The 57,671-nt window shown below is 64.9% G+C and carries 45 protein-coding genes and 2 riboswitches (2 of these 47 running past the window's edge); of the genes, 25 read left to right on the forward strand and 20 right to left on the reverse strand.

What is annotated here, in order from left to right:
- The 3 genes in view from NDN01_RS13585 to NDN01_RS13595 are tightly spaced (each overlapping or abutting the next) and all read left to right on the forward strand, a layout consistent with a single transcriptional unit that may run on beyond the window.
- A protein-coding gene (locus tag NDN01_RS13585; protein WP_272622015.1) for a glycoside hydrolase family 16 protein crosses the window boundary here: on the forward strand, positions 1-211 show its end. 614 nt of this gene lie to the left of the window's left edge; 211 of the gene's 825 nt are visible here — the last part of the coding sequence; its start codon lies off the left edge, out of view; it ends in the stop codon at positions 209-211.
- On the forward strand, positions 211-903 hold the full coding sequence (locus tag NDN01_RS13590) for a DUF6445 family protein (protein WP_272622017.1): 693 nt from the start codon (positions 211-213) through the stop codon (positions 901-903). Before NDN01_RS13585 ends, NDN01_RS13590 begins: the two co-directional genes overlap by 1 nt.
- Positions 903-2,672 (forward strand): adenylyl cyclase, encoded by a 1,770-nt coding sequence (locus tag NDN01_RS13595; RefSeq protein ID WP_272622019.1) that lies wholly within the window; start codon positions 903-905, stop codon positions 2,670-2,672. The genes NDN01_RS13590 and NDN01_RS13595 overlap by 1 nt, the downstream gene beginning before the upstream one ends.
- On the opposite strand, the gene NDN01_RS13600 is transcribed toward NDN01_RS13595, so the two are convergent.
- Together NDN01_RS13600 and NDN01_RS13605 are read right to left on the reverse strand one after the other, a co-directional pair.
- Positions 2,669-3,892, reverse strand: a complete 1,224-nt coding sequence (locus NDN01_RS13600) for an MFS transporter (protein WP_272622021.1) — start codon at positions 3,890-3,892, stop codon at positions 2,669-2,671. The genes NDN01_RS13595 and NDN01_RS13600 overlap by 4 nt on opposite strands.
- 61 nt (positions 3,893-3,953) lie before the next feature.
- Entirely contained in the window at positions 3,954-6,203 is a 2,250-nt protein-coding gene (locus NDN01_RS13605; RefSeq protein WP_272628201.1) for a beta-glucosidase family protein, read from the reverse strand.
- A gap of 233 nt (positions 6,204-6,436) precedes the next feature.
- Here NDN01_RS13605 and NDN01_RS13610 point away from each other — a divergent pair, with 233 nt between their 5' ends.
- The 7 genes from NDN01_RS13610 (at position 6,437) to NDN01_RS13640 (ending at position 16,595) form a co-directional block, all read left to right on the forward strand.
- Positions 6,437-9,451, forward strand: a complete 3,015-nt coding sequence (locus NDN01_RS13610; protein WP_272622023.1) for a TonB-dependent receptor — start codon at positions 6,437-6,439, stop codon at positions 9,449-9,451.
- A 93-nt stretch (positions 9,452-9,544) separates the two neighbouring features.
- Positions 9,545-11,128 carry a tryptophan halogenase family protein gene (locus NDN01_RS13615; RefSeq protein ID WP_272622025.1) on the forward strand — a complete coding sequence of 528 codons (1,584 nt, stop codon included), beginning with the start codon at positions 9,545-9,547 and terminating at the stop codon, positions 11,126-11,128.
- Position 11,129: 1 nt separating this feature from the next.
- Complete coding sequence (locus NDN01_RS13620) at positions 11,130-11,843, forward strand: SapC family protein (protein WP_272622028.1); 714 nt, start codon at positions 11,130-11,132, stop codon at positions 11,841-11,843.
- A complete protein-coding gene (locus NDN01_RS13625) occupies positions 11,836-12,867 on the forward strand; it encodes a cupin-like domain-containing protein (protein WP_272622030.1) in 1,032 nt (343 codons plus the stop codon). The genes NDN01_RS13620 and NDN01_RS13625 overlap by 8 nt, the downstream gene beginning before the upstream one ends.
- The gene (locus tag NDN01_RS13630; RefSeq protein ID WP_272622032.1) at positions 12,864-14,372 is read left to right on the forward strand and encodes a tryptophan halogenase family protein; all 1,509 of its coding nucleotides are present in this window, start codon (positions 12,864-12,866) and stop codon (positions 14,370-14,372) included. Before NDN01_RS13625 ends, NDN01_RS13630 begins: the two co-directional genes overlap by 4 nt.
- 5 nt (positions 14,373-14,377) lie before the next feature.
- Positions 14,378-15,433, forward strand: a complete 1,056-nt coding sequence (locus tag NDN01_RS13635) for a LacI family DNA-binding transcriptional regulator (RefSeq protein ID WP_272622034.1) — start codon at positions 14,378-14,380, stop codon at positions 15,431-15,433.
- Positions 15,434-15,515: 82 nt separating this feature from the next.
- Positions 15,516-16,595 carry a LacI family DNA-binding transcriptional regulator gene (locus NDN01_RS13640; RefSeq protein ID WP_272622036.1) on the forward strand — a complete coding sequence of 360 codons (1,080 nt, stop codon included), beginning with the start codon at positions 15,516-15,518 and terminating at the stop codon, positions 16,593-16,595.
- Positions 16,596-16,654: 59 nt separating this feature from the next.
- Here NDN01_RS13640 and nagA read toward each other — a convergent pair whose 3' ends face one another.
- Genes nagA through NDN01_RS13655 form a run of 3 tightly spaced genes read right to left on the reverse strand, consistent with a single transcriptional unit; the run spans position 16,655 to position 19,568 of the window.
- The gene (nagA, locus tag NDN01_RS13645; protein WP_272622038.1) at positions 16,655-17,794 is read right to left on the reverse strand and encodes an N-acetylglucosamine-6-phosphate deacetylase; all 1,140 of its coding nucleotides are present in this window, start codon (positions 17,792-17,794) and stop codon (positions 16,655-16,657) included.
- Positions 17,794-18,828 (reverse strand): SIS domain-containing protein, encoded by a 1,035-nt coding sequence (locus NDN01_RS13650; RefSeq protein ID WP_272622040.1) that lies wholly within the window; start codon positions 18,826-18,828, stop codon positions 17,794-17,796. Before NDN01_RS13650 ends, nagA begins: the two co-directional genes overlap by 1 nt.
- Positions 18,825-19,568 carry a GntR family transcriptional regulator gene (locus NDN01_RS13655; protein ID WP_272628202.1) on the reverse strand — a complete coding sequence of 248 codons (744 nt, stop codon included), beginning with the start codon at positions 19,566-19,568 and terminating at the stop codon, positions 18,825-18,827. The genes NDN01_RS13650 and NDN01_RS13655 overlap by 4 nt, the downstream gene beginning before the upstream one ends.
- A 242-nt stretch (positions 19,569-19,810) precedes the next feature.
- Between NDN01_RS13655 and NDN01_RS13660 the strand changes: the two genes are divergently transcribed.
- From NDN01_RS13660 to nagE, 4 genes are read left to right on the forward strand one after another with little or no spacing between them, the layout of a single operon-like run.
- Positions 19,811-22,486 (forward strand): TonB-dependent receptor, encoded by a 2,676-nt coding sequence (locus NDN01_RS13660; RefSeq protein ID WP_272622042.1) that lies wholly within the window; start codon positions 19,811-19,813, stop codon positions 22,484-22,486.
- A gap of 20 nt (positions 22,487-22,506) precedes the next feature.
- Positions 22,507-24,801, forward strand: coding sequence for a family 20 glycosylhydrolase (locus NDN01_RS13665; protein ID WP_272622044.1), 2,295 nt, complete (start codon positions 22,507-22,509; stop codon positions 24,799-24,801).
- On the forward strand, positions 24,798-27,251 hold the full coding sequence (gene ptsP / locus NDN01_RS13670) for a phosphoenolpyruvate--protein phosphotransferase (RefSeq protein ID WP_272622045.1): 2,454 nt from the start codon (positions 24,798-24,800) through the stop codon (positions 27,249-27,251). The genes NDN01_RS13665 and ptsP overlap by 4 nt, the downstream gene beginning before the upstream one ends.
- A complete protein-coding gene (gene nagE / locus NDN01_RS13675; protein WP_272628204.1) occupies positions 27,251-28,897 on the forward strand; it encodes an N-acetylglucosamine-specific PTS transporter subunit IIBC in 1,647 nt (548 codons plus the stop codon). The genes ptsP and nagE overlap by 1 nt, the downstream gene beginning before the upstream one ends.
- Positions 28,898-28,926: 29 nt before the next feature.
- On the opposite strand, the gene NDN01_RS13680 is transcribed toward nagE, so the two are convergent.
- Both NDN01_RS13680 and NDN01_RS13685 read right to left on the reverse strand, forming a co-directional pair.
- Complete coding sequence (locus tag NDN01_RS13680) at positions 28,927-31,422, reverse strand: ABC transporter permease (protein WP_272622046.1); 2,496 nt, start codon at positions 31,420-31,422, stop codon at positions 28,927-28,929.
- Positions 31,419-32,093: an ABC transporter ATP-binding protein gene (locus NDN01_RS13685; protein ID WP_272622047.1), complete on the reverse strand. Its 675-nt coding sequence runs from the start codon at positions 32,091-32,093 to the stop codon at positions 31,419-31,421. Before NDN01_RS13685 ends, NDN01_RS13680 begins: the two co-directional genes overlap by 4 nt.
- A 59-nt stretch (positions 32,094-32,152) precedes the next feature.
- Between NDN01_RS13685 and NDN01_RS13690 the strand changes: the two genes are divergently transcribed.
- On the forward strand, positions 32,153-32,806 hold the full coding sequence (locus NDN01_RS13690; RefSeq protein ID WP_443025249.1) for an arylesterase: 654 nt from the start codon (positions 32,153-32,155) through the stop codon (positions 32,804-32,806).
- A gap of 367 nt (positions 32,807-33,173) precedes the next feature.
- Here the strand turns inward: NDN01_RS13690 and NDN01_RS13695 are convergent, their stop codons facing one another.
- Genes NDN01_RS13695 through NDN01_RS13705 form a run of 3 tightly spaced genes read right to left on the reverse strand, consistent with a single transcriptional unit; the run spans position 33,174 to position 36,063 of the window.
- Positions 33,174-33,872 carry a pirin family protein gene (locus NDN01_RS13695; RefSeq protein WP_272622049.1) on the reverse strand — a complete coding sequence of 233 codons (699 nt, stop codon included), beginning with the start codon at positions 33,870-33,872 and terminating at the stop codon, positions 33,174-33,176.
- Positions 33,869-34,558 carry a response regulator transcription factor gene (locus NDN01_RS13700; RefSeq protein ID WP_272622050.1) on the reverse strand — a complete coding sequence of 230 codons (690 nt, stop codon included), beginning with the start codon at positions 34,556-34,558 and terminating at the stop codon, positions 33,869-33,871. Before NDN01_RS13700 ends, NDN01_RS13695 begins: the two co-directional genes overlap by 4 nt.
- The gene (locus tag NDN01_RS13705; RefSeq protein ID WP_272622051.1) at positions 34,555-36,063 is read right to left on the reverse strand and encodes an ATP-binding protein; all 1,509 of its coding nucleotides are present in this window, start codon (positions 36,061-36,063) and stop codon (positions 34,555-34,557) included. The genes NDN01_RS13700 and NDN01_RS13705 overlap by 4 nt, the downstream gene beginning before the upstream one ends.
- Positions 36,064-36,338: 275 nt before the next feature.
- Here NDN01_RS13705 and pal point away from each other — a divergent pair, with 275 nt between their 5' ends.
- Both pal and NDN01_RS13715 read left to right on the forward strand, forming a co-directional pair.
- Positions 36,339-36,848, forward strand: coding sequence for a peptidoglycan-associated lipoprotein Pal (pal, locus tag NDN01_RS13710; protein ID WP_336298300.1), 510 nt, complete (start codon positions 36,339-36,341; stop codon positions 36,846-36,848).
- On the forward strand, positions 36,838-37,218 hold the full coding sequence (locus NDN01_RS13715; protein ID WP_272622052.1) for an MliC family protein: 381 nt from the start codon (positions 36,838-36,840) through the stop codon (positions 37,216-37,218). Before pal ends, NDN01_RS13715 begins: the two co-directional genes overlap by 11 nt.
- Before the next feature lie 111 nt (positions 37,219-37,329).
- Here NDN01_RS13715 and NDN01_RS13720 read toward each other — a convergent pair whose 3' ends face one another.
- The 7 genes from NDN01_RS13720 to NDN01_RS13750 all read right to left on the reverse strand — a co-directional run bounded on the left by NDN01_RS13720 (position 37,330) and on the right by NDN01_RS13750 (position 48,210).
- On the reverse strand, positions 37,330-38,865 hold the full coding sequence (locus NDN01_RS13720; RefSeq protein ID WP_272622053.1) for a DHA2 family efflux MFS transporter permease subunit: 1,536 nt from the start codon (positions 38,863-38,865) through the stop codon (positions 37,330-37,332).
- Complete coding sequence (locus NDN01_RS13725) at positions 38,865-40,067, reverse strand: HlyD family efflux transporter periplasmic adaptor subunit (protein ID WP_443025119.1); 1,203 nt, start codon at positions 40,065-40,067, stop codon at positions 38,865-38,867. The genes NDN01_RS13720 and NDN01_RS13725 overlap by 1 nt, the downstream gene beginning before the upstream one ends.
- Complete coding sequence (locus NDN01_RS13730) at positions 40,064-41,473, reverse strand: efflux transporter outer membrane subunit (protein ID WP_272622054.1); 1,410 nt, start codon at positions 41,471-41,473, stop codon at positions 40,064-40,066. The genes NDN01_RS13725 and NDN01_RS13730 overlap by 4 nt, the downstream gene beginning before the upstream one ends.
- Complete coding sequence (locus tag NDN01_RS13735) at positions 41,464-41,934, reverse strand: MarR family winged helix-turn-helix transcriptional regulator (RefSeq protein WP_272622055.1); 471 nt, start codon at positions 41,932-41,934, stop codon at positions 41,464-41,466. Before NDN01_RS13735 ends, NDN01_RS13730 begins: the two co-directional genes overlap by 10 nt.
- A gap of 119 nt (positions 41,935-42,053) precedes the next feature.
- Entirely contained in the window at positions 42,054-43,400 is a 1,347-nt protein-coding gene (locus NDN01_RS13740; protein ID WP_443025250.1) for an L-serine ammonia-lyase, read from the reverse strand.
- A gap of 108 nt (positions 43,401-43,508) precedes the next feature.
- Positions 43,509-43,574: riboswitch (glycine riboswitch) on the reverse strand.
- A 1-nt stretch (position 43,575) separates the two neighbouring features.
- Positions 43,576-43,663, reverse strand: a riboswitch (glycine riboswitch).
- A gap of 97 nt (positions 43,664-43,760) precedes the next feature.
- The gene (locus NDN01_RS13745) at positions 43,761-45,305 is read right to left on the reverse strand and encodes a tryptophan halogenase family protein (RefSeq protein ID WP_272622057.1); all 1,545 of its coding nucleotides are present in this window, start codon (positions 45,303-45,305) and stop codon (positions 43,761-43,763) included.
- Positions 45,306-45,360: 55 nt separating this feature from the next.
- Positions 45,361-48,210: a TonB-dependent receptor gene (locus NDN01_RS13750; protein ID WP_336298301.1), complete on the reverse strand. Its 2,850-nt coding sequence runs from the start codon at positions 48,208-48,210 to the stop codon at positions 45,361-45,363.
- A 400-nt stretch (positions 48,211-48,610) separates the two neighbouring features.
- Between NDN01_RS13750 and NDN01_RS13755 the strand changes: the two genes are divergently transcribed.
- Together NDN01_RS13755 and NDN01_RS13760 are read left to right on the forward strand one after the other, a co-directional pair.
- The gene (locus tag NDN01_RS13755; RefSeq protein WP_272622060.1) at positions 48,611-49,303 is read left to right on the forward strand and encodes a SapC family protein; all 693 of its coding nucleotides are present in this window, start codon (positions 48,611-48,613) and stop codon (positions 49,301-49,303) included.
- Positions 49,300-50,328, forward strand: a complete 1,029-nt coding sequence (locus NDN01_RS13760; protein WP_272622061.1) for a cupin-like domain-containing protein — start codon at positions 49,300-49,302, stop codon at positions 50,326-50,328. Before NDN01_RS13755 ends, NDN01_RS13760 begins: the two co-directional genes overlap by 4 nt.
- Here the strand turns inward: NDN01_RS13760 and NDN01_RS13765 are convergent.
- The 3 genes from NDN01_RS13765 to NDN01_RS13775 form a co-directional block, all read right to left on the reverse strand.
- The gene (locus NDN01_RS13765; RefSeq protein ID WP_272622063.1) at positions 50,325-51,092 is read right to left on the reverse strand and encodes an IS5 family transposase; all 768 of its coding nucleotides are present in this window, start codon (positions 51,090-51,092) and stop codon (positions 50,325-50,327) included. The two genes, NDN01_RS13760 and NDN01_RS13765, sit on opposite strands and share 4 nt — an antisense overlap.
- A gap of 12 nt (positions 51,093-51,104) precedes the next feature.
- Complete coding sequence (locus NDN01_RS13770; protein ID WP_272622065.1) at positions 51,105-51,497, reverse strand: immunity 8 family protein; 393 nt, start codon at positions 51,495-51,497, stop codon at positions 51,105-51,107.
- A 136-nt stretch (positions 51,498-51,633) separates the two neighbouring features.
- Positions 51,634-53,691, reverse strand: coding sequence for a M13 family metallopeptidase (locus NDN01_RS13775; RefSeq protein WP_272622067.1), 2,058 nt, complete (start codon positions 53,689-53,691; stop codon positions 51,634-51,636).
- Positions 53,692-53,858: 167 nt separating this feature from the next.
- Here NDN01_RS13775 and NDN01_RS13780 point away from each other — a divergent pair, with 167 nt between their 5' ends.
- The 6 genes from NDN01_RS13780 to NDN01_RS13805 all read left to right on the forward strand — a co-directional run.
- Complete coding sequence (locus tag NDN01_RS13780) at positions 53,859-53,999, forward strand: hypothetical protein (RefSeq protein ID WP_272622068.1); 141 nt, start codon at positions 53,859-53,861, stop codon at positions 53,997-53,999.
- A 60-nt stretch (positions 54,000-54,059) separates the two neighbouring features.
- Positions 54,060-54,533, forward strand: coding sequence for a nuclear transport factor 2 family protein (locus NDN01_RS13785; protein ID WP_272622070.1), 474 nt, complete (start codon positions 54,060-54,062; stop codon positions 54,531-54,533).
- A 25-nt stretch (positions 54,534-54,558) separates the two neighbouring features.
- Complete coding sequence (locus NDN01_RS13790; protein WP_272622072.1) at positions 54,559-55,017, forward strand: GNAT family N-acetyltransferase; 459 nt, start codon at positions 54,559-54,561, stop codon at positions 55,015-55,017.
- Between the two features lie 24 nt (positions 55,018-55,041).
- Complete coding sequence (locus NDN01_RS13795; protein WP_272622073.1) at positions 55,042-55,821, forward strand: SDR family oxidoreductase; 780 nt, start codon at positions 55,042-55,044, stop codon at positions 55,819-55,821.
- Positions 55,821-56,273: a MaoC family dehydratase gene (locus NDN01_RS13800; protein ID WP_272622075.1), complete on the forward strand. Its 453-nt coding sequence runs from the start codon at positions 55,821-55,823 to the stop codon at positions 56,271-56,273. Before NDN01_RS13795 ends, NDN01_RS13800 begins: the two co-directional genes overlap by 1 nt.
- A 642-nt stretch (positions 56,274-56,915) precedes the next feature.
- Positions 56,916-57,671, forward strand: the 5' portion of a protein-coding gene (locus NDN01_RS13805; RefSeq protein ID WP_272622077.1) for an alpha/beta hydrolase. The gene runs 309 nt beyond the window's last position; 756 of the gene's 1,065 nt are visible here — the first part of the coding sequence; it begins with the start codon at positions 56,916-56,918; the stop codon falls past the right edge of the window.

The following is a 57,671-nucleotide window of genomic DNA, read 5'->3' on the forward strand; positions in this document are numbered from 1 at the left end:
CACCATCGGGGTCGACGACCGCGCTTATATGCAGGTCAGGAACGACCAGGCGGGCGGCAAGGCGGCGTGGCCGTTCACCCGCCCCTATAACCTGATCCTCAACCTCGCGATCGGCGGCGACTGGGGTGGCGCGAAGGGCGTTGACGACGCCGCGCTGCCGCAACGGATGGCGATCGACTATGTGCGCTATTGGCAAAGGGCGCCGCAATAATGAGCCAGCCCGATATCACGGTCCATCACCTCGGCCGCGAGAAGCAGCCGCTCGTCGTCATCGACAATTTCGCGCCCGACCCCGACGCGCTCCGTGCCGCAGCGATCGCCGCCCATTTCGGCCCGGCCGAGCATCATTACCCGGGCATCCGCGCGCCGCTTCCGACGGGATATATACTGGAGCAGCAACCAATCATCGCGACCATCGTCGCCGATGCCTTCGGCCAAACCGGCCTTGCCCAGGTGATCGACGCCAGCTTTTCGATGGTCACCTCGGAACCTGCCGCCCTGTCGGTCACCCAGCGCCTGCCCCATTGCGATGCCTTCGCCGTCGAACGGATCGCTCTCCTGCATTATCTCTCACCTGCAGGAGGCGACGGCACCGCCTTTTTCCGCCACCGGTCCACCGGGTTCGAGACGATCGATCAGGCCCGCGCGCCAATCTATTTCGATCAGCTCGGCGCCGAAATCCGTTACGGCGGGGAACCGTCCCTCGCCTATGTCGCCGGAGACACCCCCCTGTTCGAGCGCACGATGCTGGTGGACGCGTGCTACAATCGCGCCCTGATCTATCGGAGCTATCTGCTGCACAGCGGCGCGATCTCGCCGGACGCCCTGTTGTCGTCCGATCCGGCCGGCGGCCGGCTGACGATCACGGCGTTCCTGTCAATCGAACAAGAGGAGACGCGCTGATGGACGCATTTCAGCCAACGCGCCGGTCGGTAGTGGCGGGCCTAAGTGGAGCGGCGGTCGCCGCGGTGACGGCGGGCGCTGCGGCCCGCCCTGCCCGCTCTCCGAATCCGGATCTCGGGCCGAATGTCCTGATCGCAGATCCGTCCATGCCGCGCGCCGTCCTCCAGCAGCGGGTCGATGCCATCTTCCGGTCGATGGAACGCGCCCATTTCACCGATGCGCGCCACGCAATTCTGTTCAAGCCCGGCCGATATGATGTCGACGTCAATGTCGGCTTCTTCACGCAGGTCGCCGGCCTCGGCGCGATGCCCGGCGACGTCGTCATCGAGGGGCACGTCCATGCCGAAGCCGACTGGGCAAAGGGAATGGCGCTGGTGAACTTCTGGCGCGGCGTCGAGAATCTGGAGGTCCGCCCGCCCGACGGCGCCGATCGCTGGGCGGTATCGCAGGCGGCACCGTATCGTCGGGTCCATCTGGGCGGAGACCTCGCGCTGGACGATGGCGGCTGGTCGAGCGGAGGCTTCATCGCCGACTGTCGGATCGACGGCACCATCCGCTCGGGCAGCCAACAGCAATGGTTCACCCGCAACAGCGAGATACGCGGCTGGAATGGCGCGAACTGGAACATGATGTTCATGGGCGTCGACGGCGCCCCGGCGGCGAGCTTTCCCGAACCGCCCTATACGACCATCTCGGCCGTTCCCGTCATTCGAGACAAGCCCTTCCTCCACATCGACGCGACTGGTGAATGGAAGGTGTTCGTACCGGCCCTGCGGCGGACGGCACGGGGCGTCAGTTGGGGAGACCGGAAACCGCAGGGCAGTTCCATTCCGCTCTCGCGCTTCTTCATCGGTCGTCCCGACATGCCGGCACGACAGATCAACGCTGCCCTGGCGCTCGGGCGGAATCTGTTGCTGACGCCCGGTATCTATCACCTCGACACGCCACTCAGGATCGATCGCGCGGACACCGTCGTCCTTGGGCTCGGCCTCGCCACCTTGCTGGCGGAAGGCAGCAGCAAGGCGATCGTCGTCGCCGACGTCCCGGGCGTCACGATCGCGGGACTAATGATCGATGCCGGACCGATGCTCTCCCCGGTACTGGTTGAAATAGGTCCAAGGGGTACCATGCGCGACCACCGCGCCAATCCCACGCTTCTGTCGGACCTTTTCTTCCGCGTCGGCGGAGCAAGCATCGGCAATGCCGAGACCTGCCTGGAGATCAACAGCCACCATGTGATCGGCGACCATCTGTGGATCTGGCGTGCCGATCATGGCGATCGGGCAAGGGGCCGCGTCCATGTCGGCTGGGATGAGAGCGTCGGCAATCAGGGGCTGGTGGTGAATGGCGACGATGTGACGATGTGTGCGCTCTTCGTTGAGCATTTCCGCCGCTACAACACGCTCTGGAACGGAGAGCGCGGACGGACCTGGTTCTACCAGAACGAGCTGCCCTATGATCCGCCAAGCCAGTCCGCTTACATGGCCGGCACGACACGCGGCTGGGCCGCCTACAAGGTTGCGGACGGGGTCGACGATCATGAGGCCGTTGCGCTGGGCATCTATGCGAACTTCACCGCCGACCCCGGCATCGTGGTGGAAAGCGCGATCGAGGCGCCGCGCAAGCCGGGCATCCGCTTCTCCAGCGTCACGACGATCTCGCTCGGCGGGGGCAAGGGCACGATCGCGCATCTGGTCAACGAGGCCGGAGCGGCGGCGCGGCCCGGAGCGATCAGGCAGACGCTCGTCACCTATCCGCCCCATCCCTAACGCCGGCCGCGCACCCCGAGAACGCAGAGGCCGCCGCACAAGGTCAATGCCACCAACGCGAGCATGACGGCGCTGAAATCATGCGGTGTCGCCAGCGACCAGGTAAGCAACGGGCCAAGCAGCGACGGAAGCGTGTTCGTCAAATTGATCAGCCCCAGATCGCGACCGCGATGCTGCGGGTCCGGCAGCAACTGCATCGAAAAGGCCGCGTGCAACGGCAGGAACACGCCGGAACCGATCGCATAGACACCGAATGCCAGCGCACCCGTCCCCCAGTCGCGCGCGAACGCCATGCCGAGCAGGCCGATGGCAGCGACGATGGCGGCCGCGATCAGAAACGGCTTGCGACGATCAAGTCGGTCGGACAGGCGACCGGCCAGCACGGCGATCGGCAACGGCAGGATGAACGATATCGTCAACAGATGGCCGACGCGCGACGCGAGGTCGCGATGCGGTTCGTTCGGGGTGACGCTCTCGAAATAATAGAGCAGGTACAGCGACAGGACCACGCCAGCGATCTGCATGAAGAGCCGCGCGCCCCACGCGGCGGCAAGGTCATGGCGTTGGGAAATGGCCAACCGGCCCGGCTCGATCACGATCGGAACCGGGCGTGCGCGGGCGAATAGCAGCGGCGTCACGCATGCGGCGATCGCCAGCACCACGATCGCGAGTTGCGCTGCCTGGCCGAGCGTGCCGACACTCACCACGATCGCGAGCACCGCCGATGCCGCCGGGTTGGCCAGCGCAAGCAGGCCGCCGGTGAAACCCTTCTGGGCGTCGGGTATCTCGTCCGCCATGATTGCCGCGAGCGGCCCCAGCATCGCGTTGAGCCCAGTCTGGAAAACGATTGTCGCCACGATAATCGCGCCGGGCGTCGACGCGGCATCGATCAGTGCATAGGACATGGCCGTCGCGACCAGGCCGCCGGCCACCCACTTGCGACGTCCCTTCCCGGCCGCCACCGAGCCATCGCTGAGCCAGCCGAACAGGATGCTCGACAGGCTCGCCGCGATCGCGCCGCTGGTCACCGTCGCGGTGAACACACCAAGCCTCGCATCGCCCGCCACCGCCTCGATCTTCATCGGCAGCAACAGGCTGAGGAGCGGCAAATAGCCCATCACCCCGCCGACATGGGCGATCGCGTAGACCAGCAGGAAGCCGACCGCGCGATGGCCGTCGCGCGGTCGGCCCGCAAGCGAAGAGAGCAAGGGGAAAGGCATCGGCTATTGCCGTTTATTGCGCCCGCCAACGGCGATCGGCAACACGCACAATGCCTTCAGGTCACGGCTTCATCGTCGCCGGTTCGAGCGTCGCGGTCGAGACCATCGAGCGATCGGTGGCGTCGCGCGCCAGCGCGACGCGGTAGCGGCCGCCGGCGATCCGCCAGCCCGGCAGCTTCAGATCATAGTCTGCGACGACACGTGGCTCAGCGATCAGAGTCACCCGACGCGATTCGCCCGGCTTCAGGGAGACCCGCTTGAACGCGGCAAGCCGCATCGGCGCCTTCGATCCGTCGCGCGTGACATACATCTGCGGCACGTCCGTGCCTGCGCTGCGGCCGGTATTGACCACCTCGAACGAGAGACTCAGCGTCTTGCCGCCGGTCACGATCGGACGGCGATAGGTGAAGCTGGTGTAGCTGAGCCCATGCCCGAACGCGAACAGGGGTTGCTGGCCCTTCTTCTCATACCAGCGATATCCGACATCGGCCCCTTCGACATAATCGACCGGGAAGCTACCGAGCCGATACTTGCCCGCGCTGGCCGGATCGGCCGCGGCCTGCGCCTCGAGCGAGGTCAGCGTATCGAGCCCAACCGGCGCCAGGCGCGGCGCCTGGGACGCAGCGGCAAGGAACGTGATTGGCAAACGGCCGGACGGATTGACCCGGCCGCTCAGGATATTGGCGATCGCCTCGCCACCTCGCTGCCCGGGATACCAGGCCTGGACAACCGCCGGCACGGCCTGAATCCAGGGCATCAGCACAGGCCCGCCGGTTTCAAGCACCGCGATTGTCCGTGGCTGTGCCGCAGCCACGGACGCGATCAGCGCGTCCTGCCCGTCGGGCAGGGAAAGGTTCGGAACATCCTGGGCCTCGGTCGTCCACTGAGTCCCGAACACGATCGCGACGTCGGCGGCACGTGCCGCCGCCGCCGCGGCGGCGGCATCCTTTCCGTCGACGAAGCTGATCTGTGCTTGCGGCATGGCGGCGCGCAGCGCCTTGAGCGGCGAGGAGGCGTGGTAGGTAAGGCGAGCGAACGACATCGCCGCGCCCGAGGTCAGCGGGATTTCGATGGGTGCCCCGCCGACCGAGCGGACCTGGCTCGACCCGCCACCGGACAACACACCGACATCGGCATGGCCGCCGATCAGCACGATGCGTTTGGCCGTGGCCGCGAGCGGCAACAGGCCGCCGTCATTCTTGAGCAGCACGATGCCGGCCTCGGCCGCGCGCTGCGCTACATCCGCGTGCTGTTCATAAGGGATCGTCTGGGCCGTGTCCGGCACCGGCGCATCGTACAGGCCCGTTTCGATCAGTCCGGTCAGATAACGCACGACCATATCGTCGAGCCGGACCATCGGCACCTTGCCCGATTCGACATCGGCCTTGAGCCGGTCGCTGAAGAAGATCTCGCTATCCAGTTCCTGACCCGATTCCTGGTCTAGCCCCGCATTGGCCGCCTTGGCGGTCGAATGGACTCCGCCCCAGTCGCTCATCACCCAGCCGCGATAGCCCCAGTCGCGCTTCAGCACATGATTCAGCAGGAAATCGTTCTCGCACGCCCAGTCGCCATTGACCTTGTTGTACGAACACATGACCGACCCGGGCTTCCCCCGCTCGATCGCGATCTGGAAGGCGAGCAGGTCGCTCTGCCGCAGGCTGGCCTCGTCGATCCGCGCATCGACGACCATGCGCCCGGTCTCCTGTGCGTTGAGCGCGAAATGCTTGACCGTCGAGACGATGCGGTTCGACTGGACACCCGCGATATGAGCACCGGCCATCTCGCCCGACAGAAGCGGGTCCTCGCCCAGATATTCGAAATTGCGCCCGTTCCAGGGATCGCGCGTCAGGTTGACGCCGCCGGCAAGCAGCACGCTGAAACGCTTGGCGCGCGCCTCGGCCCCGATCATGGCACCGCCGGCATGGGCCATATCCGGGTCGAAGCTCGCCGCCGTCGCCAGGCTCGACGGCAGCGCGGTCGCGACATCGCCCTTGCGCTGTTCGACCTGGTTGGCGACGCCCAGAGAGGCATCGCTCTCGCGGATCAACGGGATGCCGAGTCGCGGAATACCGTCGATATGGCCGGCCGAGGGGATCAGCTCATTGGCCGTCTTGCCCTTGGCCATGGGCGGAAACAGCCCGTGGACGAGCCCGATCTTCTCATCGAGGGTCATCCGGGCGACGATGGTCCGGGCGCGTGCCCGTGCATCATGCGAAGCCACGGATGCCGAGGTGCGAGACGGCACCGACTGCGCGCTCGCCATTGCAGCAAGCGAAACGCTGAGCAGCGCCACGGCGATACGTTTCGACATCATCTCTCTCCTCCTTTTGCCGGCCCGCCGACAGGGGATCGGACCGATCCATTGCCACCATTCCGCTCACGCCTATGCGTCGATCGACCACCAACAGCACAGTTTGAGAACGTTCTCAACTGACTTGACACGAATTGTCCGACGAGTCATGAGAACGTTCTCAAATCAAACGCGAACTGAATCGCGTTACAACAAGTCGGCGTGACAACGTTGACAAAAATGGGGGAGGATCGATGCGCAGCTTCAATGCCAGCTCGCTTTCGCGGCTTTTGGTGAGTGTTTCGGCAATCGGGATTGCGGCCGTGCCGCACGCAGCGACAGCGCAAAATGCACCGGCGGTAACTGGCGATTCGCGAAGTCAGGCAGACGCGCCAGAGGGCGACATCGTGGTCACCGGCATCCGCGCCAGTTTGCGGCGGTCGCTCGATATCAAGCGCGATTCACAGGGCGTCGTCGATGCCATCTCGGCCGAGGAGATCGGCAAATTCCCCGACACCAACCTCGCCGAATCGCTTCAGCGCATCACCGGCGTGTCGATCGACCGTTCCAATGGCGAAGGCTCGCTGGTTACCGTTCGCGGCTTCGGCCCTGAATTCAACCTTGTGACGCTCAATGGCCGCCAGATGCCGACCGCCCTGATCGGCGACGGCGGCAGCGCGCCGTCGTCGCGTTCATTCGACTTCGCCAACCTTGCCTCCGAGGGCGTCGCCGCGGTCGAAGTGTACAAGAGCGGCCGCGCGTCGATCGAATCCGGCGGCATCGGCTCGACCATCAATATCCGTACCCCGCGCCCGTTCGACCGGCCGGGCACCCGCGGCAGCCTCGCCGTCAAGGGCGTGATGGATACCTCCCAGAACGGCAAGAACGACGTCACGCCGGAAGTCTCGGGCATCTTCAGCACGACCCTGGCGGACGACCGTATCGGCTTTGCGGTCATCGGCTCCTATCAGAAGCGCAAGGCGAGCACGAACCAGGCGATCGTCGGCTGGCGTGACGGCTATCTCGGCAACGAGAACAACTGGGGCTCGCTGGCGCCGCCCGGAACGCCGCGCGCCGCGAACATCACCAACCGGCCGGGCCCGACCGACGTCTATCAGGTCCCGCAGAATGCGTCGTATGAGTTCAACAACATCAATCGCGAGCGCATCAACGGCCAGGCGGTCCTGCAATTCCGCCCGACCGATGCGCTAACCGCGACGATCGACTATACCTATTCACGCAACACCGTCGAAACCCGCAACAGCAATGTCGGCATCTGGTTCAACCATGACGACACGTCGAGTTCCTGGACCAATGGTCCAGTTGCCGGCCCGGTCTTCTATACCGAGCGCTTCGCCGCGCCGGATGCCGGCTGCGTGGCGCCGTCGACGACCTGCAACGTCGGAAAGGACCTTTCCTATAGCGGGTCGCTCACCGCCAACCGCGCGGAGAACAAGTCGCTCGGCGGCAACCTGGTGTGGAAGGCACCGGGCGGGATGACGGTGACGCTCGATGCGCATCACTCGACCGCGGAAGTGAAGCCGACCAACAAATACGGCTCGAACATGTCGGTCGGCACCGCGATCTTCGGTGTCCAGAACCAGACGATCAATTTCGACCATGACCTACCGGTCATCTCGTACAATATGGCCCCCGGCATCGATCCGCTCAACGCCGCGCTGGTCACGCCAACCGGCAGTGCTTTTCGCAACGCCTATTTCAGGGACGAGATCAACCAGGTCCAGTTGAGCAGCCACTATGATCATCAGGGCGGCTTCCTCGACAGCCTCGATTTCGGCGTCTCCTATGTGCAGAACAAGGTCCGCTCGGCCTTCGGCACCATCCAGAACGACACCTGGGGCGGCATCGGCCCTGCGTCGTCGCTTCCCGACAACATGCTCTCGCTCGCAACGCTGCCGAACCTGTTCCCAGGCCTTGCGCAGTCGGGCATGGCCCAGAAATTCTACACCTTCAATTTCGAGCAGATGGTCGACCTGCTTGAATCGAAGTTCCAGGCGTGCAGCAAGCCGCGATCGGGTACCGCCGCTCCCGGCACCTGCCTTGCGGATTTCAATACAGACCGGCGCATCACCGAAAAGACGATCGCACCCTATCTGCAGGTAGCGACCAAGTTCGACGCGTTCGACAATCCGGCGCACATCGTCGCCGGCCTGCGCTACGAGACGACCAACGTCTCGTCCTCGGCGCTGGTGCCGGTACCATCACGCACCCAGTGGGTGTCGGACAACGAGTTCAACGTCGTCCTCTCAGGCGACAGCACCTTCACTCAGTTCCGGGGCCAGTACCAGAACTGGCTGCCGTCGGTCGATTTCGATATCTCTCCACTTCACAACGTCAAACTGCGCGCATCGTACAGCCACACGATCACTCGCGCCGCCTATGACGTCATGCAAGGCGGGCGAACGCTGGACGGACTGTTCCGTGTCGGCGGAGGCACCGGCGCGCAAGGCAACCCGGGCCTGATCCCGTACAAGTCGAAGAATATCGATCTGTCGGCCGAGTGGTATTATGGTCGCGACAGCTATATTTCGATTGGCTATTTCCACAAGAACGTCGCGAACTTCATTTCGACCACCCGCGTCGATACCACCGCGTTCGGCCTGACCACCCCCGTGGGCGGTCCGCGCTACAATGCGGCGCTCGCGGCACTCGGGGCGAATGCGACGGCCACCCAGATCCGCCAGTATATCTTCGCCCATTACCCGCAATCGTCGAACGCGGCGCAGGGCCTGATCTACGCCCTGCCCGAGGATCCAGCGCTCAACTTCCAGATCACCACGCCGGTGAACAGCGACCAGACCGCGTCGATCCATGGCTGGGAATTCGCCGTCCAGCACAGCTTCTGGGATACCGGCTTCGGCGCGATTCTGAACTACACGATCGTCGACGGCAGCGCGAAGTACGACAACAGCAAGCCTGCCACCGTCACACAGTTCGCGCTGACCGGCCTCAGCAACAGCGCGAACGCGGTCGCGTTCTTCGACAAATACGGCATACAGGCGCGTGTCGCGTACAACTGGCGCGGCGAATTCCTGCAGGCGACAGGTCCCAACCCGACCTATACCGAGGCCTATGGCCAGGTGGACGCGAGCGCGAGCTACGAGTTCAGGAAGGGGATGAGCGTCTTCGCCGAGGCCATCAACCTGACCGGCGCAGGTCGGCGCCAGCATCAGCGGTCCGATCGCAACGTCACCCTCGTCTCGCCGGGGTTCGCCCGTTACGCGGTCGGCGTTCGAGCGGCGTTCTGATCCGGGCCCGCCGGGAGACTGCAGACGACGGAAAAGCCACCCTCCAACGAGGGTGGCTTTTCCTCTTCCCGCACGGCAAGCTGCCGGTTGTGAATGAAGGCGCGTAGCGTGGACAAGGCTGTCTCCAGCATCGTGATCGTCGGCGGCGGCACCGCCGGCTGGCTGGCGGCTTGCCTCATCGCTGCTCGCGCCAATCCGGCAACCCGGGCGCCGATTGCGGTGACGCTGATCGAATCGCCCGATATCCCGACCATCGGCGTCGGCGAAGGCACTTGGCCGACGATGCGGCGGACGCTCGAACGGATCGGGATCAGCGAAACCGAATTCCTGGTCGCCTGCGATGCCTCGTTCAAACAGGGTTCGCGCTTCGTCGGCTGGCGCACCGGCGGCGCGGGCGACGACTATCTCCATCCCTTCGTCGCTCCGATCGACGGCGATCCGCGCGACGTGGTGGCGGCATGGCGCGACCAGGGCCCCAACCATCGCTTCGCAGAGATGGTCACGCCCCAGGCGCGCCCATGCAGGCTTGACCTGGCCCCGCGCCAGAGGACGATGCCGGACTATGCGGGTGCGCTCAACTATGCCTATCACCTCGACGCCGCGAAGCTGGCGGCCTTGCTCACCCGGCACGCGACCGAGCGGCTCGGCGTGCGCCATGTGCGCGACCATGTCGTCGGCGTCGAGCGGACGGAGGACGGCGATATCGCGGCGGTCCGTACGCGCACCTCGCACGACATCGCGGGCGACCTGTTCATCGATTGCACCGGACACGCCGCGCTGCTGATCGGCGAGCAATATGGCGTCGGTTTTCTCGATCGAAGCGGCGAGCTGTTCAATGATCGGGCGCTGGCGGTGCAGGTGCCGGTCGCGCCCGACAGCGCGATCGAATCGCAGACCAACGCCACCGCGCACGCCGCCGGCTGGATATGGGATATCGGCCTGCCGACCCGGCGCGGCGTCGGCTGCGTCTACTCCTCGCGGCATGCGAGCGACGAAGCGGCCGAAGCGACCCTCATCGCCTATCTGCGCGGCGCCATGCCTGGCACCGATACCGAACGCCTGTCGTTCCGCCGCCTGACCTTCCGGTCGGGCCATCGCGAGCGTTTCTGGGAGCGCAACTGCCTCGCGATCGGCCTGTCCGCGGGCTTCCTCGAACCGCTCGAGGCATCGGCGATCGTGCTGATCGAACTGTCGCTCGAGGCATTGCTCGACAATTTCCCGGCCACCCGCGACGTGATGGATATCCATGCAGGTCGCTTCAACACATTGTTCCGCTATCGCTGGGACCGGATCGTCGAGTTCCTCAAGCTCCATTATGTGCTGAGCGAGCGCGACGAACCCTATTGGCGCGATCATCGCGATCCCGCATCGATTCCACTACGGCTGGCGGAGCTGCTGCGCCTCTGGCGAGACCAGCCGCCATCGCGCGCCGACCTCCCGGCGGCGGAGGAGATCTTCCCGGCGGCGAGCTATCAATATGTGCTTTACGGCATGGGCTTCCCCGCCCCGCCCATCGGCCAGATCCGGGGAACGCCCGGAGACGGCGTGCTCCACCAGCTTCGCCAGGTCGATCAGCGCGCGCGCGTGCTCGCCGCCAGCCTGCCCACCAACCGCGCGTATCTCGATGCACTCCGCGCGCATCACGATATGGCGCCATCCATGGAAAACACTCGCTGATATGCTCGAACACGCGCTTCTCACCACCGAAGATCATCGCAAGCTACGCGTACGCACCGGGCGCGGTGCCGAGCTGGGCGATGCAGTGATGTGCAGTATCGCAGTACCGAGCGAGTTCCGCCGAGTGCAGGACGAATATCCGATCCTGTTCCGCCTCAACGACGAGCGCGACCGCTTCACCGCGCTGGCGATGTTCGGGTTCGAAACAGGCGAGAACCTGTTCCTCGACAACGGCAACTGGGACGCGCGCTACCTGCCACTGGCAGTCGACATCCAGCCTTTCCTGATCGGCGGGTCGCCGTCCGGGCACGGCGACAAGCAGGTGCATATCGACCTCGCCAGCCCACGCATTGGCGGGGATGGTGTTCGGCTGTTCGACGAGGACGGGCGGCCGAGCCCCTATCTTGAATCGATCAGCGAAAAACTGGGCGCGCTCGACGAGGGCTATCAGGAGTCCGAAAGCTTCTTCTCTGCGCTTGAGCGCCACAAACTGCTCGAACCGCTGACGCTGGAGATCACGCTCGACGACGGATCGACCAATCGCCTCGTCAGTTTCCACGGTATCGACGAGGATCGGCTGCGTGAACTCGACGCCACCACATTGGGCGAGTTGCACGCCGACGATCATCTGATGCCGATCTTCATGGCGATTGCCTCGCTCGGCCGATTGAGCGAACTGATCGCGCGCAAGAACCGCCGGATCGGGCATGGCTGAAGCCGATCCCGCGATCTTCGAAGCGCTGGCGACCGTGCCCGAAGTCACGGTCGCCGACACGGCGGCGCTGGACTCGCTGCTACGCAACGCCGATCGTCCTTTCCTGGTGCGGGGGCTGGTCGCCGATTGGCCGCTGGTGCAGGCCGGCCGGCGATCGAGCAGGGACGCGCGTGCCTATCTGCTTGGCCGGCACCGCGACGTTCCCTTCACGGTATCGGTGGGCTCCCCGGCATCGGGGGGGCGACTATTCTACGACGAGGCGATGGGGATGAACTTCCATACCCTGCGCGCCAGATTGCCCGAGATTTTTGCAAAGATGGAGGCCAACGAAGGCCGTACCGGCGCGCCGCCGATCTATCTCGGCTCAGTTGACGTTCATCAGTTCTTTAGCGGCCTGCATGAGGAGAATTATGTCGATCTCGGCGACCGCTCGCCGATCGCCAGCATCTGGATCGGTACACCTACGCGGATCGCGGCGCATAATGACCTTCCGCACAACCTCGCCTGTGTCGCGGTCGGCCGTCGGCGCTTCACGCTGTTCCCGCGCGAGCAGTTCCGCAACCTCTACCTTGGCCCGATCGACAATACGCCCGCCGGCCGCGCGATCAGCATGGTCGATTTCCACGCCCCCGATTTCAATCGTTTCCCCCGTTTCCGCGAAGCACTGCCCCACGCCCAGGTCGCCGAGCTCGACGCGGGCGACGCGCTCTACATCCCCGCCCTGTGGTGGCATCATGTCGAAGGGCTCGAGCCGTTCAACGTGCTGGTCAATTATTGGTGGCGCGAAACGCCGCGCTGGCTCGGTCAGCCGCAGGACGCGCTCAACCATGCGATGATGTCGATCCGCGACCTGCCCGACGACCAGAAGGCCTATTGGCGCGACCTGTTCGACTATTATGTGTTCGGCAGTGCTGACGACGTCGCCACGCATATTCCCGAAGAAGGGCGCAGTATCCTCGCCCCGTTGACCCCCGAAAGCGCCGGCCGTATCCGCGCCTTCCTGCTGAGGCAATTAAGCCAATGACCGATGGCATCCCGCACCCACGACGTATCGTCATCGCCGGCGGCGGCACCGCCGGCTGGATGGCCGCGGCGGCCATTGCACGTACCCTGGGGCGGACAGCCGACCTGACCCTGGTCGAATCCGATGCGATCGGCACGATCGGCGTCGGCGAATCCACCATCCCGCCGCTCGTCGTCTACAATCGCCTGCTCGGTATCAACGAAGCCGAGTTCATGCGGGCAACCCAGGCGACCTTCAAGCTGGGCATCTTGTTCGACGACTGGAAGCAGGTCGGCGATCGCTATTTCCATTCGTTCGGGGCGACCGGCAAGGACCACTGGTCCGCCGGCTTCCAGCATTTCTGGTTGTACGGACGCACCAGGGGGCATGACCAATCCTATGACGATTATTGCCTGGAACTGATCGCAGCGCTTCAGGGCAAGTTCGCGCATCTCCCGGACGACGGGATGAACTACGCCTACCAGCTCGATTCCACCCTCTATGCGAAGTTCCTCCGCACCATGGCCGAGGGCGACGGCACGAAGCGCGTCGAGGGCAAGATCGCTCGGGTCGACCTCGACGGCGAGAGCGGGAATATCGCGGCACTGGTGCTTGAATCGGGCATGCGCGTCGAAGGCGACCTGTTTCTCGATTGCACGGGTTTCTGCGCGGTGCTGATCGAGCAGGCGTTGCACGCGGGCTTCGACGACTGGACTCACTACCTGCCGTGCGACAGCGCCATCGCGCTCCAGACCGAAAATGTTCGCCCGCCTGTGCCCTATACCCGCGCGATGGCGCACGACGCGGGCTGGCAATGGCGCATCCCGCTCCAGCATCGCAGCGGCAACGGCCTCGTCTATTGCAGCCGCTATCTCTCGCGCGACGATGCGCTCGAACGGCTGCTCGGCAATGTCGAGGGCGACGTGCTGACCGAACCCAATTTCCTCCGCTTCACCACCGGTTCCAGGCGGCGCCAATGGTATCGCAATTGCATCGCGATCGGCCTGTCGGGCGGCTTCATGGAGCCGCTCGAATCGACCAGCATTCACCTGATCCAGCGTGCCGTACTGCGGCTGATCCGGATGATGCCAATGGGTGAGATCAGCGCCCGCGACGTGGCCGAGTTCAACGACCAGCAGGACGAGGATACGCGGCAGATCCGCGATTTCCTGATCCTGCATTACAAGGCTACCGAGCGCCGCGACAGCCCCTTCTGGCGCCAGTGCGCGGCGATGACGATCCCCGATTCGCTCGCCCAGAAGATCGAGCTTTTCCGAGAGACAGGCCGCGTCTTCCGCAAGAATGAGGAACTGTTCGCTGAGAACAGCTGGGTTCAGGTGATGATGGGCCAGGGCATCATACCCCGGACCTATCATCCGATCGCCGAGAAGCTGCGCGACGACGAGGTCGACAAGTTGCTCGGCACGATCCGCGACAACGTATCCCGCACCGTCGCGTCGCTGCCCGAGCACGGTGCCTATGTCGCCCGTTATTGCGGCGCGGCGACTCCAACGACACGAGGCTGAGCAGAATGGCACGGCGACGGCAGGCCGTCACGATCAAGCACGTCGCGGCCGACGCCGGCGTATCGCTCCAGACGGTCAGCAGGGTGATCAACAAGGAGCCGAACGTCCGGCCCGAGATGAGTCTCCGGGTACAGGCTTCGATCGACAAGCTCGGCTATGTGCCCTCGATCGCTGCCCAGCGGATGAGCGGATCGCGCTCCTATCTCATCCTCGCTCTCAACGATCGCGAGCGCACCATCGCCGACTGGCGGAAGCGCGAGGGCACCGACTGGGTCGATCAGATGCTGCTCGGCGGCATGCTCACCTGCGCCGAATATGGCTATCGAATGATCGTCGAACTGGTCGATACGCATAGCGACCATATCGAGCGCGAGTTGCTCGCCGCGATCGCCGCGCTTCAACCTGATGGCGTGATCCTGACGCCGCCCCATTCGCAGAACCCGCTCATCACCAATCTTCTCGACGAACAGAAGATCAGCTTCGCCCGGATCGGCTCGCTGACGGAGGGACCCGGCTTCGCCCTGACGATGGACGACGAGCGCGCCGCACGCATGGCAACCGAGCATCTGATCGGGCTTGGCCATCGCAGGATCGGCTTCATCGCAGGCTCGCTTGAATATGAACTCAGTGCCTGGCGCGTCCATGGCTGGCGTGCTGCGATGGAGGAGGCAGGCCTGGAAACCGCAGACCTGCTCGCCGAAGGCGATTTCAGCTACGCGTCGGGCAGGAACGCCGCAACCCGCCTGTTCGATCAGGGCATGCCGCCCACCGCGATCATCGCAAGCAACGATCAGATGGCGCTGGCGACGCTCGAAACGGGTCGCGAGCGCGGCATCGACGTACCGCGCGATCTGTCACTCGTGAGTTTCGACGACACTCCGATCGTCCGCTTCACCCACCCTCCGCTGACCGCCGTTGTGCAGCCGATCGCCGACGTCGTCGCGCGAGCCGTCGAACTGATCATCGCCGACCAGGCCGGGCGCGATGTTCCCGATATGCCAGTCGCGGTGCCGGCGACGCTGGTGCTGCGCAGCTCCACGGCACCGCCCCGGCACGGCTGATCGACCATATGGCACGCCCCCGCATCGGGATCGCAATCCGACGATCCGAATCCGGAGACGGCCTGGGACAGGAGCATGGCGCGTGAACCAGCAACGGTCGCGGCGGCAACGAAACGCCGCCACCATCAAGGATGTCGCCCGCAAGGCCGGCGTGTCCCCGATGACGGTGTCCCGGGTGCTCAACGCGAAACATAACGTACATCCGACGACACGAGAGGCGGTCAATGCAGCGATCACGGCGCTCAGCTACACCCCCAATCCAGCGGCGCGCAGCCTGGCCGGCGCCGCGCCGGTGCGGATCGGCCTGCTCTACAGCAACCCCAGCGCCGCCTATCTCAGCGAGTTCCTGGTCGGCAGCCTCGACTATGCCAGCCGCGCCAACATCCAGATCATCGTCGAGAAATGCGACGGGCCCGAACAGGCGCGGGAAGCCGCCACCCGGCTGCTCCGCGGCGGTGTCGAGGGCATCGTGCTGCCGCCGCCGCTCTGCGATTCGCTGACCCTGCTCGAGGCGCTGCGCGAGGCCAATGGCCTCGCCGTCACCGTCGCCAGCGGCCATCCCGCCCCCGGCTTCTCCGCCGTCAGCATCGACGATCACCGTGCCGCCTTCGAGATGACCCGCCACATCGCCGCGCTCGGCCACCAGCGCATCGGCTTCATCATCGGCAATCCCGACCAGACCGCCAGCGAACGCCGCCTCGCCGGATATCGCGATGCGCTCGACGCGGTCGGTCTCCCCTATGACGCCGACCTCGTCGCCCAGGGGCTGTTCACCTATCGCTCCGGCCTCGACGTCGCCGAGCAGCTGCTCGACCTCGCCAACCCGCCTTCCGCCATCTTCGCCAGCAACGACGACATGGCCGCCGCCACCGTCGCCGTCGCCCATCGACACGGCCTCGACGTGCCCAACGACCTCACCGTCTGCGGCTTCGACGACACCGCCCTCGCCACCACCATCTGGCCAGAACTCACCACCATCCACCAGCCCATCACCGACATGTCCCTCGCCGCCGTCGAATTGCTGGTGAAGGAAATCCTCGATCGTCGCGCCGGGCACCGTCAGGCACCGCGACACCTCCAGCTTGGCTTCCGGCTGGTGCGGCGACAGTCCGACGCGGCGCCCCGCCGGCGGCCGCTCGCGACCACCCTTCGCCTTGCCTGATGAAGCGGCAGCAAAGCCGCGCGGGCGACAGACCGATCGCGCGACGATTGCGCCGCGCGTCAACCCTTCTCCCGAGAACCCCGGATCCAGGTCGCCAGCGTCCGTCCGCTCGAATCGAGGGTCACCAGGTCGGCACTCCAGCCTGGAGCAATGCGACCATGGCTGCCTTCCAGCCGGAGGAAACATGCCGGGTGGCGGCCAGCCATGTTCAGCGCCCGTGCCTGCGATACGCCCAACATGGTTTCCGCATTGCGCACCGCCTGCGCCATGTCGAGATCCGACCCGGCAAGCGTGCCGTCCTCGTTGACGCAGACACCGTCGACCACGTCGACCCGATGCCCCTGCAGCATGAAACTCTTCTCAGTCTGCCCGACGCTCGGCATCGCATCAGTGACGAGCATGATGCGCTCGCCCTTGGCATTCAGCGCCACGCGCATCGTCGCGGGATGGACATGCCGCCCATCCACGATCAGCCCGCACCAGCTATCCCGATCCTCCAGTGCGGCGCCGACGGCGCCAGGCTCTCGCGATGCAAGCGGGGACATCGCGTTGAACAGGTGAGTGAAACCGGTCATCCCGACGTCCAGAGCTCCCCGGATGGCCTCGTAGCTGCCATCGGTATGGCCGGCGGCAACGATCACGCCGGCGGCAACAAGCCGCGCAACCATCGCCGCACTGGTCTTTTCCGGCGCCAGGGTGACGAGCGTGCGACCGCGCTTCAAACCAATGACGGCCGCACAACCTTCATCGTCGAGCGTGATGATCTTGTTGGGATCGTGGATACCCTTGCGATCGATATTGAGGAACGGCCCTTCGATATGAATGCCGAGAACGCCGGGAACTCCCCGTTCGATCGCCTCGTCCACGGCTGCGATACCCGCCCGCACCGTCGCCAGGTCGTCACTGATCAGTGTCGGCAGGAACCCGGTCGTGCCGAAACGACGATGTGCCGCGCCGATGGTCGCAATGGTTTCGACCGTCGGCGCGTCGTTGAACAGCACGCCGCCGCCGCCATTCACCTGGGTATCGATGAATCCCGGCGCCAGGATCGCGCCCTTCAGGTCGAGTCGTCCGGCCGACGAAGGGATTTCCGCCTCAGGCAGGACGGCGGCGATGGTCGTGCCGTCGATGATCACGGCCATGCCATCGACCAGCGCGTCGTCAAGCAACGTGCGGCAGTTGAAGAGTGCGGTTGGCATCAGACGGTTTCGGTCACTTTGCGCAGGTGGGGCGGCGAATCGGGATCGAACCCCCGCCGCACGGATAGCGCGTTGACCGCGCGGTAGAAGGACTGGATCTGCAACATCGGCTGGATCGCGGGCGATGCGTCGATCGTCGGCAACGTCACCGCACCGGGAATCGCACTGCCGGCGCAATAGACGACGCCCCCCTGCCCCAGTGCCTCGCTGACCAGCGAATCGACACCTGCGGCCGTTTCATCGTCCTGGCGAAACACGAGGACCGGGAAATCCGGCCCGATCAGGGCCATCGGCCCGTGCCTCACCTCGGCCGCGCTGAATGCCTCGGCATGAAGACCGCAGGTTTCCTTGAACTTCAACGCAGCTTCCTGTGCGACTCCCAGACCGAGGCCGCGCCCGATGACATATAGCCCGCGCGCATTGGCAAGGCCGTCAACCAGAGGACTCCAGTCCACCTCCCAGGATCGGGCGAGCAGCGCCGGCGCTTCGTCCAGCGCGACGGACAGCGCCTCATCCTGCGCCCAGGCAGCGACCAGGCCAAGGATCGCCGCCAGGGAAGCGATATAGCTCTTCGTCGCCGCGACGCTCTTCTCCGCGCCGGCACGAAGCGGGAGGGTCGAATCGGCCATGTCGGCCAGCGGCGACGCGGCATCGTTGACCATCGCGGCAAGATACGCGCCGCCCGCCCGGCCCGCCTGGACCACGCTCAGCAGATCCGGACTGCGGCCCGACTGCGAGATTGCCAGCAGCAACGTGTCGTCGAGCCGTGCGGCAGCGTGATAGACCGAGGCAACCGACGGTGCGGCTGAACTCACCGGTACGCCGATCACGGTTTCGATCAGATATTTGGCGAACGTCGCTGCATGATCCGAAGAGCCGCGGGCGCAGGTCGACACGGCACGCGGCGGCACATCGCGCAGTCGCGCGGCAAGCGAGCCGACCAGGGCGCGGTTCGCGGTGCGCTGACGCGCGATGACGTCTGCGGCTTCCGCGGCCTCGGCGAACATCAGCGTGGATTCAGGGGCAATGCTCATGCGAGCGCGTTCAATTCTGCAACGAAATCATAAGTATCACCGCGATACCAGCTATGAGTCATCTCGATCGCGCGTCCGTCTTCCAGAAAGCCCCGGCGTTCGATGAAAAGTCCGGGCGCACCCACCTCGATGTCGAGCAGTTTCGCCTGATCCTTGTCGAACAATACCGCCCGCAGGCGCTGCAACGCGCGCACCGGCCGATGGCCGGCAGCGTCCAACGCTTCGTAGAGCGACGCGCCGACCGCCTCCAGCCCAGGCAGGCCGAACCCGGGGATCGTCGAATATTCGAGCGCCATGGGCTGGTCGTCGGCGTACCGGATGCGGTGAAAGCGTAACACGCGAGAGCCAGGGCTAAGTCCCAGCGTGAGCGATTCGTCCGGGTTCACCGAGCTCTCGATCTGGGTGATCCATTCGCTGCGCGCGGTACGGCCCCTCGCGGCCATGTCCTCGGTAAAGGAGGTAAGCTTCGAGAACTGTTTTTCGACCCGTCCACCCACGAACGTGCCGGCACCCTGCCGCCGGGTCAGCATGCCATCGGCCACCAACCCGTCTACCGCCTTGCGCACCGTAATGCGCGAGATACCGAACTCCTTGGCGATATCGCGCTCGGGCGGCAGCGCCTCTTGCGGGCGCAACGCACCTCCCTCGATTCCGCGCCGCAACGCATCCTGCATCTGTTGATAGAGCGGGGCGCGCGCATTGCCGTCGAGCATACCGATCTTGTCGGTCAGGTTGGTCATCCGTGCATCCCTGTTCTCAGCGCCGACCGAAGCCGGCACGACCTCTATAAGACCAATCAAATACCATTTTCCACAAGAAAATTGCACCAACTCGACTGGACTTGCAAAAAATCCGCTTGACGCTGCGATTGGTATGACACATGTTTCACAAATTGGTATGTGATTGGTCATCAACTGACAGGCCAACAAAAATAAAAATGGGGAGAACGGCAATGACCGCAATACGACTTCTGGCTGCATCCGTGAGTTCGTTGGCATTGGCCGCCACTGCGCATGCGCAGAGCACCAATGCTCCCAGCAACACAGCGCCGTCGGGTGCGACCCAGACAGCGCAGAATGATCCGGGCAGCGAGGCTGACATCATCGTCACCGGCATTCGCGGATCGATCCAGGCATCGATCACCGCCAAGCGCGACTCGAGCGTCATTTCCGACGTCCTCACCGCCGAAGACATCGGCAAATTCCCCGACAAGAACGTCGCCGAGGCGCTGCAGCGGATTCCCGGCATCGTCATCAATCGCGAGTTCGGCGAAGGCGAGCGCGTGTCGCTTCGCGGCACCGCGCCGAACCTGACCAAGACGCTGGTCAACGGCCATTCGATCGCCACCGCCGACTGGTTCATTCTCGACCAGGTCGCCTCGACGCGCAGCTTCAACTATCTGACGCTGCCCGCGGAGATCGTCGGCCAGCTAGAAGTGTACAAGAGCCCGCAGGCGGATGTGGAAGAAGGTGGCGTCGGCGGGACGATCAACGTCCACACGCGCAATCCTCTCGACCTGAAGCCGCTTACCCTGTCGGCATCGGTACAGGGCGTCTATTCCGACCGGTCGGGGAAATTCGACCCCCAGATTTCAGGTCTGGTGAGCTGGAAGAACGCCGACGAGACGTTCGGCATCCTCATCGGCGGCATCTACCAGAAGCGGCAGACACGGCGCGACGGTATCGAGGTCTTCGGCTACGCCCCCTTCGCGGTCAACGGCGGGACGGCGAACGTGCCGACACTCATCGGCTCGACTATCTTCAAGCAGGATCGTGAACGCTACGGCGGCAATATCGGCGTGCAGTTCCGTCCGTCGGACACGCTGGAGGTCAATGTTACCGGTCTCTATTCCCGTTTCGGCGCGAACAATTTCAACCAGAACTACATCGCCTGGGCCGAGCGGGCGCTCGGCACCGGGGGAACGATCACCAACGCGACCGTCCAGAACGGCCTCGCGGTCGCCGGCACCGTCACATCGACCAACAACGCCGCCGGCGGCGCGCGCGCCATGGTCTTCGACGCGATCGACCGCAAGGCGTTCGCTGAAACCTATTCGGCCGATCTCGACTTGATCTACAAACCCACCGAGCAGTTGACCGTCCACCTCAAGGCAGGTTGGACCAAGGCGACCGGCGCAACCTCGAACGAGAACTTCCTCGAGACCGCGTCCACCGGCTCGTTCAGCTACGATCTGCGCGGCAAGGCCCCTCAGGTGACTTTCACCTCACCCAATCCGACCTCGCCGGCGAATGCGCTCATCGATTTCGCGCGCATCCAGTCAGTGACTAACGACGACAAGGAAAAATACGCCTATCTCGATCTGGAACAGCAGGTCGACTGGGGCCCGATGAGCGCGCTGAAGGTCGGCGTGAAATATACCGATCACGACCGTTCAGCCCTTCGTCTCGCCACCAATGGCGGCGTGCTGACGCCAGGGCTGGTCTGTGGCGGCGCGCCGTGCACCGCCGCCAGCTTCGCGAGCGGCCAGGGGACGCCTGACGATTTCCTCGACAATATCGCGGCCCCGGGCACCCTGAAGAACTATTGGACCGTGGATCCGGCCCGCCTCGCCCAGATCTACGGATCGCAGGCGGCGGCGCTGACCGCGAAGTTCATCGTCCCCGGCAACACCTATTCGATCAACGAAAAGACCTATGGCGGCTATGCCATGGCCAAGTTCGGCGGCGATGGATGGCGCGGCAACGTCGGCGTCCGGGTGGTCAAGACCGACCAGACATCGACCGGCAGCCTGATCGGCGGCGCGAATCCGCAGTTCACCAACCCCTTTGGCGGATTCACGCCAATCACGTCCAGCCGTTCCTATACCGACGTGCTGCCAAGCGCGAACCTGTCGATCGATCTCTCGCGCAAGGTCGTGCTGCGCTTCGCCGCGGGCAAGACGGTCACGCGGCCCGACTTTGTCGATATCACGCCGGGCATCGACCTCAACGGCACCCTGCTGACCGGGCAGGGCGGCGATCCCAACCTGCAGCCTTACCGCGCCAACCAGTATGACGTGTCGCTCGAATGGTATCCGGATGCCGAAACGATCGTAGCACTGGCTGCGTTCTACAAGGATATCCAGTCGTACATCGTCAACCGGACCTCGACGGAAATCCTGCCCGGACAGTTCGTTCCCGGCACCCAGCCTGCTTCCTGCACGCTTGCGCCAGGCAACAATCCGAACCTGTTCAACTGCCCATACCAGATCAACCGCCGGTCCAACGGCACCGGCGGCCGGAACCAGGGCTTCGAATTCCAGGTTTCGCGGCCGATCTGGGGCGGATTCGGCGCGATCGCCAACTATACCTACTCGGACGCGAAGGCGAGCAACGGCGACCAGATCCCCGGAAACAGCAAGCATTCGGCGAATCTGACCGGTTATTACGAGAATGATCTGCTCAGCGCCCGGGTCTCGTACAGCTATCGGTCGGCCTTCTTCATCGACATCGATCGTGCGGCACCGCTCAACCAGGCCGCGCTGTCCTCGCTCGATGCGTCGCTCGGTATCAACGTGACCAAGAATGTCACGCTGACGGCTGATGCGGTGAACCTGACCAACAAGAAGATCGTGCAATATTCGGGCACGCGCGACCGCGTGCGGGCGATCTACGACAACGGGCGTCAGTTCTACGTTGGCGCGCGCTTCAAGTTCTGATCTGAATAGGCGGGCCGGCCATGCCGGCCCGCTATCCTAGGTTCGTAAAGGTGCCCGGCGTGTCGAGCATTCAGATCTTCCGCAGGGCCCTCCCCTTGTTTGCCGGGGCCCTGTTCTCTTCCGCCGCGATCGCAGAGCCCGCCGCGCTCCTGCCAGCACCAAAATCGCTGAGCGTTGCGGAAGGCGGCTTCACGCTGACCGCGACGAGCGGGATCTCCGTTCCGGCAGGTGACAGCGGCGCACGCAACGCAGCAGAGCGGCTGGCGGAGCTGCTCTCCCGCACCGGCGGCCCCAGGCCCTTGATCGGTGCCGGCGGTATCGTCCGGTTCGAACGCGTGGCGAATATTCCGGCCGAGGGGTATCGCCTCACCACTTCCGCGACCGGCGCCACGATCAGCGCGAGTGACGATGCCGGCCTGTTCTACGGCGCGGTGACGCTCTGGCAGCTCGCCCGACCGGAAAGGCACGGCGTCTTCGTCCCTGCCGTCACGATCGCCGACGCCCCCCGTTTCAAATGGCGCGGGCTCATGCTCGACAGCGCGCGGCACTTTCAGTCGCCCGCCTTCGTGAAGCACGTGATCGACGCGATGGCCGCGAACAAGCTCAACACGTTGCACTGGCACCTCGTCGACGATCAGGGCTGGCGTATCGAGATCCCGAAATATCCAAGACTGACGAGTGTCAGCGGCTGGCGCTTACCCGCCACCGCGCCGGGAGCCCCTGTCCTGCCGCGCACCGGCGGCTTCTACACCGGGGCACAGATCCGCGATATCGTCGCCTATGCAACGAAACGCGGCGTCACCATCGTGCCCGAGATCGAAATGCCCGGTCATGCGCTGAGCGCCATCCGTGCCTATCCGCGTCTGGGCATGGGCGTCCCGATCCCACCGGGGACGGAGAGCGACTGGGGCGTGTTCCCATGGCTCTACAATACCGACGAGGCGACCTTCGGCTTCCTTCAGGACGTGCTCGACGAAGTGATCAGCCTGTTTCCGTCGCGCTACATCCATGTCGGTGGCGACGAGGCAGTGAAGGACCAATGGGCCGCGTCGCCCGTGATCGAGGCGAAGATGAAAGCCCTCGGCATCACGTCCGAGAACAAGCTGCAGAGCTGGTTCGTCCAGCGCATCGGCCGTTATCTCGCCGCGCATGATCGACGGCTGATCGGCTGGGATGAGATTCTCGATGGCGGCATCACGCCGGATGCGACCGTCATGTCGTGGCGCGGCCTAGACGGCGCGGTCGCCGCCGCAAAAGCTGGTCATGACACCGTGCTCAGTCCCGAGCCAGTCCTCTATCTCAATTACCGCCAGGGCGTCACCGCGGCGGAAGGAACGGGTCGCGGCAAGCTGGTGACCCTCGCCGACGTCTACGGTTTCGATCCCGCCCCACCGTCGATCCCGCCCGAGCAGCAGCGCCATATCCTCGGCCTACAGGGCAATGTCTGGACCGAGCACATGCGGACCGAATCCGCCGTGGCGGCGGCCATGTTCCCCCGCGCCGCGGCGGTGGCCGAACTCGGCTGGTCGCCGGCGGGCCCGCGGGACTTCGGCAATTTCGTTCGTCGCCTGGCGCCGCAGATGCAGCGCCTGACGAAACTCGGCATTGAACCGAGCGAAGCACTGTTCCGTCCGGTGGCAACGCTATCCCCGGTCGGCACCAAGGCACAGGTGACGCTCACCGGCCAATCCGGGCTGCCAATGCGCTACACAACCGATGGCACTCTGCCTGGTCCCGCGTCCACGCTCTACGCCGGCCCCCTCGCGCTTCCGATGCCGGCACGCCTGCGCGTCGCGACCATCCTCGACGGCAATACGATGCCGGGCGCCATCGATCTCGCCCTGACTCCCGCTGCCGTCCGCCACCGCGACGATACGCAGCTCAGGCTCTGCTCGGAAGGCATCCCCTTGCGACTGACCGACGATGCCCCGGCGGCCGGTCCCCGCGCGGCATTCCTGCTCGACATCGCGAACCCCTGCTGGATCTATGATGCCGCACCGATGGACGGGGTGCGCTCGATCGCGATCTCGGTCGGGCAGCTTCCCTTCAACTTCCAGATCGGCCGGGACGTGGACAAGATCACATTCCGCCCGCCCGTCACTCCTGCGGGAGAGGTCGAGGTACGCGACGGATGTGAAGGCCCGCGCCTAGCCACCTTGCCGCTCGCCCCCGCCGTCCACCAACCCGGAGTGACCCGGCTGACCTCGCCGATCGCCCCCGTCACGGGCACTCATGATCTCTGCATCACCTATACGGCCAGGGGCGTGAACCCGCTCTGGGCGGTCAGCGCAGTGCAACTCGTGACCGCGCCGTGATCGTTCGGCTTCACGCGCCGATGGCAGGCTGGGCACTCGACCTTGGACAGGTGTCCGACCCGGTCTTCGCCGACCGCATGATGGGGGAAGGTTTCGCCATCGACCCGCTCGACGGGGTGATCCGGGCGCCGTGCGACGCCACTGTCATTGCCGTCGCCCCGACCCGTCACTCGGTCACGCTGAAGCTGGCGAACGGGGCCGACCTGCTCATCCATGTCGGGCTTGAGACGGTCGCACTGGCCGGGGACGGTTTCACCGCCAGGGTGAGCGACGGGGAGCCAGTCGTCCTTGGCCAGGTGCTGCTGGAGGTCGATCTCGATCCCGTCGCGGCGCGGGCCAAGAGCCTCGTCACCCCTATTACCGTAACCAGCGAAGGATTTGCCGTCACGGTGCACGGGACCGATACCCGCGTGCAGGCTGGCGCCCCCCTCGCCGAGGTCGCGCCACTTGCCACCAGTGAGGGCACGACCGATCTTGGCGAGGATACGGCGCGCTGCACGATCCGTGTCCCGCTGCCCAGTGGCATCCATGCCCGCCCGGCCGCGCGGATCGTCGCCGCGCTCAAGCCGTTCGCGGCCGAGATGACTCTCTCCGCGCATGGCAAGACCGCCAATGCGCGCAGCATCGTCGCCCTGCTTTCCGCCGGGATCCGCCATGGCGATGAGATCGAGATTGCCGGTCGCGGGCCGGATGCCCGCGCCGCCACCGCTGCGATCGCCGCGCTGATCGAACAGGGCATGGGTGAGGAAGCGCATCAATCTCCCGCGCCCGTCGCGGCGCCAGCCGCCGATGGCCTCATCCACGGTGTCCGCGCAGCGCCGGGCCTGGCAATCGGCCGCGTCTTCCAGTTCCGCGCCTCCGACATTGCCGTGACGGAGCAAGGCAATGGCCCGGCCGCCGAAAGCGCCGCCCTTGCCGCAGCACGCGGGCGGCTGCTGGCCATTGCCGAGGACAGCACAGGACCCGGCGCCGACATCGCGGCGGCCCACCACACCCTGATCGACGACCCGGAGCTTCTCTCCGCCGCCCGGCACCTCATCGCCGAAGGCAAGAGCGCTGCTTTTGCCTGGCGCAGCGCGATCCACAGCCATGCAGAAGCAATCCGCGCGACCGGCGACCGATTGCTGATCGAGCGGATCGCCGATCTGAAGGACATCGAGCGCCAGATGATCGCGCTGCTCGTCGGCGCCGATACGGCCATGCCGCTGCCGCCGCCCGGCGCGATCCTGATCACCGACGAGCTGCTTCCCTCTCACTTCGCACCGATTGCCGCGGCGCAAGTCGCAGGGATCTGCACTGCCTTTGGCGGCCCAACCGCTCATGCCGCGATCCTCGCAGCGTCGGCCGGAATTCCGATGCTGGTCGCAGCGGGCCCTGGCGTGCTCGACCTGCCGGACGGCGAGGATGTCGTGCTCGACGCGGATCGCGCCGTGCTCGACCCGGCACCCAGGACCGCTGCCCGGGAAGCAGCCGCAGCGCGGCTGATTCATCTGCGCGATCGCAACGCCGCCGACGCAAGCGCCGCGCGGCAGGATTGCGTCATGGCCGACGGCACCCGGATCGAGATCTTCGCCAACCTCGCGGCAAGCACGGAAGCGGCCCCGGCAGTATCGCTGGGCGCCGAAGGCTGCGGCCTGCTGCGCACCGAGTTTCTTTTTCACGACCGCATGTCCGCTCCTGACGAGGACGAACAATGCGCCGCCTATGCGGCAGTCGCCGCAGGGCTGGCGGGCCGCCCGCTGATCGTCCGCACGCTCGATATCGGCGGCGACAAGCCGGTCGCCTACCTGCCCTTTCCGCATGAGGAGAATCCAGCGCTCGGCGCGCGGGGCATCCGTTTCTCGCTCTCCAACCCGGGCCTGCTCGACACGCAGTTTCGCGCGATCCTGCGCGGGGTGCCCGCACCGCAATGCCGCATCATGCTGCCGATGGTGGTCGACGCAGGGGAACTCGCCGCCGCCCGCACGATCCTCGACCAGGCACGAGCCAGCCTTGGGATCGAAACGCCGGTGCCGCTCGGCGTGATGATCGAGACGCCGGCGGCGGCCCTTCTCGCCACGAGCCTCGCGCGCGACGCCGATTTCCTGTCGATCGGCAGCAACGACCTTACTCAATATGCGCTGGCCGCCGATCGCGGCAATCCCGCCGTGGCGGCAATGGTCGACGCACTACACCCGGCAGTACTCCACCTCATTGCCCGCGCGGCGGAAGGCGCACGCACGCATGCACGCTGGCTCGGAGTGTGCGGCGGAATAGCCTCCGATCCCGCCGCCGCGCTAATCCTGATCGGACTCGGCGTCACTGAACTCTCGGCGACACCCGCCGCGATCCCCGCTCTGAAGGCTGCCGTCCGGGCACTCGACATGCCGGCCTGCCGCGCCCTTGCCGCGAGGGCGCTGTCCGCCGCGACCGCCGCCGAGGTGCGCGCGCTGCTCGAAGGAACCGAATGATGCGCATGCGGATAGACGCCTTTCAGCCACTCGGCCGCGCACTCATGCTGCCGATCGCGGTGCTGCCGGGCGCCGGGCTGCTGCTTCGCCTCGGGCAACCGGACATGCTCGACATCACCTTCATCGCGGCGGCGGGCGAAGCAATCTTCTCCAACCTCGGGCTGATCTTCGCGATCGGCGTCGCCGTCGGCCTTGCGCGCGAGAATAACGGCGCAGCCGGCCTCGCCGGTGCGATCGCCTTTCTCGTGACCATCGAGGGCGGCAAGGCGCTGCTCGCGGTACCACCGGCCGTGACCGCCGCCTTTGCCGACCAGGCCGCCCGCGACCTGGCCACCGCAGCATGGAAGGCGAAGGAACTCGCGAAGCTGAGCGTGCCTGCCGGAATCCTCTCCGGCCTCGCCTCCGGCTGGCTCTACAACCGCTATTCGGGGATAAAGCTGCCCGACTATCTCGCCTTTTTCGGCGGCCGCCGCTTCGTGCCGATCGCGGCGGGGTTCGCCGGCCTGGTCGGGGCGGCGGTATTCGGTCTCGGCTTCCCTGTCCTTGAGACCGCCATCGACACGCTGAGCCGCTGGGTCGTGAACGCCGGCCCGGTCGGACTGTTCATCTACGGCACGCTCAACCGGCTCCTGATCGTCACCGGCCTCCATCATATCCTGAACAACATCGCCTGGTTCTTCCTCGGCGACTTCCATGGCGCGACCGGTGACCTGAAACGCTATTTCGCCGGGGACCCGAGCGCGGGCGCGTTCATGAGCGGCTTCTTCCCGGTGATGATGTTCGGCCTGCCCGCCGCCTGCCTCGCCATGTATCGTTCGGCCCTGCCGGGACGGCGCAAAGCGGTCGGCGGCATGCTGCTCAGCCTCGCCCTCACCTCGCTGCTGACCGGGGTGACCGAGCCGATCGAGTTCACCTTCATGTTCCTCGCGCCCCTGCTCTATGCGGTGCATGCCGTGCTGACCGGCCTCGCCATGGTGATCATGGACCTGCTCGACGTCAGGCTTGGCTTCGGTTTCTCGGCCGGGCTGTTCGACTATGTCCTGAACTACGGCCTCGCGACACGACCGCTGCTGCTGTTCCCCGTCGGCGCCGTCTATTTCGGCATCTATTACGCGACCTTCCGGTTCTGCATCCTTCGTTTCGACCTGAAGACGCCCGGGCGCGAACCGGAGATTGCGGACAAGCCAGCAAGCCCCAACGCGCCCGAGGATCTGGCGGCGGGGCTGATGCACGCCCTGGGCGGGGCCGGCAATCTGCGGTCGATCGACGCCTGCACGACTCGCTTGCGGCTGGTGCTGGCCGATCCGGCGAAGGTGGATGAGGCCCGCCTCAAGGCTCTGGGCGCGCGCGGGGTAGTGCGTCCGGGCGGCAACGCGGTGCAGGTCGTGCTCGGCCCGATCGCCGATCGGGTGGCCGGCGAGATGCGGGCCCTCGGCAGGGATACGACGGAGGCCGGGGACGACGGCAAGGCGCGCTGGATAGCGGCGCTCGGCGGTAGCAGGAACGTCCTGGAGATCGCGATCAAGGCCGGAAGGATGCGGGCCCGCATCGCCGACGTCGACGCGATCAACCGAACAGTGATGGACAAGACAGCACGACGGGGCTGGCACGAGGTTTCGCCCGGCGTGGTTCACGCTCTGGACTGACGAGCCGGCGGCGCCACGCACGCCGGAACTCAGTCCTCGCGCAGTGCCAGCGCCGGACGCACGTTCAGCACCGGCAAACTCCCGAGCACGCCGATGCCAAGCGTCACGACGATCGATGCCGCCAGCGTCATGGCAACGACGCCCCAGTCAGGCGCCCAGGGCAGATTGAACACCTGCACGATGACGTACCATCCGGCGCCAGCCCCGATCGCCAGCGCGACAGCCGCCAGCAATAGCCCGAGCACGGCATATTCCATCGCCTGAACGGCAAGGATCTGCGCCCGGCTGCCGCCGAGCAGCTTCAGGATGACGGCATCGAGACGCCGCGCGCGCGCCGAGGCGGCGACCGCGCCGACAAGGACGGCGACCCCGGCGGCGACGGTGACGGCAGCCGCCGCACGGACGGCGAAGGCGATACGGCCGAGCAGTTCGCCGATCTGACCGATCACGTCACCAACCCGGATCAGCGTGACCGAAGGCAGGGCAGCGCCGACTTCCAGCGCGATCGGTCCATCACGATCAGCCGGGGTGTAGATGCTGGCGAGCAGGCTGTGCGGTGCTTCCTCGATCAGGCCCGGCGAGAAGACGATCGCGAAATTCAGGCCGAGCCCGCTCCAGTCGATCGTCCTGAACGCCGCGATCCGCGCCGGCACGTCGACGCCAAGCACGGCCACGGTGATCTCGTCGCCGATCTTCAGCCCGAGCGATGCGGCCGCCTTGTCCTCGATCGACACGAGAGGCGGCCCGCGATAGTCCGACGGCCACCATTTCCCGGCGCTGATCGTGTTCCGCGCCGGCAGAGTCGCCGCCCAGGTGATGGTGCGATCGCCCCGCAGCACCCAGGCATCCTCGGGCAGGTTCTTCATGTCAGCCACCCGTTGCCCCTTGAGCGCGACGATCGATCCGCGCAGCGATGGCGTCGCCTCGAACCGGGCACCGGGGGCGGCGCGCAGGACCGCCGCGCGGAAGGCCGGAGTGTCTTCCGGCTGAAGGTCGATGGCGAAGAAGCGCGGTGCCTTTGCGGGTGCCGCATTGGTCATCTCGCTCGACAAGCTGGTATCGATCGTCGCCAGCGCGACGAATAGCGAAAAACCAAGGCCGAGCGCGACCACCAGCCGGTCGGTCTGCGCGCCGGGCCGGTGCAGGTTGGCGAGCGCCATGCGCAACAACGGCCGGCGCGGCCGCGGCAGTTTCGCCATGCCGCGCCGGATCGCCAGCCCGATCAGCCACAACGCGAGGATGAGCACCGCGATCGCGCCGACAAAGCCCAGCGCCAGAATCTGGTCCGACGCGGTCAGCACGGCGAGCGCGATCAGCGCGGCGAGCAGCCCGACCATTGCCGCGATCACCCGCCAGGATGGCCACCGGCGGCGTGCGACCGCGCCGCGCAGCAACGTCGCGGCAGGCACGCTGCGCGCACGGGCGAGCGCGGGAAGAGCGAACAGGATGCCGACGATCAACCCGAGCACCGCCGCGCTCAGCAGCGGCGCCGGATAGAGCGCGAGGCGAGGTGGCACCGGCAGGGCGTCGCCCGCCACCGCGGCAACGATCGCCGGCACCGTCGCGCCGAGGATCAATCCGCCACCGATCCCCGCGCCGGCGACCAGCCCGAGCTGGATCAGGAACATCGCGGCGATGGTACGCGACCGGGCGCCGAGCACCTTCAGGGTCGCGATGATCGGCGTCTTGCCGGCGAGATAGGCGCTCACGCCGCTTCCCACCCCGACTCCGGCGATGGCGAGCGCGGCGAGCCCGACAAGCAGCAGGAACTGGCCAAGCTGGGCGATGCCGCGCCGGAGCCCGCTCGCGGCGCGATCGGCAGTGCGTTCCGACCAGCCAGCACCCGGGAAACGCGCCACCAGCCGATTGCCCAATGCCTCGGCATCAGTGCCTGGCGGAAGTGTCAGACGATAGCGGCTCTCGTACAGGCTTCCCGGCTGCACCGCGTTGGTCGCATCCAGCCCGGCCATGTCGACGATCACGCGCGGGCCAAAGCTGAACCCGTCGCCGAGCGCATCGGGTTCCTCGGCGATGAGGCCGATCACCGCAAGGCGTGCCGTGCCGATCCGGATATGGTCGCCGACCTTCAGCCCAAGCCGATCAGCGAGAGCGGGCGCGATCGCTGCCTGTCGGCCGTGCGGGCGCGAGGCAAGCGCACCCGGGGCAAGCCTGAAGGTGCCGACCAGCGGCCAGCGATTGTCGACCCCCTTCAGGTCGACCAGGGTCGGCGTCGCGCCAGTGTCGGTCTGCACCATCGCGCGCATCCCGACCGTCTCCGACAACCGCCCTCGCGCGGCGAAGACGGCGCTCTCCTCGACGGTGGCGCGACGCTGCGAGATACGCAGCTGCAGGTCGCCGCCCAGCATCGCCCTGCTCTGCCCCTCCAGCGCGGCGAGGATGCTCGCGGAAAGGCTGCCGATCCCGGCCAGCGCGGCCGTGCCGAGGAAAAGGCACAGCGCAAGCAGCAACAGGCCACGCCCGCCGCGCCGGAGATCCCGCAGCCCCAGCCGCCAGGCGAGCCTCACGCGTGGCGCCGGTCGGCGACGATACGGCCGTCGGCAAGCTCGATCACCCGGGCGCAGCGCGCCGCCAGCGCGGGATCATGCGTGATGACGAACAATGTCGCACCGGTCTCGCGATGGCGCGCGAACAGCAGGTCCATGATCGCGGCGCCCGTCGCGGTATCGAGATTGCCGGTGGGCTCGTCAGCGAACAGCAAGGCCGGGCGCGGTGCGAGCGCGCGGGCGATGGCGACGCGCTGCTGCTCGCCGCCCGAGAGCTGGGCCGGATAGTGATCGAGCCGGTGGCCAAGGCCGACGCCCCGCAGTTCGGCCCCGGCGCGCTCAAAGGCATCGCGCACGCCGGCCAGTTCCAGCGGCACGGCGACGTTTTCCAGGGCAGTCATGGTGGGAAGCAGGTGGAAAGCCTGAAGGACGATGCCGATGCGCCCGCGACGCGCCACGGCCAGCGCATCCTCATCGAGCGCGGCGAAATTCAGGCCGGCCACGCCGACGGCACCGTTGCCCGGCCGCTCAAGCCCTGCCAGGATCGCCATCAGCGACGACTTGCCCGACCCCGACGGGCCGAGCAGCGCGACACTGTCCCCCGTCGCGACCGACAGGTCTATCCCGTGCAGGATTTGCACCCGGGCAGGCGGCTGGCCAAGGGCGAGCGTGACCCCTTCAGCAACGATCACGTTGCTTTCGGAAGGTACAGGGTTATCCGGAGTGCCGGCCGATGCGGAGGAAGATGATGATGCCACGATGCCTGCGATATGGCGTGCTTCGGCGAGTTGTCCAACTGGGCTTGCTCTTCGCACTGACAGCCGCCGCCCCAGCGCCGCCCAAGCCGCTGATCTGGGCGTTCGGCGACAGCCTCACGGCCGGCCTCGGCCTGCCGCCCGACCAGGGATATGTACCGCAACTGGAGCGCGCTCTCCGGCGTGCCGGCATCAATGCCGAGGTACGCAACGGCGGCGTATCGGGCGACACCGCGGCTCAGGGCCGGGCGCGCCTGTTGTGGGGCCTGCGCGGGCTGGGGCGGAAGCCCGATCTCGTCCTGCTTGAGCTCGGCGCGAACGACATGCTGCGCGGCCTGCCGACCGACCAGGTCGCGAGCAACCTCGACAGGATCCTGACGGAGCTGAAGCGGCGGGAGATTCCGGTGCTGGTGATGGGCATGCGCGCCGCCCCCAATCTCGGCACCGCCTATCGCGACGCGTTCGAGAGCATCTATCCGCGCCTCGCCGGACGCCATGGCGTTCCGCTCTACCCGTTTTTCTTGGAAGGCGTGGCGGGCAACCGCACCCTCATCCAGGCGGATGGCCTTCACCCCAATGCGAAAGGCGTCACGATCGTGGTGCGCAGGACCTTGCCGGCCGTGCGGTCGGCATTACGGCGAACACCATAGGCTTTTCCCCGTCCCGCACGGTTAACAGGGAAGCAAACAGGGAATAAAAATTCTTCCCCTGTTATGTTGGATTTTGCAGCAATTTTTCTATCAAGGTATCAATGGCTTATCCGGCCTATTCCCTGTTATGCGGAACAGGGGAAAAAACCGCGCGTAACAGGGGCAATCACCTGCATACCAGGTGCGGCATGCGGCGTAACAGGGGACGCCCTTTTTGGTCTCCGGTCATGTGAAAGAGCGCAGCGATTGCTCGGCAGATAGCCTCCGGCCGGGCAACATCATGTGCGTATTTCGGCAGGGTTGAATCGATCCGGCCATTCTCCCGCGAACGGCTCCGTTTTCCGTCACGGTCCCAGAGAATATGACCCTAGCGAACATCGATCAGGAGGATTTCGGCGAACTTGCGGGATTCGATCCGGATCTCCCTTTCGCTCGCGATGGCGGCGCCTTCGAGTGGTCCGACGGCCTGTCCATTGACCTCGACGCTACCACCGAGTGTCATCACATAGGCCCGCCGTCCCCGCCCCAGGATATAGTCCAACGCCCCCCGCGCGGGCAGGCGCGCGCCGAACACGCGAGCGCGCGAATGCAGCAGCATTGCCGGCCTGTCCTCCGAAAAGCCGCTGGCCAGCAGCGCGAGGCGTCCGGTGTGGCCACGGCCAGGGAACTTCACGACGCGCCGCTGCACCCGCTCCGGCACCGTCTCCATGCGCAGCCTGATCTCGACGAATTCCGCCAGCTTCGCGCCGGGATTGCTTTGGGCATGGACGATCCCGCGGCCGGGGCAGAGCAGTTGCACCTCCCCCGCGAGAGTGCGGTCGACGGCATCCATGTTGACCCGGTGCGCGATCACTCCCTTGCGCACGATCGTCAGGATATCGACGCCGTCGATCGGGTGAGGCGGCATATCAGTGCGCGGTTCGAGGAGATTGTGGTTCAGCGTCGTCAGGGCACCCCAATGGCCCCGCGCCGCATCCTGATATTGCCCGAAGGAAAAATGATGCAACGCCTCCAGCCCGGCAAGTCGCGTGAGGCCCAGCTCGTCGCGGGCGCGCAGCTCGATCATCCCTCCCTCACCCCCGGGGTGAGGCGGTAGCCAACGCCGGGCTCAGTGATCAGCAGCCGCGGATCGCCCGGATCCTCCTCGATCTTCTGCCGCAACAGGCCGACATAGACGCGCAGATACTGGCTGTCCGCGCCCTCCGACCCCCATCCCGCGGCAAGCAGTCGCTTGTGCGTGACCACCTGCCCCGCACTGAGCGCGAGGGCACGCAGCAGATCATATTCCTTGCGCGAGAGCCTGACCGGTTCCCCGTCGAGCCTGACATGGCGCCCGACAAAATCGATTTCGAGCGGCCCGCCGCGATAGGCCTCGGGCTCGCTTTCAAGGCTATTGCCGCGCCGGATCGCGGCACGGATGCGTGCCATGAGTTCGCCGATCTCGAACGGCTTGTTCACATAATCGTCGGCGCCATTGTCCAGCGCCGTGATCTTCTCGGCCTCCTGATGGCGCGCCGAGATCACGATGATCGGCACTTCGCTGGCGGCACGGATGCGCTTGATGACGTCCTTGCCATCCATGTCGGGCAGGCCGAGGTCTAGCAGGACGACGTCTGGCCGTTCCGAAAGTGCAAGACTGGACGCGCCGTTCCCGTCCGAGGCCACGCTGACCTGATAGCCGGCGGCCCCCAGCACAGGCTGAAGCACGGCGACAAGCGAGGGCTCGTCATCGACAAGCAGGATATGGGTCATGGTGCCCGGGTTCCTTCGGCAAGCGGCAGGCAGATGGTGATGAGAGTGCCGCGGCCCTCGATGCCCGGAACGGTCGCCCCGATGGTCCCGCCGAGCGCCTCGACAAAACCCTTGGCGATCGCGAGCCCGAGCCCGCTGCCGCGCGGGGAAGCTTCGCTTCGCGCGACACGGTAGAAGCGGTCGAACACGCGCTTCGCATCCTGTTCGGGAATGCCATAGCCCTCGTCGGTAATGGCGATGCGGCAAAGGCCGTCGGTCCGCGCTATCTCGATCCGGATGCGGGTGCCGTCGTCGCTATAGGTGATCGCATTGTCGAGGATGTTGATCAGGACTAGTTCGAACAAGGCCGGATTCGCCGCGATCAGCAGATCGGATTCGCGATCGCGCATCATGATCGCGCGCGCGCCCGCCCGCGACCGTACGCGCTGAACGGCCGCAGCGACCATTTCGGAGACGCTCAGGATCTGCAGCGGCGCAGGCCCGCCGCCCGTTTCAAGCCGGCTCATCTCGAGCAGGTTCGCAGTATAGCGATTGAGCCGCTCGCCTTCGTCGACGATGCCCCGCAACAGGCGCATCGAGGTCTCCGGATCAAGTTTTTCCCCATAGGTGATCAGGCTCGACGCCGACGCGCTGATCGCCGCGAGCGGCGTGCGGAAATCATGGCTGACCGATGCGAGCAACGCGCTCTTCAATTCCTCCGCGCGCGCCGAAGCGTTCCGTTCGGTCATCTGTTCGGAAAGTGCGGCGCGTTCGAGAGTCAGCGCGACCATGTTGCCGAGTGCATTGACGAAGGCGGGTTCGATACCGCGAGGGCGAAAGGGTTCGACGACCATCGCGATCGGCGCCCCGGTTCCGCGTTCCAAACGACGACCGAGCAGGCCGCCGTCCCGAAGCATCGGCGCCGGGCTCGACAGCACCGTCGCGGCGAATGCGCGCCATCGCGTATCGTGCGGGATCTGGTCGAGCGAGACCAGATCAGTTCCCTCGGCACGGAAAAGCGACACGCGCGCCCCGAGAATGTCATGCGCGGCCTTGCCGACCGTTGCGACGACATCCTGCAATCGAAGCGCGGATTGCAGCGCCCGGCTCAGTTCGAGCAGACTATTGAGTTGCAGGTTGCTGACGCGCGCAGCCTCCGCATGGTCCTTGAGCCGCCCGGCAAGCACCCCGGACACGAGCGCGCAGAGATTGAAGACGACCAGCGGCGCGGCGTCGCTGCCCGTCGCAAGCCGGAAGGTGAGCACCGGCTCGGTCAGGTAGAAATTGTAGATCAGGAAACCGACCAGCGCGGCGATCAGGGCCGAGGCAAGGCCGCACAGCGCGCCCGCCACCGTGATCCCGAGCACGAAGACGAGCGCCGCCGCGACCTCGCTGACCTGGGAGGCGGCGAAGGAACCAGTAGCTGACAGAACGACCAGGAAGATCGTCAGCAGGAACTGCCGGGGGCTCAGATGCAGTTTCACCCCGCGCATGGTGTCGAACAACGAGGTGCGGCCATCCGTCATCGATTATCCGGTTTTCCCTGCCTTCGGTCCGCACCCTGATGGTCCACGACGGCGGGCGCTAGCTCTTGGGAGGGGAGCATCGGGCTGCCCACCGCCGTGGTGATGGAGCGCCTCCTCCGGGGGGAGGAAAGACCGTGCGGAGGGGCCGCAACGGAGGGGCTCGCCAAATGGGGATAGGGGCACGCCGGCCGGTCAGTCCATGCATAAAAAACCTATAGTAACACCCCTCCCCCGCTCCGTCCTAGGCATTGCACGACTCAACTCCCCTGGAGCGAATGATGAACAAACTGGTCCTGACCGCCGTGATCGGCGCCGCGATGCTGACGGGTTGCGCGAGCAAGCGCCTGCCGGTCGACGGCAACAGCTATGCACCCGGCGCGGGCGAGACTCCCGTCGTGGAGAACACGCTGGCAAGCCTGCAGGCGGATCTTGCCGCGTCGGCCGGCAGCGACCGTGTATTGTTCGGCTATGATTCCTTCACCCTCACCCAGGAAGCGCGCCAGACGCTGGTTCGCCAGGCCGAGTGGTTGCGCCGGCACCCCGACGTCGCCTTCTCCATCGAAGGCCATTGCGACGAACGCGGCACGCGTGACTACAACCTCGCACTGGGCGATCGTCGCGCCCGGGCCGCGGCTGCCCTCCTCGCCGCCGAAGGCATCTCGCCGATGCGGATCAGGACTATCTCCTACGGCAAGGAACGCCCCGAGGCGCTCGGTTCCGACGAGACGTCCTACGCCGCCAACCGGCGCGCCGTGTCGATCGTGATCGGGAACAATGGCGGCTGATCTGTTTCGCTGCCCCCATCCGCGTATCGCGCCGGCACTGATCGGGCTGTTGACCTGCCTGGCGACCGGCGCGTGCGCACCCCATGACAAAAGCGCCGTGACCACCGACGAGCGGCGATATGACTGCGATTCAGGCAGTTCCTTCTCCGCCCAATTCTCGAACGGGAAGGTGCGGATCGACACGGGCGAACGCCGCTACGATCTGGTACGGCGCCCGGCATCGCAGGGCGTCCGCTACGGTTCCGACCATGTCGCCTTTGCCCAGGACGAAGACCGTGCCGTCCTGATCGGCGCCGCTGGCGGCCCCTATAAGGGATGTAGCGAAGTTGGCTTTCGCCTGAGCGACCAGGGCCTGACCAGTCCAGCTTGAACCGTCATCCCGGATTTGGCATCGCCGTGCCGGGTACCAACCGGTTTCGCGACCCGCCGCCGGTCAAGCCCGGAATGACCGACTGATCGACGTCACATTCCAGTGGGAAGCTCAGTCAGCCGCGATCGGCCCCTTGGGAGGCTGCGGGCGCCGGGTCAGCCACACAATGCCGACCAGGATCGCGCAGAGCCAGGCCGACACGCGGAACAGATCGGTCGAGGCGAGCAGATAGGCCTGCCCCACCATCTGCCGGGAGATCGCCCCCGCCGCCTGCAGATCGGTCAGGCCAAGGTGCCCAAGCGCCGAGCGTGCTGCCTGTAGTGGCGATCCCGTCCCTATCGCTTCGGAAAGATGGCTTTGGTGCAGCGCCTCGCGCCTGTCCCATGCGGTGGTGATGATCGACGCGGCGAAACTGCCCGCGGTGATGCGCGCAAAGTTGGATATGCCCGTCGCCGAGGGGATGCGTTCCGGCGGAATGCCGTCAAGCGAGATGGTCACCATGGCCAGGAAGAAGGTGCTCATCGCCACGCCCTGGACAAGCATCGGCAGCATGAAATCCCACGCGCTGGCGCCCGTCGTGTAGCCCGACCGCATGTAATAGGAGATGCCGAACGCAATGAACGCGATCGACGCGAGGATGCGCGCGTCGACCTTGCCAGAGGCGCGCGCGATGAACGGCGTCAGGATGACCGCCACCGCACCACTCGGCGCGGCGACCAGCCCGGCCCAGGTGGCAGTATATCCAAGCTGGGTCTGGAGCCATAGCGGCAGGATCAGCGTGTTGGCGAAGAACACCGCATAGCCGAGGCAGAAGGCGATCGACCCGAACAGGAAATTACGGCTCTTGAACAGGGTCAGGTCGACAGTCGGGTTGGCGTCGGTCAGTTCCCAGATGACCCAGGCGACAAAACCGATCGCGGCGATCACCGCCATCACGACGATCCGCGTCGAATTGAACCAGTCGTCGTTCTTGCCGAGATCGAGCATCATCTGAAGCGACCCGACCCACAGCACGAGCAGGATCAGCCCGACCTGATCGATCGGCAGCTTGCGCGTCGGCGTCTCGCGGGTGCGCAGGCTCCGCCAGCAGACCGCGGCACAGAACAGGCCGACCGGCACGTTGATCAGGAAGATCCAGCTCCAGTGATAATTGTCGGAGATATAGCCGCCGAGGATCGGCCCCATGATCGGCGCGACCAGCGTGGTGATCGACCAGATGCCGAGCGCGGTGGACCGTTTATCCGAGGGGAAGATCGCGATCAGCAGCGCCTGGCTGCCCGGGATCATCGGACCGGACACCGCACCCTGCAGGATGCGGAAGCCGATCAGCGACGGCAGGTCCCAGGCGATACCGCACAGGAACGACGCGAGCGTGAACAGCAGCACCGAAACGCTGAAGGTCTTCACGACGCCGAAACGGCCCATCAGCCAGCCGGTCAGCGGCACCGCCACGCCATTGGCCACCGCAAAGGCAGTGACGATCCAGGTCGAATTGTCGCTGCTGACGCCAAGATTGCCAGCGATCGTCGGCAAGGAGACGTTGGCGATGGTCGAGTCGAGCACCTGCATGAAGGTGCCGAGCGCCAGCGCGAAGGCGGTAAGGGCTAGCGCACCGCCCCGGAGCGGCGCCGGGGCGGCGCTGGCCATCAGCGGTTCGCCGCGATGATCTGCGCGATGCGCGCCTCCACCTTCGGATCGCCGCCGTCGGACGCGCCGTCGCGATAGGCCTGCCGCGCGGGCGCGCCGATCCTGGCACCGGACGTATCGGCGGTATCGACCGTCGCGTTGACCGACAGGCCGACGCGGAGCGGATTGCGCTGCAGGTCGGCGCTATCGATCGCGATCCGCACCGGAAGACGCTGGACCACCTTGATCCAGTTGCCGCTGGCATTCTGCGGCGGGAGCAGCGCAAAAGCGTTGCCGCTCCCAGCGCCGAGGCCGATGACATGGCCGTGATAGACGATGCCGCTGCCATACATGTCAGCCGTCACTGTCGCACGCTGGCCGATGCGGATGTCCTTGAGCTGCGTCTCGCGGAAATTGGCATCGACCCACACCCGATCGAGCGGAACGACCGCCATCAGCGGCGTGCCGGCCGCAACCTGCTGGCCGAGCTGGACCGTGCGCTGGGCGACCACACCGTCGATCGGCGCGGTGATGTGCATATGGCTGCGCACGATCGCCGCACGGCGATAGGCGGCGATCGCGGCGAGCACTGCCGGATTGGTCGAGACGGTCGTGCCCTGTACCCCGGTGCGCGACTGGGCCTGCTGGCTGCGGGCGAGCGCCAGGTTTGCCGAGGCAACCTTCACCGCGTCGGCGGCATGGCTCAGTTCCTCGCCCGAAACGGCGCCTTCGGCCGCAGCGCCGCGACGCCGCGCAAGGTCGTTCTGCGCACGCGCAAGTTCAGCCTGGGCCTGAACTACCGCCGCACCAGTCTCGTTGAGCTTGGAGAAATCGGACCGGGTCGCGCGGACCGACCGCGCCAGTTCCGCCTCGGCCGCGGCGAGCCCGACATCAACCGTGGCGGGATCGAGATCAAGCAGGGGCTGGCCGGCGCGCACCGTCTGGGTGTTGTCGGCATGAATCGCGAGGATCGTGCCCGGATCGCGCGCCGTGATCGCCACGACGTCGCCGGCGACATAGGCGTCGTCAGTCTCCTGCTCCGGCGCGGCGAGGAGGAAGTGGAACACCGCCCACACGATCGCCGCGATGAGGACGACCGCCGCAAGGATAGTCAGCCCCCGTCGCCGCGCGCCGGGGTTTCCGCGCACGGGCGCGGCCGGTGGCGTGTCCTGCGCGGGAGCGGCCTGCGCGTCGGTCGCCTCGATCTTTTCCATCTTGGTCATTTCACGTCCTTCGGATCGAAACCGCCACCCAGCGCCAGGACCAGCGCGACGCGCTGGCTGGCGGCGTCGGCCGCGAGATTGGCATCGGCCTGCTGCGCGTCGAGCAGCCGCACGTCATTGTCGACAAGACCCAGGCGGGATTCGAGCCCGCTCGACACCCGGATCGTGTTGAGCCTTCCGGTCTCGGCAAGACCCCGCACGACCTCCGCCTGACGGGCACGATCTTCCGCCGAGCTCCTGATACGGGCCAGCGCATCGGCAGCTTCGTGTACCGCGCCGACGACCTTGCCATTGTAGTCGGCAATGGCGAGATCGACCCCTGCAGTCGCGCCCTCAAGGCTCGCCTTGAGCCGGCCATTGTCGAAGATCGGAAGATGGATCGCGGCACCCGCGCCGGCAGTGCCGGCATCGGCGTTGAAGAAATTGCCGACCCCGATTGCCTGCAGTCCGGCCAGTGCCGAGAGATTCACGTCCGGATAGAAGGCACGCCGCGCAGCCAGCCGCCCTTGCGACGCCGCATCGATACGCGCCAGCGACGCGGCGACGTCAGCCCGTCGCGCGAGCAGATCGGCCGGGATCGTCGCCGGTAATGGCAGGGCAGCGTCAAGCTGCAACGTCGCGGGCGCGATGGTCGCGGAATAGTCCAGGCCGCGCCCGGCCAATGCCGCCAGCGCGTTCGCCGCCAGGACCCGCTGCGCCGTTGCGCGCACCAGCGCCTGTTGCGCCTGCGCAAGCAAGGTGTGGGCAGCCTGTGCGTCGAGGTCGCTCGCCAGCTTGTTGCGGATGCGGGCCTGTACCAGCCGCAGCGACCCTTCGCGTGTCGCGATCGTCCGCCCGGCGAGCGCCGCCTGCCGCTCCGCGCGCGCCAGCTCGATATAGGTCTGCACGACTGACCCGGCGAGCGCGAGCCGCGCCGCGGTCGCGTCGAGCGCGGCAGCCCGAGTCGAGGCACGGGCACCGGCGATCACGGCCTTTTGCCGGCCGAACAGATCGAGATTCCAGTCAAGACTTGCCTGGGCCTGGCCGATGAAGCGCGTGGTGCCAGCAAAGGGTGGCGGGATCTGGTACTGACCGCTCAGGCGCGCGACTTGCGCCTGGCCGTCGAATACCGCGTTGGGCCCGTTTTGCGCACGCTGGCTCGACAGGATCGCACTTGCCTGACGCACGCGGGCGAGCGCGGCCTCAAGCGAAGGATTGCCCGCCTGCGCATCGGCGACCAGCCGATCGAGCTGGAAATCGCCGAACGAGCGCCACCAGCCGTCCACGATCACCGGGGTAGCTGAATCGCCGCCGCCGGACAGGCCAAGCGCTGAATCCGCAATCGGCACGACCTCGGGCCGCGACGCCGGGATGGCGCAGCCGGCAAGCAAAGCAGTGGTGGCGAGAGCGAGAGCGGTCAGGCGCATGAATCGTCTCCGACGCTGGCCTCAAGCGAGGTCCGCAACCGCTGCAGATGGTTGATGAACTGTCCCGCGTCCTCGGTCGACCAGCCATCGAGCCAGCCGTTCCACCGGTCGACCACGCCATGCATGCACCGCTCGGCGATATCCCGTCCCTTGTCGGTCAGGACTAGATTGACCACGCGCCGGTCGTCCGCGTCGCGATCGCGTGCCACGAAGCCGCGCTCCTCAAGCGAATCGACCAGGCGAGTCGTGGCGCCCTTGTCATGGCCCAGGTCATGGGCGAGCGCGCGGCAAGTCGGACCGCGATCATACCAGATCGACACGAGCGCCGACCATTGCAGATGGGAGATGCCCTCTTCCACGAAGATCGGTTCAAGCCCGACCAGCGCAGACTGGTAAATGCGTTTGGTCAGATACCCGACCGAGACATCGGGATTGAACTCCCCGCGGGTGTAAACCGGCACGTCGTTGCTCCAGCAATGATTGCTTCGGCAACTAATAAGGTCACGACAATCCCGACGCAAGGCGCCGCGCCGGAAAAAATGCGGGCCCTATCTGGGCCGCCGCCGCGCACCCGGATCGATCAGCATTCCACCACGTTCACGGCCAGGCCGCCCATGCTGGTTTCCTTGTATTTTGAGCGCATGTCCTCGCCGGTCTGGCGCATCGTCTCGATCGCCTGATCGAGGCTGACGATATGCGTGCCGTCACCATCGAGCGCGAGATAGGCCGCGTTGATCGCCTTCACCGCGCCCATTGCGTTGCGTTCGATGCAGGGCACCTGGACGAGCCCGCCGATCGGATCGCAGGTGAGCCCGAGATTGTGCTCGATCCCGATTTCAGCGGCATTCTCGATCTGCGCATTGGTCGCGCCGAGCACCGCCGCGAGACCGGCGGCGGCCATCGAGCAGGCGACGCCGACTTCTCCCTGGCACCCCATCTCGGCCGCCGAGATCGACGCGCGCGTCTTGTAGAGCATGCCGATCGCGGCCGCGGTCGACAGGAAGATCCTGACGCCCTCACGCGTTGCCGGTCCCTCGAAGGTTTCGTAATAGCGGATCACCGCGGGGATGATCCCGGCGGCGCCGTTGGTCGGCGCGGTGACCACGCGGCCACCCGCAGCATTCTCCTCATTCACCGCCAGCGCCCAGAGGCTGACCCACTGGATCGTGTGCGACGGTGCACCGCGTTCCGACCGGGAAATCAGCGCTTCATGCAACCCCTTCGCGCGACGGCGGACGCTGAGGCCGCCAGGCAGGATACCGTCCTTCAGCATCCCGCGATCGATGCAGCCGCGCATCGCATCAGCGACCCCGTCCAGCAGCGCGTCAGTCTCGGCGGCGGTGCGCCATGCCGTGTCGTTGCGGCGTACCAGCTCGCTGATCGAGATGCGCTCGATCGCCGCCGCGGCCAGCAGTTCGTTGCCCGAGGTGAACGGATGGCGCACCGCGACATTGCCCAGTTCAGGCCGCTCCCCGTCGCGCCGGATCGTACCGCCGCCGACCGAGTAGTAGCGCTGGACATGGCTTGTCCCGTCCGGGAACCAGGCAGTCAGGTCGAGGGCATTGGGGTGTTCGGGCTCGAAGCGCTCGGGATGGAAATCGATTCCTCCCTTCCCCTCAAGCTCGACCCGGTAACCGCCATCGCCACCGCCTTGCCCAAGCGAGAGGGCGTTCTCAGCGCGGAACCCGGCGACCATCGCCGTGGCCGCTTCGGGATCGACCGTTTCAGGTTCCCAGCCAGCCAGGCCGAGCAGGACCGCCACGTCGGTGCCATGGCCGATGCCGGTCAGGGCCAGCGAACCGTACAGGGCGCAACCGACCCTGGTCGCACGTCCGGGCAAAGCGAGAATCGTCCGCGCGAAATCCGCCGCCGCGCGCATCGGGCCGACCGTATGGGAACTGGACGGGCCAATGCCGATGGTGAACATCTCCGCGATGCTGATCGGACGATGGCGCGGGTCCGGAAGAGTCGAGGTCACGAGAGTTGACGTCACTGAGGCATGCTCCGTCTGGCGGCGCGAGCGCCGCGGCATGCCCCCTCTGTCCGTTTGCCTGAGATCGTTATCCCGTCGGCGGGTGCCGAGGCACCACTCTCCAGAGTGTCTGTGTCGCGCGGTCCTTCTGCCTGAGAGTTTCCGGGGCGGTTGCTCCTTCGGCGCCGGCCGAAGCCGATCTCTCCCGTGCGACGGTTCGTCCCTGAGCGAGCGTCAGCCCCGAGTCAATCGGAGCTGCGGTGCTTTAAGCGATGTCGCATATCAGACTAGCCGAGTTGAACGACAAGGCCGACGTCAGATTTTGTGGAGACCGTGCTCGACGATCTTCTTGATAAGATCGCGATGTCGAGGAAGGCTTCCGCGCAGTCGATCGATGTTCGACCGATTCTCTCGCGTTACGCGCTCGGCCAGTCTGCTGTCGGCTGCGATCGCGGCTGGCTCGATCTCAGTTTCGAAGCCCATTCCATACAGGACATATTGGTAGCTGGCTGCCGGAAATACCTCTTCGATACGGTCGAATTCGTCATGTACCCATGGGGGCTGATAGCGCCAGAGATGGAGCAATTCCTGCAAACGATCCGGAATCGTCTCCGGCATAACATTGTCGCGCCAGAAGGCGGTGTCGGTGCGCTTCGTCAGAACATAGTGTAGCTTGAGGAAGTCGATGATGCGCCCCCAGCGATATGATGTCGTGGCGTTGAAACGGGACGCCACGATATCCATCACCTCGCGGCACGCAGGCATCTGTTCGGCGATCAGTTTCGCCGACAGTTCGACAAGAACAATGGCAGATGCTTCGAGCGGCTCAAGGAACCCGGCAGCAAGCCCAACGGCCACGCAGTTGCGCTTCCAGAAGGTTTCGCGATGCCCCGAACGGATCGATATCTTGCGCACTGACAGTCCATCCGCTGCCGGCCCGATATATGCGCGCAATTCCCGCTCCGCCTGCTCATCGGAAATGTGACGGCTGGAAAATACATGCCCCGTGCCGCGCCGCGTCGGCAGACCGATATCCCAGATCCATCCGGCGGACTGAGCGGTCGAGATAGTGTGCGACGCTATCGGGCTGGATTCATCCTCATAAGGAACCTGCACCGCCAACGCGGTATCGCAGAACAGCACGTCGCCGCATTCCTTGAACGGGACACCTAGCGTCTCGCCCAGGAGCAATGATTTGAAACCGGTACAATCGACAAAGAGATCTCCTTCGATCTCACCGGCCTGTTCGGTCACGATACTCCGGATGTCACCGTCCTGGGCCTGAGTCACAGTCCGGACGTCGGCCAGCACGTGACGCACGCCAAGCTTTTCGCAGCAATGGCGTTGAAGGAAAGGAGCAAATTTGCCTGCGTCGAGATGATAGGCGTAGTTTGCGGCGCCCTCGAATTCCGCCGTCGTGATCGCCTTGGGCGCCAGTCCATCATCGCAGATCTTCCCCTGCGCGCAGACCATGTCGCAGAAGCTGTCGCCACCTTCGCTCGCCAGCCAATGGGGCACGAGGTTTAGCTGCGCAAAGCCCTGCGGCAGCATGAGAGGATGGTAATATGCGTCGTCATTGGCGCCCGTCGTCCATCGGGCGAACTTTGCGCCTTGCTTGAAAGCGGCATCGCACTCCCGGAAAAAATCGGTTTCCGAGACCCCGATTTTCTTCAAGGTCGAGCGCAAGGTTGGCCAGGTTCCCTCCCCTACGCCGATGATGGGTACGTTGGGCGATTCCACCAACGTAACCGTGAAATCATGCGGAATTCTACTGCGGTGCTTCGCGGCGATGATGCCGGCCGTCAGCCAGCCGGCGGTACCGCCGCCGACGATCACGATATTGCGAGTGCGGGTGACCATAGGATCCTGCAAAAAGAGGGGGCGCCTGCATCAGGCGCCCCCGACAGTCCGAACGTCAATAGTGGAAGCGCGCTCCGAAAGTGAAGCGGCGACCATAGGACCAGACATCAAGCACCTGGTTGTCGAAGCGACCATGGGTGCTGTACGTCGAGTTGTTGATATTAGTGACTTCGCCAAAGACGGTGATCTGCTTCGTGATGTCGTAGCTTGCCGAGGCGTCAACCTGAAGCTGCTGGTCGACAAAGACAGGCTCGGCACCGAAGGTGCCGCCCTGGCCCTGGCCAAGAGCCAGCAGATACTTGTCACGCCAGTTCACCGCACCGCGGATCTGGAAGCCGTTCTTGTCATAGAAGCCGACGAAGTTTGCGGACTTCGCCAGACCCGTGATCGAGAAGGAACCTCCCGAAACGTTAGTAGCGTCATAGGGACGGTTGGACGTCGGCAAGGTAGCGTTGGCGTTGAAACCGAAGCCGCTGCCGCCGAACACGTGCTGTAGCGCAAGCTCGACACCCTTCACCGTCGCCTCCGGACCATTGACCCGGGAGTTGATATTAAAGATTGCGAGCTTGCCTGTGCTTGGATCGATCACGTTGTTGATCGGTCCCTGCGTCACACCGCCAACGATGAAGTTGGTGATGTGCTTCAGATAGAAGTTTGCCGCAAAATACGAATTGCGCTGATAGTACCACTCGACGGCCGCGTCGAAGTTGTCGGACAGATACGGCTTCAGGTCGGGATTGCCGCCGCTGGCCGAGAGGCTGCCGACACGCAACGTACCCAGGTTGACCGTCGGACGAAGATCAGCGAGCGCCGGACGGGTCAGCGTCCGGGACGCATCCAGACGGAAGATCAGGTTGGGCGTGATTTCCAGCTTCGCGTCGAGGCTAGGCAGGAAATAGCTGTAGCTGGACCTCCGCGAGATAGGCTGCTGCGCCGAATAACCATCCTTCGGGGTATTCGGCCCAAGCGCCGGGTTCGGCTGAATGAGCGTCGGGTCGCCTGCCGGAATCGACAGGCCTAGAACCTGACGTCCGACCGCGGTGGTATTCACGGTGGTGCCCTCGTTCCGAATGCCGGCCGCGATATGGAAAGGCATGCCGGCGATCTCATTGTCGAACGCGGCCTTGAAGAAGATCGCATAGGTCTTCTCCCGCACTTCCAGGATGCTACCCGGATCGAGAGTGGGTGCGACGGAACCGCCTGAAGCCTCGAGCAGCTTATAGACCTGATAAGGGTCGTAAACGATGATCGAGGGCGCGAGGCTACCCTTATACCCCGGGATGAAGTTCCCGGTGCCGATCGTCCCCTGATAGACAGTGGACGGCAGCGGCGCGATGCCGCCGCTGCTTCCGCCCGGACGACCCGACGGCGTACCATAGCCCGAACGGCTCGCGAACACGCCGTTCGAGAAGGTGCTGGTCGACTGCTGGGTCAGCTTGTCTTCAATATACTGGGCACCCAGCTTCACCGAGAAGCCGTCCTTGTTCCAGCCGAGCGATCCCCTCAACTGCTTGACGAGGTCGGTATTGTATGGCGCGCCACGAACGATCACGTGCGAGCCGATGAGCGACTGATTGGTGAACTGCCCGACATTGCCCGCGGGTCCAACATCATGAATCTGCGGCAGATAGTCGCTGCTTGGGCCCAGGATGCTCAGGCCGGTGTTGGCACCAAGAATGGTCGTGCTGCCATTGGTACCACCGTAGCCGATGTCCATGCTGTCGCTATAACCGTTATTGCCCGGGTTTCGGGTGCTGCGGGAGATTGCGCCGTCCAGTTCGAACGTCAGGTGTTCGATCACGTCCCACTTCAGGTTGGCACCAACCTGATTGGTCTCGTAAATGTTGCGCGACTGATTGGCGTTGAAATCCATCGGCGTACCGAACTGGTTGAAATCAACCACTGTCCGGTTCGAATCATACTTCACGTTGCGCAGATCAGAGCCGTTGAACCACGCGGCATAGCCGTAGGCGCTGCTGTGCACCGTCTGGCGGCTGTAATTGTCGTCGATCGTCAGCACCATGCTGTCCGTCGGACGCCACTGGATGGCGATACGACCGTCGACACGCTCGTCCCGGGTGTTGGTCTGCTCGATGCCCTGCTGCTGCGGGAACCAGGTGAGTACAGAGTTCCGGTTGGCTGGATTCGCCCAGGCGGCTGTGGTCGAGTCGCTGGTCGGCGAACAGGACGAACCTATCGGGCCGGTCTGGCACGGCGCGAAGTTGGCACCGACCCAGCCAGGCACGAACACGTGGTTCGAGGTCGTGTCGCGGCGGGTATAGGCGACGTCGGCGAGCACACCGATCGTGTCGTCAGCGAACGTGTTAGAAACCAGCGCGCCGCCCGTCGCCCGCACATTCCCGTCACGCGACTGGAGCGAACCCGAAGCCGTGGCGGCGAGGTGGAAACCGTCGCGGTCGAACGGCTTGGGCAACGACACGTCGATGGTGCCGCCAATTGCGCTCGTCGAAAGCTCCACGTCGGGCGTTTTGTAGACGCTCAGGCGGCCGACAAAGTCCGAGCCGACGGTGGTGAAGTCGACGCCGCGGCCACCGGTCGCGGTCGAGATGTGCCGCCCGTCGTACAGCGTATCGACAAAGTCGCCGCCGAAGCCGCGGATGCTGACGCCGGTCGCATCACCGCGCGCACCGGAGCGCTGAATGGAAAGGCCGGGCAGACGTTGTAGCGCGGAAGCGACGTTAGAATCCGGGAACTTGCCGAGATCTTCGGCCGAGATCGCGTCGACGACACCGGACGCGGCGCGCTTGATATCCAGGTTGCGCTGAAGCGAACCCCGGATACCGGTAACAATTACGTCTTCTTCCTCGGCGGTGATGGATTCGGAAGCGCCGGCCGAGGCGGCTTCCTGCGCGAGCGCGGGCGTGACGGAAACGAGCGCGATCACGCCGGAAGCTGCCGTCAACAGCAGCTTTCTTATGCTAACCCGATCCTGTGCGGGCCAATACTCAATCATGTGGTGTTACCCCCTCTATTTCGTTCGAATGGGCCGGATGCACCGACACCAAACACGGCGGTTTCGACCGCGCATTCACGGATCTAGAGGCGCCTAAAACCCCTGCGGGGCGCGCAAACATCCTCCCAAATCCGAAAATCTGTCGCTTCGGTCATGTGCAAATTATCCATCTACGTTACCGCTATCAAGCATAATTTGTCGGAGTAATAGACGTATGGTCAAACCTGTTGCATTGAACCCACACCCGACACGAGTTTGATTTCAACGAATCGCGGCCTTCCATGCCGGCGTATGCGTGTCGGATCAGATAGAAAGACAAGGGGAGGTAGAGGTGGCCCAAGAGCTGGAAATCCTGAACAACGAGACGCACAGAAACCTGCGAATGCGACCCGACCCAAGCGGACCGTCGCCCCACTTCGTCACGATAACGACGGAAGAATTCCACATTGCGGCAATTACTTGCCCCATATTTTTCGCCAAGGACTCCGGAACGGGCGAATTTTACGCCGCTGCCCTGTTCGGCTTCCAGCCGGGTGAATTGCTGGTAGACCAGGATCGATCCGGAAAGCCTGTCTTTCAGCCCCTCGATTTCAGGCGTCAGGGTTTTTTCATCGCCGACGACGGCATTGCCATCGACTCCGCACACGCGCGTTTCGACCTGGTTGCCACAGATCCCTTGTTCGAGGAGGATGGCAATCCGAGCGAGGCTCTCCGACGCATTCAACGCGTCGTGGGACAACTCGCAACCGGCATGCAGGCGACGCGCGCCTTCATCGCCGAATTATTGCGCCTAAACCTAATTGAACCCATTGATATATCATTGAAATTCGACGACGGAGAAGAACTGACGTTGAATGGATTGTACACGATAAGCCGTGACAATCTGAGAGACATTCATGATAACGATACCATTGCTCTTTTTCGAAGTGGGTATTTGCAGGCAGCGTGGACGATGTCTCTCTCGGTCAATCAAGTTGCGACATTAGCTCGCCGTCGGAACGAACGACTGGCTGCAAAGCCGTGAGCGAGGGCGCTCCGCCGGACGTGATCGAAATCGGCACTGATGTGCTTGCCAACGAGCGCGTGTTTCGTCGCGCGGTTATGGAAGCCTGTCAGCCAATCATCATTCGCGGCGCAGTTTCGAATTGGCCGGTAGTGCGGGCTGCCCAGACTTCCCTGGAAGCGCTGCGTGCCTATCTTGCGCGGTTTGCGATGAGCCGCAGGGCCGAGGCTTTTGTCGGGGATTCGGTCATCGCTGGTCGCTATACCTATACCGATCGTCTGGACGGATTTAATTTTGAACGCGTCGAGATGGATTTGCTTGGCGCTTTCGACCAAATCGTGGCCAACGCCGGCCGTGCCGGTTCTCCCACCGTTTATATGGGCTCTGCGGAAACGGAAGCTTTTCTCCCCGGTTTTTCCGCAGAGAACCGTACACCGGCAGTTCCTGCCCGGATAGGGCCGAGAATCTGGATCGGAAACGCGTCCAACATATCCTGCCATAACGACACATTCGACAATATCGCCTGCGTTATCGCAGGCCAGCGGACATTCACTCTCTACCCGCCTGATGCGGTCGCCGACCTGTACGTCGGGCCGGTCGATTATACGATGGCTGGCCGTCCGATCAGTCTTGCCTCCGGTGCCGTTGGCCAGGAAGCACGCTATCCGCGTTTCGCAGGCGCCGAACGCAGAGCCTCCGTCGCTCGGCTTATGCCCGGAGACGCGTTATATCTACCGAAACTATGGTGGCATCAGGTCGAAGCGACAGCACCCGTCAATGTGCTCATCAACTATTGGTGGGATGGCTGGAGCATCGGACCCGACGCGCCCGACACGACCATGTTGCTAGCGATGATCGCTATCGCTGAAAGGCCACCGGCCGAACGGGCTGCATGGAAAGCGATGTTCGATCACTATGTCTTTCGCAGTGAAGGGCACCCTTTGGCGCATATGCCCGAGGCACGCCACGGCATCCTCGGGCCCTTGCGAGACGGAAACTACGGACTCATCCGGGCGAGGGTGATGCAGCTTTTGAGGGACATCTAGGCCGTAGACTCATAAGCCCGGAGCCACAGGCGCACTGAGGCGAGCTGGACCATGGCGAGAAAGTTTGCGGCGAGCTTGTCGCAGCGGGTGGCGACCCGGCGGAAGTGCTTCAGCTTGGAGAAGAACCGCTCGATCATGTTGCGCTCACGGTAGAGCCGCTTGCTGAAGCAGGGTTTCCACTTCCGGTTGCTTTTCGGCGGGATGTTGGGTGTGGCGCCCTGATCCTGGATCAGCTGGCGGATGCGGTCGGCATCGTAAGCCTTGTCCGCCAGCACGATGGTGCGCGGGCCAAGGTGGTCGAGCAGCGTGTCGGCGATCTGGCCATCGTGCGTCTGCCCGGCGGTCAGACCAAGCCGGATCGGAAGGCCTTGCGCGTCGACGACAACGTGGATCTTGGTCGTGAGCCCGCCGCGTGATCGACCGAGACAGTGATCTGCACCCCCTTTTTTTTCCGTTGCGGCCTGCTGGTGGGCGCGAACGGAGGTGCTGTCGATCATCTGGATGTCGCCATCATGCGCGGCGGTAATGGCATCCATCAGCCGGTCCCAGACGCCCGCCTTTCGCCATCGCAAGAAGCGGTTGTAGCAGGTTGTGCGCGGGCCGTAGCGCTCGGGCAGGTCGCGCCAGGGCGCACCGGAGCGCAGCACCCAGAAAATGCCGTTCAGCACACGCCGGTCATCGATGCGCGGCACGCCTCGAGGCTTGTTGGGCAGCAGTGGCTCGATCGTGCGCCACTCGAAGTCGGTCAGGTCGTATCGGCTCATGCCGACGCTGAATCACCTCTTGAAGAGCTTGGAAAGGATTTGCCGCGCGGATGGGGGCTCTACGTAGTCCTCGAACTCCCATCGTGACCATCGGGCCAGCTTCGTAGCCACCTCCGTCCAATCATTCCCGGTGGCTTGAGCAATCCGCTTAGCGACATAACGCTCGACCGCTCCGTAGTCGAAGTTCACCATGAACAGACAGAACCGGCCGGACACCAGGTTCTCGCGTTTGACCTCAGCAGCGAGCCAAGCGGGCGAGCATACCTCGAAGTCGAAAGACTCCTCGCCCGGAGCACCCTTCGGTCCGATCAAGGCGCGAAGAGATAGGCAGAACGTCTCACCCGGCGCGTATGACGCCAGATCGTCAACGTCGGTGCTAAACAAGGACCGCAGTTCGGCTTCCATCCGTTCACCTTAGCTGAACGGCTCTTCCATGCCTACGTTTTATGAGTTCACGACCTAGTCCAATCTTGCCGGCCCCACCTGGGCGGGCGCGACGGCGACGCCTTATCGATCGCCTCACCGGCACCCGCCCTACCCTTTACCAGACCTTCACGCGGGCATCCGGCGCAAGGTACAGCTTCTGGCCCGGCTGCACATCGAACGCCTTGTACCACGCATCGAGGTTGCGCACCGTCTGAGCGCGGAACCTGCCCGGCGAATGCCCGTCGGTCGCGACCTGCTGACGCACTGCCTTCTCGCGAGTCTTCTCCCGCCAGCTTTGCGCAAAGGCCAGCAGGAAGCGCTGATCGCCCGTCAGCCCGTCAATCACCGGTGCCTCCTTGCCCCCGAGCGATGCGCGATATGCCTCGTAGGCCGCCGTCAGGCCAGCCACGTCGGCGATGTTCTCGCCCAGCGTCTGCTCGCCGTTGAGGTGAAGCCCGGGGAGCGGCTCATAGGCATCATATTGCTTCGCCAGGGTCGCGCTCTGCTGCTTGAAATGGGCGAAGTCCGCGGGAGTCCACCAGTTGCGCAGCTTGCCGCTCGAATCGAACTCGGCGCCGGTATTGTCGAAGCTGTGGCTGATCTCATGGCCGATCGTGGCACCGATCGATCCGTAGTTCGCCGCCGCGTCCGCCTTCGGATCATAGAAGGGGGCTTCGAGGATCGCCGCCGGGAAGTTGAGCGCGTTCTGCAACGGCAGGTTGACCGCGTTGACCGTCTGGGGCGTCATCCACCACTCGCCCTTGTCCGGCGCCTTGCCGATCTTGGCAAGCTGATGCTTGTATTCAGCCAAACGCGCGCGCTCGAGATTGCCGAGCGGATCATCAGCCTTGATATCGAGCGACCCATAATTGCGCCACGTATCGGGATAGCCGACGCCGACACGCATCGTCTGAATCTTCTTGCGTGCCTCGGCCTTGGTCGCGGGCGCCATCCAGGTCAGGTTTTCGACACGCTTGTCGAACGCGGCGAGGATGTTCTTCACCATGCCCTGAATGTCGGTCCTGGATGAAGCCGGGAAGAATTTGGCGACATAGATCTGGCCGACCGCATCGCCCAGATTATTGTTCACGGCAGCGATCGCCCGCTTGTCGCGCGGACGTGGCTGCTGCGTGCCGCTCAAGGTCTTGCCGAAGAAATCGAACGAGGCGTCGTCAAACGCCTTGGGCAGCACCGCCGTGACGGTGTTGAGATGATGAAAGGCCAGCCAGTCCCGCCACGCATCGAGCGGTTCGCTTGCCACCAGGGCGGAAAGCTTCGTGGTCGGGGCGGGATGCCAGACGATGAAGTCCTGCTGACCGGACAGGCCCGCGGCGGCGAAGAATGCGTTCCAGTCTATCCCCGGCGCCTTCTTCGCGAAATCAGCCTGCTTCCACGCGTTGTTCGCCTTGTGGACATCCTGGCTATCGACATAGCCCGCATGCGCACTGGCGATCTTCGTTTCCAGCGCCATCACCCGATCGGCACGGGCGCCCGGATCGCTCATCCCGGCCAGGCCGAAGACCTTCGTGATGTACGCCTTATAGGCGGTGCGGAGCTGGGCCATCTCCGGCTTGGCCGAGACATAGTAATCGCGCTCCGGCATGCCGATGCCGCCCTGCAGCAGATAGGGCACTGTCTGGCTCGGGTTGTCGAGCGCCTGGGTAACGAACAGGCCGAACAGATGCTCGGTGCGGAAATTGGTCGCATTGAGCGGATCGACATCGGCGCGCAGATCCGCGCCCAGCGCCCGGGCCAGCGCAGCCTTGTCGGCGATCGCGGCGATCGCATCAAGCTCCGGCTTGATCGGGGCAAGGCCGCGTTTCTCGATGCCGACGGTATCAAGATAGGCATTGTAGAAATCGGCGATCTTGCGCTGATCGGTTCCGGCCGCGGCATTCGCCTTGGCGGCCTCGGCGATCAGCTGCGCGTTGCGCCCTTCCGCCACATTGAACACCTGAAGGAAGATGCCAGTACTCGACCGGTCAGCCGGGATCTCGGTCTTCGCGCGCCAGACGCCATTGGCATAAGCATCGAAATCGTCGCCGGGCTTCAGCGCCTTGTCGATTCCCGCCACATCGATGCCGATTGCCGTTCCAGCGACCGGCGCGGGCGCGCTCTGGGTGCAGGCGGTGGTGGCAAGCAGGGCGGCGAGAAAGATCGTGGGACGCTTCATCAGACAAACCTCTCCAAAGGTGTATGACGTGAGGAGTACACCGGAGATTCCGGTTACGCCAGATACCACCTGGGCAGATGCCGCCGCATGGCGCAGCCTTATCGCGAGCGTCGCTTCCCATTCGCGCGATCGCTGTCTAGTCAGGAGCGCGGGACGAGGATGAAAGCATGAGCGCACCGGCGTTGGAGAGCAGGGCATCGCCTGAGAACGAGGCGTTCCGGCCGAATGCGGTGCGCGCCCGAGGGTTGGTGGAGCGGCTGCTCGATCCCGGCCCGCGCTTTCTGCAGTCCGGCGCCTTCAGAATGTGATGACGAACGGAATGCTTCTATTCCTCCCGGTTCCGGGGAGGAACTTCCAGGAGATGCCCAATGTCCCTGATCCTCGCCTTTCTCGCCCAGGTCACTCCAGTCCAGCCGATGCCCAAGGGCACCGGCCTGCCACCCCCCGGCACCGACGAAGGCGCGGTAATGGCACCGATCAACGCGATGCTCGCCGGCCTTGCCGCGCGAGATTCCGCCGCGATCCTTGCGCAGCTTCGCCCGGACGGCGGCGCCACCGTCGCCAATGAAGCGCCCAACGGCGTGCGCACGGTACGCCATATGAACTGGACCGAGTTCGCCGCCAGCGTCAAACCCGGCCCGGAGAAATATGAAGAGCGCATCAGCAACCCGGCGATCGAGATCGACGGCGATATTGCGATGGTCTGGACGCCCTATACCTTCTTCATCGACGGCAAGGCGCATCATTGCGGCGTGGACCATTTCGACCTGGTCCGCGACACGGGCTCCTGGAAGATCGTCAACATTACCTGGTCCGCGCGTGCCACGGGTTGCGAGGGCTGATCTTGATCAAATCCCTTCTCCCGCCATGAGCGGCATCACCTTCCGCCCGGCCACCGCCGGCGGCCTTCCCGCCATCGTCGCGCTGCTTGACGATGACGAGCACAGCAAGGGGCGGGAGGCCCCGAGCCTGCCGCTCGACCAGCGTTATTTTGCCGCGTTCGAGGCGATCGCCGCCGATCCGAACCAGATGCAGGTCGTCGCCGAACTCGACGGTGAAGTGGTCGGCACGATGCAGTTGAGCTTCCTGCCCGGTATCGCCTTTCGCGGCGGCTGGCGCGGGCAGATCGAGGCGGTCCGCATCGCCAGCAATCTGCGCGGCCAGGGACTGGGCCAGCAGATGATCGCTTGGGCGGTCGAGCGTTTCCGCGAGCGGGGTTGCGGCATGGCGCAGCTTACCTCGATGTCGACGCGTATCGACGCCCACCGCTTCTACGAGACCATGGGCTGGAAGAAGAGCCATGCAGGGTTCAAGCTGAAGCTCTGAAGAAACAACGCAAGGGAGTTGGATATGGCCGAGGGCTTCGATTTCACCGGCAAGACAGTGATGGTCTTTGGCGGGACCAGCGGCATCAACCTGGGCATCGCCAAGTCCTTTGCGCGACGCGGGGCGAAGCTGGGTGTCGCCAGCCGCAGCCAGGACAAGGTCGACGCAGCCGTCGCGGCGTTGTCGGGCGAGACCCCCGCGCTCGGCTACAGCCTCGACGTTCGCGACTATGAGGCGGTGAAGGCAGCGATCGACGATTTCCGCGCTCAGCGCGGCACGATCGACGTGCTGGTGTCGGGCGCGGCCGGCAATTTCCCCGTGCCGGCAGCGATGCTGAGTTCCAACGGCTTCAAGGCGGTCGCCGAGATCGACACGCTCGGCACCTTCCATGTGATGCGCGCCGCCTATGAGCACCTGACCAAGCCGGGCGCGAGCATCATCAACATCTCCGCGCCGCAAGCCTTCATCGCGACACCGATGCAGGTGCATGTCTGCGCCGCCAAGGCCGGAGTCGACATGATCACCAAGACGCTGGCGATCGAATGGGGACCTGAAGGTGTGCGCGTGAACTCGGTCTCGCCCGGCCCGATCGCCGGCACCGAAGGCATGGAACGCCTTGCCCCCACGCCCGAGGCCAAGGCACGCTCCGCCAAAGCGGTGCCGCTCGGACGGATGGGCACGGTGGATGATGTCGCCGATGTCTGCCTGTTCCTTGCCTCGCCCTACGCCCGCTATGTATCGGGCGTCGTGCTACCGGCCGATGGCGGCTGGACGGCAGGGCGCAGTCTTGGAGGAATCGGTTGATGGCCGGCAAATATTATGACGAATGGCAGGTGGGCGACCGGATCGTCCACGAGATCCGCCGCACAGTGACCGAGACCGACAATCTGCTGATCTCCACCCTTACCCATAATCCGCAGCCGTTGCATCTCGACGCCGATTATGCCGGCGGGACCGAGTTCGGCCGGATCGTCGTCAACGGCACTTTCACCTTTGCACTGATGATCGGCGTGTCGGTCGGGGACACGACACTTGGCACGCTGGTGGCCAATCTCGGTTACGACAAGCTGGTGATGCCGAAACCCGTGTTCATCGGCGACACGTTGCGAGGCGAGACCGAGGTCGTTGAGTTGCGCGACAGCAAGTCACGGCCCGATGCCGGGCTGGTGACGTTCCGCCACCGGATGTTGAACCAGCGGGACGAAGAGGTCTGTTCGTGCCTCAGGACCGCCCTGATGCGGAAGAAGCCGGCCTGAATTTCCCTGTTCCTGCGCCGATAACAGGGAATTTTATTTTTTCCTGGATCGAAAATCGCCATTTCGTCCAAATTATTCAATAAGTTCATATGTTTGAATAGATTTCCCTGTTATGCAGGAACAGGGAATTCTTCCGGGCATAACAGGGCAATCTCCGCCCGGAACAGGCAAATTCAGTGGCCAGCGATGAGAATGAGCGCGGGTGAAGCCTGAGGTTTCACCCCGGCATGATCGTTATCCTTTTCGCGCCGCGATTGAATCGATCCCTCCGGTTACCGGAGGCAGCGGTGCCGTAACGCATCCCCGATAACTCCTACCTAATCGAGCAAGCATCTCGGTGCGCCTGTTGCTGAGCGCGGAGTGGCGATCCCTCGCTTTACCTCCTGGAATCACCCAGAAATGGAGTCGGCAACGCCTATCCCCCGGCACATGCGTGGGAGGGAATCTCTCGATAAGGCAGCCCGATCGTTGACATTGGAAATAAATACACAGACAAATACACGGCGCGCGAGAAAGACCAATAATCGGTGCGTGGTTTGTGATCCGGGGGAGGACCCTTGCAGCGGGTGCACGTCAAACGACGCGGCCGGCGCAAGCATGCCCTTCCCCAAGAACGGACGATATCGCGAGGGGAGCCTGAAGATGAAATCGGCCTACTGCCTGGGTGCCGCAATCCTGATGTTCGTGGCGAGCCCTGGCGGCGCTCAAGTGACGACGAACGCGCCCCCGCCCGTCGCCGGCGCGCTGCCGGTAACGATCGAGCGAATCAAGATCCACTCGGCGGCCATCATGGGCAATCTGGAAGGCGAGACCGCTGACCGCGACGTGATCGTGGTGCTGCCGCCGAGTTACGCGAAGAGCCCGCGGCGCCGCTATCCCGTCGTCTATGCCCTTCACGGCTATTCGATCGGCGCTAACCAGTGGACCAGGGAAATCCATGTTCCGCAGACGATCGAGGGTGGCTTCGCCAAGGGCGCGAAGGACATGATCCTGGTCTTTCCCGACAGCAAGACCATCCACAACGGATCGATGTATTCAAGCTCGGCGACGACCGGGGACTTCGAGGCCTTCGTGGCGCGCGACCTGGTCGCCTATATCGATGCCCATTATCGGACGCTGGCGCGACGGGAGAGCCGCGGGCTGGCGGGCCATTCGATGGGCGGATATGGCACCAGCCGGATCGGCATGAAGCATCCGGAGGTGTTCGGCGCTCTCTATATGATGAGCCCATGTTGCCTGTCGGCGCGCCAGGGCGGCCAGTTCAATGCGGAGGCGGCGGCGGCACTTGCGGCCGTGAAGGTGCCGGCGGATTCAGCCAAGTTGCCGTTCGGGCTGAGAGCGCAACTGGCGAGCGCCGCGGCATGGTCGCCCAACCCGAAGAACCCGCCGCTCTATCTC

This window comes from Sphingomonas sp. QA11, assembly GCF_028473665.1.
Lineage (GTDB): Bacteria > Pseudomonadota > Alphaproteobacteria > Sphingomonadales > Sphingomonadaceae > Sphingomonas > Sphingomonas phytovorans.

What these genes read in the sequence shown, in the direction of transcription:
- NDN01_RS13650 (WP_272622040.1), bottom strand. Translation starts at nt 18,828, where the DNA reads ATGAGCATTGCCCCTGAATCCACGCTGATGTTCGCCGAGGCCGCGGAA.
- NDN01_RS13800 (WP_272622075.1), top strand. Translation starts at nt 55,821, where the DNA reads ATGGCCGGCAAATATTATGACGAATGGCAGGTGGGCGACCGGATCGTC.
- NDN01_RS13740 (WP_443025250.1), bottom strand. Translation starts at nt 43,400, where the DNA reads ATGTTCACCATCGGCATTGGCCCGTCCAGTTCCCATACGGTCGGCCCG.
- NDN01_RS13630 (WP_272622032.1), top strand. Translation starts at nt 12,864, where the DNA reads ATGACCGATGGCATCCCGCACCCACGACGTATCGTCATCGCCGGCGGC.
- NDN01_RS13730 (WP_272622054.1), bottom strand. Translation starts at nt 41,473, where the DNA reads ATGCGCCTGACCGCTCTCGCTCTCGCCACCACTGCTTTGCTTGCCGGC.
- NDN01_RS13635 (WP_272622034.1), top strand. Translation starts at nt 14,378, where the DNA reads ATGGCACGGCGACGGCAGGCCGTCACGATCAAGCACGTCGCGGCCGAC.
- nagA (WP_272622038.1), bottom strand. Translation starts at nt 17,794, where the DNA reads ATGCCAACCGCACTCTTCAACTGCCGCACGTTGCTTGACGACGCGCTG.
- NDN01_RS13785 (WP_272622070.1), top strand. Translation starts at nt 54,060, where the DNA reads ATGTCCCTGATCCTCGCCTTTCTCGCCCAGGTCACTCCAGTCCAGCCG.
- NDN01_RS13700 (WP_272622050.1), bottom strand. Translation starts at nt 34,558, where the DNA reads ATGACCCATATCCTGCTTGTCGATGACGAGCCCTCGCTTGTCGCCGTG.
- NDN01_RS13620 (WP_272622028.1), top strand. Translation starts at nt 11,130, where the DNA reads ATGCTCGAACACGCGCTTCTCACCACCGAAGATCATCGCAAGCTACGC.
- NDN01_RS13625 (WP_272622030.1), top strand. Translation starts at nt 11,836, where the DNA reads ATGGCTGAAGCCGATCCCGCGATCTTCGAAGCGCTGGCGACCGTGCCC.
- pal (WP_336298300.1), top strand. Translation starts at nt 36,339, where the DNA reads ATGATGAACAAACTGGTCCTGACCGCCGTGATCGGCGCCGCGATGCTG.
- NDN01_RS13745 (WP_272622057.1), bottom strand. Translation starts at nt 45,305, where the DNA reads ATGGTCACCCGCACTCGCAATATCGTGATCGTCGGCGGCGGTACCGCC.
- NDN01_RS13610 (WP_272622023.1), top strand. Translation starts at nt 6,437, where the DNA reads ATGCGCAGCTTCAATGCCAGCTCGCTTTCGCGGCTTTTGGTGAGTGTT.
- NDN01_RS13790 (WP_272622072.1), top strand. Translation starts at nt 54,559, where the DNA reads ATGAGCGGCATCACCTTCCGCCCGGCCACCGCCGGCGGCCTTCCCGCC.
- NDN01_RS13655 (WP_272628202.1), bottom strand. Translation starts at nt 19,568, where the DNA reads ATGACCAACCTGACCGACAAGATCGGTATGCTCGACGGCAATGCGCGC.
- NDN01_RS13690 (WP_443025249.1), top strand. Translation starts at nt 32,153, where the DNA reads ATGCCACGATGCCTGCGATATGGCGTGCTTCGGCGAGTTGTCCAACTG.
- NDN01_RS13600 (WP_272622021.1), bottom strand. Translation starts at nt 3,892, where the DNA reads ATGCCTTTCCCCTTGCTCTCTTCGCTTGCGGGCCGACCGCGCGACGGC.
- NDN01_RS13720 (WP_272622053.1), bottom strand. Translation starts at nt 38,865, where the DNA reads ATGGCCAGCGCCGCCCCGGCGCCGCTCCGGGGCGGTGCGCTAGCCCTT.
- NDN01_RS13770 (WP_272622065.1), bottom strand. Translation starts at nt 51,497, where the DNA reads ATGGAAGCCGAACTGCGGTCCTTGTTTAGCACCGACGTTGACGATCTG.
- NDN01_RS13705 (WP_272622051.1), bottom strand. Translation starts at nt 36,063, where the DNA reads ATGACGGATGGCCGCACCTCGTTGTTCGACACCATGCGCGGGGTGAAA.
- NDN01_RS13725 (WP_443025119.1), bottom strand. Translation starts at nt 40,067, where the DNA reads ATGACCAAGATGGAAAAGATCGAGGCGACCGACGCGCAGGCCGCTCCC.
- NDN01_RS13715 (WP_272622052.1), top strand. Translation starts at nt 36,838, where the DNA reads ATGGCGGCTGATCTGTTTCGCTGCCCCCATCCGCGTATCGCGCCGGCA.
- NDN01_RS13595 (WP_272622019.1), top strand. Translation starts at nt 903, where the DNA reads ATGGACGCATTTCAGCCAACGCGCCGGTCGGTAGTGGCGGGCCTAAGT.
- NDN01_RS13775 (WP_272622067.1), bottom strand. Translation starts at nt 53,691, where the DNA reads ATGAAGCGTCCCACGATCTTTCTCGCCGCCCTGCTTGCCACCACCGCC.
- NDN01_RS13615 (WP_272622025.1), top strand. Translation starts at nt 9,545, where the DNA reads ATGAAGGCGCGTAGCGTGGACAAGGCTGTCTCCAGCATCGTGATCGTC.
- NDN01_RS13795 (WP_272622073.1), top strand. Translation starts at nt 55,042, where the DNA reads ATGGCCGAGGGCTTCGATTTCACCGGCAAGACAGTGATGGTCTTTGGC.
- NDN01_RS13590 (WP_272622017.1), top strand. Translation starts at nt 211, where the DNA reads ATGAGCCAGCCCGATATCACGGTCCATCACCTCGGCCGCGAGAAGCAG.
- NDN01_RS13605 (WP_272628201.1), bottom strand. Translation starts at nt 6,203, where the DNA reads ATGTCGAAACGTATCGCCGTGGCGCTGCTCAGCGTTTCGCTTGCTGCA.
- NDN01_RS13695 (WP_272622049.1), bottom strand. Translation starts at nt 33,872, where the DNA reads ATGATCGAGCTGCGCGCCCGCGACGAGCTGGGCCTCACGCGACTTGCC.
- NDN01_RS13765 (WP_272622063.1), bottom strand. Translation starts at nt 51,092, where the DNA reads ATGAGCCGATACGACCTGACCGACTTCGAGTGGCGCACGATCGAGCCA.
- nagE (WP_272628204.1), top strand. Translation starts at nt 27,251, where the DNA reads ATGCGCATGCGGATAGACGCCTTTCAGCCACTCGGCCGCGCACTCATG.
- NDN01_RS13780 (WP_272622068.1), top strand. Translation starts at nt 53,859, where the DNA reads ATGAGCGCACCGGCGTTGGAGAGCAGGGCATCGCCTGAGAACGAGGCG.
- NDN01_RS13665 (WP_272622044.1), top strand. Translation starts at nt 22,507, where the DNA reads ATGCCGGCCCGCTATCCTAGGTTCGTAAAGGTGCCCGGCGTGTCGAGC.